The organism is Fusicatenibacter sp., assembly GCF_050872605.1.
Classification (GTDB): Bacteria; Bacillota; Clostridia; order Lachnospirales; family Lachnospiraceae; genus Fusicatenibacter.
The window spans coordinates 1-41,236 of the sequence record NZ_JBNMHD010000028.1 but is presented as its reverse complement, the minus strand read 5'-3'; the positions used below and the strand labels follow the sequence as shown (position 1 = coordinate 41,236).

Here is a 41,236-nt window from a genome sequence, read left to right as displayed (position 1 = left end):
GGGATGGGAACTCACTGCATTCACATACGATCTGCACCACGATGTGGTTCTCTCAGAAGGAAATGTAATGACGGAATATGAGGAGAAGTTTTCCTCAATCGGAAACCCGATCTGTAAGATGGAGGCACGGTTTCTGTAAAAGCAGTTCTGCACATAAGGGGGATTTGAATATGAAAGAAAAAGTTCTGGTTGCACTCTTATGCGGCGCGCTGATTGGTGCGGCACCGGTTTATGCGTCTGAAAATCAGACGGACGGAACCTAGAGCGAGGATTTGTGCGCCAGCGGCTATGTCGGCTCCGGCGGCGTGGGGGAAAACACAGAATGGAACCGCAAAACACCGCCCGACCGGCGGATGCATCGGAGTTCCAGAGGAGCAGATGGTCACGATCATGAAAAATATTCAGACGGGCTGCCAGATCATCATTGACTCGGCGAGCGGACTGAAGAACTATTAATATCGTTTTTGAAACACAAATCGGCAGCAAAAAGATCTTTTTAAAACGGATCTTTTTGCTGCCGGTTTTTCTCATTTGCAGATGCTATGATAACAAAAAGTTAATACGTAGATTTCCGATATTTTTGCCGTAAACAAGAAAAACACCGTCCCCGCAGCTCTCAGGTCTGCAAAAACAGTGCTTTTGATGCGCCTTCAGGGACTCGAACCCTGGACAAATAGATTAAGAGTCTACTGCTCTACCAACTGAGCTAAAGGCGCTTACTTTTGTTTTTCTGTGTTTCATTGGATGATCCACTCGCTGAACACAAATAGGATTATAAAGGATTCTGCCGAAAAAAGCAACCTTTTTTTCACTGTTTCTTTACTTTTGTTAAAAACAGCGAAAACAGGTCTTATAATTCTATTAAATTTCACAATTTTTTCGTATATTTCCGTTTGTTTCGACGACGGCTCCAATGGCAGCCGAACCTACTTCCGTTTCTTATCTTTCTTTTTCAAAAGCTTCTCCAGCTCCTGCATGGATTTCTGGATTTTATAAAGGCAGCCGCTGCCGGCATATTTATTCTGATAGCAGAAATCCTGGAGTTTCTGCTGAAGGAAACCTGATTTTCTGATCAAACTTCTTCTCCGCTTTCCGGCGTACCGGACACGGGCACCGGAAAAGTTCTTTTTCTTCTATATTATACAGGGAATGTCAATAATGACCAGAAAATAGCTTGTTTTAGCCATTGTTTTCCCATTTTCTTTCCGTTATAATACAGCAGAATACCATCACTTACTACTTTGGGGGAATTTTATGAAAACACGAATGAATTTCAAGGATGAGTTTTACCAGAAATTAAAGCTCCTCGTCCTCCCGATTGCGATTCAGAACTTTATGCTGGCTCTCGTCAGTGCGACGGATGCAATCATGCTGGGATGGATTGACCAGACCTCGCTGTCAGCGGTTTCGCTGGCCGGGCAGGTGCAGTTTGTTCTGAACCTTTTTATCACGGGTATTGCGGCGGGTGCCGGTATTATGGCGGCGCAGTACTGGGGCAAACGGGATGCGGCTTCGATTGAGAAGGTCATTCCGATTGCGCTGCGTGCAAACCTGCTGTTCTCCGGTCTGTTCACGATTCTCGCCGGTCTCTGCCCGGATCTGCTGATGCGGATCTTTACGAACGATGCAGCCCTCGTTGCAAGCGGAAGCCAGTATCTGCGCGCCGTTGCACTCTCCTACGTGCTCTGCGGTATCTCACAGGTTTACCTGATTCTGCTGAAAAACACCGGCCACGCCGCCGTCAGCTCCCGCATCAGTTCCACGGCGGTTGTGCTGAACATTATTTTAAATGCCGTCCTGATCTACGGTCTCTTCGGCGCTCCGGCACTCGGCATCCGCGGCGCGGCGTATGCAACGGTAGCTGCCCGTGTGCTTGAGCTGATCTGGGCTTGCCTTGAAACTAAGAAACCAGACCACGTGCGGATTCTCTGGAAGCGTCTCTTCTCTTCTGCCGGCAAAATACTCTCGAAAGATTTCTGGCGCTACACTCTCCCGGTTCTGGCGGCTTCGCTCGTCTGGGGAGTTGCCTACGTGCTGTACTCTGTCATCATGGGTCACATGGGAAGCGATGCCGTTGCAGCAAACTCGATTACCTCGATTGCAAAGAGTCTCCTCTCCTGCCTGATCCGCGGTGTGAGCGGCGGTGCCGGTGTTCTGGTCGGAAACCTGCTCGGTGCAGATGAACTCGAGAAAGCACGCGAATACGGCGGCCGCCTGACGCATCTTGCAATTGCCATCGGCGTTGTGACCGGCGGTCTTCTGATGTTAATCTCTCCTGCAATCGTCCACTTCGCTCCGCTTACGGATACCGCGGCAGAATATCTGCAGTACATGCTTCTCTTCTGCGGCCTGAACCTGATGGCACAGTCGGTCAACACCACCGTTCTCGACGGCATCTTCTGTGCCGGCGGCGATGCAAAATTCGATATGCAGGGAAATATCGGCGCGATGTGGTGCTTTTCCGTACCGCTTGGCTTCCTCGCTGCGTTCTGGCTGAAGCTGCCGGTCATGATCGTTTACTGTATTGTAAACCTCGACGAGATCGTGAAACTGCCTGCGGTTTATCTTCATTATAAAAAATACGTCTGGGTACGCAACATCACCCGCGATATCGAAGAATAATTGCCGAACTCTAAAATCCCCTGCGTAAAATCCAAACCGAATGGATTTCCCGCAGGGGATTTCGTTCTTTTATCGTATTACAAATATCGCAATGATTTTACATCGATTTTCTCTCCGCAATTTCTGCCATCTTCGCCTCGTTCAGACGGGTGTCGCCATGGACACGGCTGTAGGAAAGATAGCCGTTCATACGGTCGATCTTTGTCAGGTTCTTGGAACCGCAGACCGGGCAGACATCCATGTCGAGTTCCTGGTGGCCGCAGTCATCGCAGTAAGCCAGGGACAGGTTGACGCCCTCGTAGTAGCCAAGCTCCATCGCACGCTCGATCAGTGTCTTGATCGCGCCTTTGTTGTAGCCGACCGGATAGCGCACGTACTGGATTTTTCCGCCGTTGCAGAGCTCCCAGAAACGTCCCTCGAGATCCTGTTTCTGGATCGGGGTGATGTCCTCGGTTACGTGGCAGTGGAAACTGTTGCTCACATACGGGCGGTCCGAAACGTTGCGGACGATGCCGTACTGTTTGCGGAACTGCTCTACCTGCAGACCGCACAGGGATTCTGCCGGTGTGCCGTAGATCGCATAGAGGATGCCGTCCTCTTTCTTAAACTGGGCAACCTTGTCGTTGATATATTTCAGTGTGTCGAGCGCAAACTGTCCGTCTTCTACCAGAGATTTTCCGTTGTACAGTTCCTGCAGCTCGTTCAGCGCCGTGATACCGAACGATGCGGTCATCGGCTTTAACAGCGGGCGGATCTTGTCGGACGGTTTTAAGTGGCCGCCGTAGAAACCTCCCTCGCAGTAAGCCAGCGGGTTCGTGGAAGCACGCATCTCACCAAGGTAATCATAAGTCCGTTTGTGCAGATCGCGGATCATCTCGAGGTAGAAGTCGAGCACTTCATGGAAATCGCGGTTCTCGGAACGGGATTTTGCCAGGATCATCGGAAGATGAAGGGAAACGGCTCCGATGTTGAAACGTCCGACAAAGACCGGTTTGTCGTTCTCATCTGCCGGCTCCATGCCTCCGCGCTCGTACCACGGGCTAAGGAAAGCACGGCATCCCATCGGGCTGATGACTCTCTTGTATTTCTTGTACATCTCGGCGATGTAGCCCTCGCCGCTCATCGACAGCCAGTCCGGATACATCGTCTTGGAAGAACAGTCAAGTCCTGCCTCGAAGACATCTTCTGCGATGCCGCCCTCTCTGTGAATTGCCTTGTCATATAAGAAGACGATTTTCGGGAAGAGCACCGGCTTTTTGTGGCCTTTCTTGCCCTGTCCGTTTTTGTGGACCTCGAGAAGGGAGATGGAAATCATCTTCTCGAACATGCTCGTTCCAAGGCCGAGGGTCACGGTAACGAACGGATAATCACCGCGGGAAGATCCAACAGTGTTCAGTTTATACTCAATTCCCTGCCATCCCTGATCGCACTCTCTTCTTACTTTGTCGATCGCATACTCGATGGCTTTCTCCTGTGCACCCTCCCAGGATGCGTCGGTATATTTCAGGAACTCTTTTACGTAGTAATCGTAGCTCTTCTGTGCGTACGGAGCAAGGATCTTGTCCACCTCCGGCACGGTAAAGCCTCCGTACTGCTGTGCAGCGGTGCTGAGGACGATATCGCCCATGACATCAAATGCTGTGTCGAGTGTCTTCGGCTCGTTGTACCAGACATTTCCCATCTCGAAGCCGCCTTTTAAAACGTTTCCGACATCGAACAGACAGCAGTTCATGGTATCGAGACGTGCGGACTGGTCGTGGATGTAGATGTAGCCGTCCTTACAGGCCTGCAGCTCGTTGCGGTTCATGAAGAACTTGCGGTACAGCTCTTTGTTCAGCTCGTTGAAAATCAGGCTTCGCTTCGTTGCAACGAGGGCGCTGTCGGTGTTGGCATTGCTCTTGTCGCCGATGTAGCGGATGGACTGGCTCTTCGTGTAGACCTCGTCCATCATATGGATAAAATCAGTTTTGTAATTGCGGTAATCGCGGTAGCTTTTTGCCACAGCCGGGTTTACTTTTTCGAGTGCTCCCTCCACGATATTGTGCATATCGCTGATCGGAATTTCGGTCTTTCCAAGGGAATATACGTGCTCGGTTGCGAACTTACAGATAAAGTCAATCTCCTGCTGTGAGAAGGTATACAGGATTCTCTGTGCGGATTTATTTACGGCACGGACGATCTTCTGCGCGTCGAATTCTTCTTTGGTGCCGTCCTTTTTGATAATATAAACCATTGTGGTGTCCTCCAAATCAAACACTATATCTTGTGTGTCCCCCACCCTTTTCTTGTAGCGGGCACCACATATTGTAGCATGTTTCTTTTGAAAAGAAAAGGCATTTCCTGTAAGTTTTTATTTTCAGAATATTGCATACTGCTTTTTCGTGCAGACAGAAATCTGCATTTTTCAAATTCGTTCTGCAAGCGTTCCTTCAAAAACGGTCTCGGCCGGGCCGGTCAGAAGGACCTTATTTTTCGTCCGGTCCCATGTAACGAAAAGCCTGCCGCCGCGCAGTTCTACGGCAGTTTCGCCCTCCGAAACACAGCCGGAAAGCATCGCCGCGACGGCTGCCGCACACGCTCCCGTTCCACAGGACAGCGTTTCACCGCTCCCACGTTCCCAGACTCTCATTTTTATTGTGTGTTGATCTAAAGTCTGGATAAACTCTGTATTGATACGGTCCGGGAAGCAGGAAAGGTGTTCAAAAGCGGAACCGGTCTTTGCAATGGATATTTTTTCCACATCTTCCACCGGAATCACCGCATGCGGATTTCCCATCGAAAGGCAGGTCATCGTATAATTTTCCCCGCACACGGTAATTTTATGCTCCAGCACATATTCCCCCAGAGAAACAACGGGGATCTGTGCGGCGCGGAATTCCGGCGTTCCCATCTCCACTGTCACCTGACAGATCTCATTCGGATTCTTCCCCGTCTGCAGATGAATCACACGGTTTCCGCTGCCGGTTTCGATAGTCAGCGTCGTTTTTCTCGTCAGCCCATGCTCGTACACGTATTTTCCCACACAGCGGATGCCGTTGCCGCACATCGCGCCCTTCGAGCCGTCGGCGTTGTACATTTCCATCGAAAAATCTGCTGTTTTGGATGCCCCGATCAGAATCAGCCCGTCCGCGCCGATGCCGAAATGGCGGTCACTTACCGCTTTTGCCAGCCGTCCCGGACTCTCCACCCGCTCCTCCATGGCATTTACATAGATATAATCATTTCCGCAGCCCTGCATTTTTGTAAAACGCATACACAGCCTCCTCCCAGACTTCTGCCCTTTCCAGTTCCTTACTAAATATGTATTCCGCACCGCGCTTTTGAAAAACCATTTTTCTCAAATCCGCTTCAGACATTGGAAAACGAAGCGGAATGTGTTAGAATAGGGAGAACTGATATCGTTACTTACATGAAGTAACTTTCAAATATTTTTAACCATTTATTATGAGGAGGTTTTGATGAAAAAATACCGTTGGGTTTTAACAGCAGTATTTGCCGCTTTCCTCGTGGGAACGAGCGGCTGCGGAAAGAAAACAGAAACGATTCCGATCACAACCATCAGTCAGAGTACCGACGATGACGACCCCGAAGACAATCTGGCGGCCTCCGGCGATTCCGATGAGATTCCGGAATACGATGTGGATCTCTCGAAGAACCTGAACAGTTTTCAGCTTGCCATCTGGGGCGATACGTACGAAATTCCGGAATCCTACGCGGATTTTACAGCGCTTGGCTGGGTCTACAGCGGCGACGACACGAAGGAAATCCAGCCGGAATCCTTCTCAGAGGGCGAAAGCTTTGAAAAGGACGGAAACCAGATTACCGTCGATATTGCCAATCCGGACACCACGGCAAAACCGGTGGCGGAATGCCTGATCGGAGGCATTCACATCGATACCTCGACCGCTGAGGGCCAGAATATCTATGTCGACCTGCCGAACGGCGTCACCCTGCAGCAGTCGCTCATGGAGGATGTGGAAAGCATCTACGGTTCGCCAAAGGACCGTTATGAGGCCGATACCTCTGTGCAGTTCACGTATGAGTACGGGCTGTACCAGACGATCACGCTCGGCTTCAATAACGAAACGGGAATTCTGTATTCCCTCGATATGCAGAACTTTACGACCACGGCTGATGCAGAAGCGCTCGATGGTGTCAGCGATGCCACAACACCGGAAGTGGAGGCCTACCAGGCACCGGAAGCCGACAGCAGTGAAATCAACGACTGGACCGTCCGCTTTGACGATGTACTCTATCATCTTCCCGTTCCGGTCAGTGAACTTCTGGACCACGACTGGACCATCAATACGAAAGAGTCCGATACGGCCGTTTTAAACGGAAAATACGGCTACGTCACGCTGGAAAAGGGCGGTCAGAAGCTTTACTGCACCGTACATAATTACGGCGCGGAGGCGACGACAGTGCGCAACTGTTTCGTTACTTCGCTGTACGGCGATCTCGATACGACAAAGATTCCGATTTCAATCACAAACGGCATCACGCTCGGCACTTCCGAGAGCGATTTTCTGGCGAAGGCAGGGGACGCCAAATCAGAAAAAACGGAAAAAGAGGATAGTAACCTGACACTCTACACATTCTATAGTGATGACGAAAAGCTGGACTACACTGAAGTCGGCATCGACAACGATCTGAAGCTGGTACGCAGCATCAAGGTGGTTCACAACCAGCCGGAAGCGCCGGAAGAAGAAGCTGAAAAAACTTCCGCGGAAGATTCATCTTCCGTTTCCGACAGCCAGGAACCGTCCGAAACACCGGCTCCGTAACGGTACTTTCAGAAAAATGGCTGCATGGCAGCTTACTACAGACGAAAACGAGGATTTTTATGGAAAACTTATACGACGTTATCATCATCGGCTCCGGCCCGGCGGGTCTTTCTGCCGCGATTTATGCGAAACGCGCAAAGCTCTCCTCTCTTACGATTGAGGCAAACTTTGCAAGCGGCGGCCAGGTGCTGAATACCTATGAAGTAGACAACTATCCCGGCCTTCCGGGCATCAGCGGCATGGATCTCGGAAGCACGCTGCGCGCACACGCTGAAAAAATGGGCGCGGAATTTTCCCGCGAGCGTGTGAAGGAGCTTGTTCTTGACGAAGAGCTCAAGATTGTCCGCACGAGAAAAAATGAGTATCATGCCAAAACGGTCATTCTTGCAACCGGTGCGGAGCACCGCGCGTTAAATGTACCTGGTGAAAAGGAGCTCTCCGGCATGGGCGTCTCCTACTGTGCAACGTGTGACGGCGCGTTCTTCAAAGACAAAACCGTTGCCGTTGTCGGCGGCGGCGATGTTGCCGTGGAGGATGCGATTTTCCTTGCCAGAACGTGCAAAAAGGTTTACGTGATCCACCGCCGCGGTGAACTGCGGGCAGCCGGTGTTCTCCAGGATGCACTGCTGGCACTGCCGAATGTGGAAATGGTGTGGGATACGGTTGTAGATTCCATCGAGGGAAACGAGATGGTGTCCGGCGTGAAGGTGACGAACAAAAAGGCTGGGGAAGCCGGTGTGATCTCGGTAGACGGCGTGTTTATTGCCGTCGGCATCGTTCCGGTCTCCGCACTGATCGCAGGCACCGTAGAAACCGATGAGGCTGGCTACATCAAAGCCGGCGAGGACGGTGTGACGAGCGTGCCGGGCGTGTTCGCCGCAGGCGATGTCCGCACGAAGCAGCTCCGCCAGATCATCACGGCAGCCGCCGATGGCGCGAACTGCGTGACTTCCGTGGAGAAATATCTGATCAGCCACTGATGGCTTCTTTCGAATAGGATACAGCAAAAGCAGGCATTCTTCGTATTGTACGGAGAACTGCCTGCTTTTTTCTGTTTTTCCGTAGTTTCTGAAATCTGAAAAACCTTTCATGTCAGTCGTGTAAAACTTTAAAACCCCTTTTTGTCGAAATTGCACAAAGAAACCGTTTTTTTTCCACATGGGTCAATTTTATAAGCATCCCGTCCACAAGTTATCCACATAGTTAACCACCGAAAACATGCCTAAAAACAAGTTATACACCGAGTTATCCACATTATCCACGAAAAACGGTGTGGAAATCATGTGTTTAAATCTTGCGAAATCAGAACGCGTGTTTTGGTCATAACAGAGAAAACCGTTATTTTGCCAAAAGATTTTACAAAGCACTTGACTTTTTAAGTGTCAATCTCTGTTGGTTTTTGACTTGAATTGTGTGAATTTTTCGTACAATTTAATATTGCATTTTTCGTGTTCTTTTGCTGTTTTTTACAATGGCTGCAAAAAAGAAAATCTCCTGTTCGGAAAACGATTGTTTCGTTCCCAGACAGGAGATTTTGATTGGATTTTTCTTTGTTTTACTCCGCCAGCTTTCCAAGCCGCTTTGCTTCTGTCCTCAGCTCTTCGATCCGACGGTTGCACATGCCCACCGGGACGCCGGTGTCGATGACACGTTCACAGCTCTTCATCAGCTCGCAGGCGCGGGCAAATACCTCGTCGCTGATCTCCTGGAACGGTGCTTCGGTTACCGTCTCCATCGCCAGAATGCGGGCGAGCTGGTAATCGATATCGTTCGTATACAGGACGCCTGCTGCAAACGGGACATTTTCCTTCTGCAGTTTCCGGAAAACCGGGATTCCCGTTCCGCCGCCTGCGAGGACAAAGACGCGTGGCGTTCCCTCCGGCCGCGGCAGCTCGATGCTTCCGAAGCACGGGTCGAACGAACCATTGTCAATCTCGTACAGTTCGCGGATGATATCCTCGCGGAAAATTGTCTCCGGCGCGCCGAAATGGGAAATAGCATCGCCCTTGACGCAGATGATCTTGTCTGAAATTTTCTGTGCCAGATCGATCTCATGCAGCGACATGATGACGGTGATGCCCTTCTCCTTTGCCATGCGGCGCAGAATCGCAAGCAGTTCCAGCTTGTGGCGGATATCGAGGAAAGAAGTCGGCTCGTCGAGGATGATGACCTCCGGCTCCTGACAGATCGCACGCGCAAGAAGCACTCTCTGGCGCTGGCCGTCGCTGATGGCGTTGAAATCGCGGCCGCCGAGCTCTTCGGCATGAACGGCGCGCATCGCCTCCTCGACCTTCTCCTCATCCTCGCGGGTCAGCATGCCGAGCCGTCCCGTGTACGGATAACGGCCCGTCGCCACGATATCGTGACACGTCATTAATTCCGGCTTCATGCGCTCCGTCAGCACAACCGCCATTTTCGTGGACAGCTCGCGGAACGAAAGCTCATGCAGGTTTTTCCCGTCAAATTCCACATTTCCGCCGACCAGCTTTAACTGGCGGGTGATGCTTTTCAGAATCGTTGATTTACCGGAGCCGTTCGGTCCGATCAGCGTAACGATCTCGCCTTTTTCGATGCCGATGCAGATATCTTTGATCAGCGGCTTTTTATCATAGCCGACCGTCAGGTGGTCCAGATGAAAATAATATTCATTCATATTCTCTTACCCCCTTTTCCGGCGCAGCATCATGAAAATGACGACCGGCGCACCAAAGATCGATGTGACCGTACTGATGGACAGCTCCAGCGGCGCAAACGCCATACGCGCGATCAGGTCACACATCATACAGAAGACAGCTCCGCCGAGGAACGTTCCCGGGATTACGACGAGCGGACGCGATGTGCCGAGGCTCTGTTTGACGAGGAACGGGACGGCAATGCCGACAAACGAAATCGGACCGGCAAATGCGGTAACGCATGCGGAGAGAATACTCGAGAGCAGAATCAGCGCGATGCGGAATACTTTGATGTTGACACCCATGCTCTGCGCATACGCCTCACCGAGCTGGTATGCACCGATCGGTTTTGCCATCAGGAACGTGATGACAAAGGTGATGCCGATCACAGCCGCAGAGATCGCTACGTTGCTCCAGCTCATGCCGGAAAAGCTTCCCTGCGACCAGCCGTGCAGATTGACAATATCGGAATCCTCCGCGAAGGTGACAACAAAATCTGTTACGGCCGAGCAGATATAGCCGATCATAATCCCGGCAACAAGAAGCGTTGCCATATGTTTCAGCCGCCGCGACATCAGCAGGATAAAGCCGACGGAAATCAGGGAACCGATAAATGCGGCAATAATCAGCGTATAAGAGGTAATATTACGTGCCCGCCCCAGATAAAAAATCATAGTCAGCGCTACGACCATTTTGGCACCCGAGGATATTCCAAGTACAAACGGGCCGGCAATCGGGTTTTCAAAGAAGGTCTGCAGCAGGAAACCGGACAACGACAATGCACCGCCCAGGATTGCCGCCATCAGAATACGCGGAAGGCGGATTTTCCAGATAATATTGTACTCTTTCCCCTCTCCGGTCCGCCGCAGCAGAATCCGGAAAATTTCCGGAATCGAAATATTTACGTTTCCGGAATTGATATTCAGCACGGTGATGGCGGCGAACGCCAGAATCAGCACCAGGAACACAGCGGCATACCGCGAACGGCGCCGGAAGTTTTCCATATGGAAACTGTTCTCTTTTCCTGTCATATTTTTCTTCTCTGACATACGTTCCTCCATCAGGATAATTTTCTTAAGAATACCATCTGATCCGGATCGCCGCCCGTTACCAGAAGGTTAATGTCGTTGGTAAACTGTGCAATTTTATCGGTTGCCTGATACATGGATTTCTCGGTTGTCCAGACGTTGCCCTCTTTGACTGCTTTGTAATCGGCAAACATGGAATCCTTTGCCAGCAGGTCGTCCAGGGTTTTGACGGTGGAATCGATACTTGCGTTGTAGATCAGGTAGTCCGCATCTTCGGCTGTATCGTAGAACTGCTCCATCGTGATCGGCACGGATGTTTTTCCGCTGTCGTCCTGGAGATCACGGAAGGCGTTGCGCGCACCGCCAAGCTCGATCATGTTGGAAATGTAGTCCTCCGGGTTCCGCACAACGGCAGCTCCGCTCGTATTAATATAGAAGAAAGCGACCGTTTTTTCGGTATTCTGGAAATCCTTCAGATTTTCCACAACACTTGCCTGACTTGCAAAGAAGTCGGCTGCCTCCTCCTCTTTGTCCAGCATGGCACCGTAGAGTTTGATCCATTCGGTTCTGCCAAGAGGCTGGGATTCGTAGCTGGAACGGTCGATGAATACCGGTATATCGAGCATCTCGATCATCTCCTGTACCTTCGGGGAATGGAGGATCATCGTAGATTCAATGGCCAGATCACAGTTCTCACTGACCAGAAGTTCGTAATCCGGCTCACTGTATTTTCCGGCAAAGATCATCGTTCCGGCATTCATCGCGTCAACGGCATCCTGTACGTACCAGTTGTCTGCGGTTTCACCGGAGAGACGGATCGTATCGAGGGAGTCGACGGCATCGAACAGCGCCATCGGAGAGGTTGCTGCCATGTAGATGCGTTCCAGCGGCTGATGGATTACAATTACGTCGGAATCGAGGTCATCCGGTGCCTCTTTTCCGTCCGGGACGAGCAGATACTGCGCGCCGTCTTTGACATCGATCAGTTTATAGCCGTCTGTGCAGTAGTATACGTTAAAGCACTCGGCGTAATTCAGGACCATCTTGCTCTCGATGGTGATTCCGGTGATGTCCGGTGCGTCGCTGACATCGTCTGTCGTTGCGAAACCATCCGCGGATGCGGTATCACTCCCGGAGGTGCTGCTCGCAGCAGTGGCTTCGGAGGTGCTTTCACTTTCAGCCGTACTTTCCGAGACGGATGTGCTCTCCGTCTGGCTTTCGGAAACGTCTGCTGCGGATGCTGTGGATGTGCTGCTCTCAGAAACTGCCGAAGTGCCCGACGCGGACGATGTGCTGTTTCCCGTTGATGCGGTGCTGCCGCAGGCCGTCAGTGACATCGCTGCTGCAAGAAAAAGTGCGGCCCATTTTTTCAGCTTTCTTTCGTTTTTTCCTGTCATTTGATATTCCTTTCTTAAAGAAAAAGCCGCTGCCATACGGCAGCAGCCCTTTCTCATTTTTTGCTGCAAATTATTGTACTTATTTATTCTCTTCTGCCTTTACCATCTGCTGGAACAGCTCGTTTGCCTGATCCTCGCATCCGAAGATCACGCCGTAGACCTTCAGCCACTCTGCTTTCGCAAGATCGGTCTTCTCGTCTGCGGAACGGTCAACCAGCATAGGAATGGTCAGGGTTGCCAGACGCTCTGCGGTGTCGGACAGACGCTCATTTTCCTCTTTCAGAAGTTCTTCCGGAGTCTTGTCTTCGTCTGCTTTCTCATCTTTTACATTTCCCGGAAGGAACTCAGACGGAAGAATTGCAAAGTCGATTTCGTCTTTTACCAGAGCTTTGTAGTCCAGATCATCGAATGCTCCGTCGAAAGAGATTTTTTTGTCTTCCATTGCTTTTGCAATGTTTTCGATCTGGCAGTCTTTCTGCTCCATGCCGACTGCTTTGATGATCTCTGCTGCGTCTAACTGCTCGTCGAGAAGTTTCAGGGCATCCTCAGATGCTACGTATGTTTTCTCAACCGGAAGCTGGATCACAATCATATCTTTGTCCAGTCCTGCCGGAATCTCAACATCTTTCGGAACGATCAGATATTTGACAACATTGCCTTCGTACAGCTCTTTTGTCTTTTCGGTCAGATCTTTCGCTTTCTCAGTGCTGGTCTTTTTGGAATCGGATGCTGCTGCCGCTTCTTCCTCGTCGGTTGCTGCTGCGGTATCCTCTGCTGCGGTATCGGTATCTTCTGCTTTCTTGTCGTCCTCGGTCTGTTTCTCCGGATCACGCTCGGTATCTTTTGTCATATCGATCTCCAGCAGGGTGATGCCTTCGTCGTAATGATACATCTTGAAGTACTCTGCGTAAGCAAGTTTTGTCTCTGCTTTGTATTCCAGTCCCATGATCTCCGGAGCGGTGGTATCCAGCTTGGAGTTATCGGTGCTGATCGTGGAGGTTGTTCCGTCTGCTTTTACAAATCCTGTGCTGGAAGAAGTGCTGCCGCCCTTCTTTGCTGCTGCCAGGGAGATGAAGATGTTGTAGGAAATCTCATGGGCAACGGACATTCTGGTGGTCATACCGATGATGGTATTGTTCTTGTTCAGCTCAACCGGAATGGTGAAGATGCTGCTTCCGCCGCTGACATTTGCCATGTATTTATTTCCGTTTGCTTTTACATATCCGTAGTACGGACTGCTGAATGCGATCGTTGCATAAGCCTGTCCGTTCGTTACAGTAATCTTGCTGCAGGAGATGGTTACCTTTCCGGATCCGCCGGAGAAGGAGAATCCGTCTGGTGTGTAAACGCCGTCTGCCAGTGTGGTTGCACTGTCTACTTTGGATGTGCCGCCGCTTAAGTCAGACTCATATTTGGATTCCTGCTCCGGTTTGGTATCGGCCGGTTTCTGGGTCGGTGCCGGAGCCGGGGTGCTGGTCGGTTTTACAACCGGTGTCTCAGATGGAGATACGGTTGGGGTCTTGGTCGGAACGATGGTTGGTTTCGGATCGTTGGAATCATCCGACGGCAGATCTCCGGTCTTTTTCAGGCTGGAAGATGCAATCGTGATGGCTCTGTCGTACCATTTGCCGCTCTTTACTGCATGAGCTGCTACAGCAAGTTCCTGATCAAGTGCCTCTACCGGGATTTCAAACTGCATTCCGGTTTTGGTTTCACCGTCCAAGGTGTAGTCCACTTTTCCGGTGGAAGCGATCCATGCGCCGCTCTCTGCTGCCGCATCTTTTCCGGTTCCCATATACAGATAATCATAGCCGCTTCCGCTTAAGGTGATGACTGCTGTCATTTTTCCGTTTTTCGCGGTCAGTTTTACGCCGACTACCTTGAACATTGCTGCATTAGTTGTTGCCTCTGCACTGTAAATACCATCTGCTACTTTATTGGTCTCATCTGCCGGAAGATCTCCGGTCTTTTTCAGACTGGAAGATGCAATAGTAATGGTTCTTGCATACCATTTATCCTGTTTTGCAGAATGGGAAGAAACAACAAGTGCCTGATCGAGTGCTGCTACCGGAATATCATACTGCATTCCTGTTTTCGTCTCGCCGTCTGCTGTTGTGTAACCAACGGTGCCGACGCCTGCAATCCATGCACTCTTGTCTGCGGCAGCTGCCTCTTCCGGTGTTCCCATGTACAGATAATCGTAGGCAACACCACTTAACGTGATGCGTGCTTTCATGTCGCCGTCTTTTACGGTCAGCTCTACGCCGACTACTTTGAACATAGCTGCGCCGGTCTCCGCGGTTCCGCTGTAGATACCGTTTTCTACTTTCGCCGGTTCCGGAGTTGGAGTTGCGGTTGGAGCCGGAGTCTCACTCGGAGTCGGGGCTGCAGTCGGGACCGGAGTCTCGGTCGGCTCCGGTGTCGGAGTTACTTCCGGTGTTTTACTTCCCGGAACTGCAAGATAAAGCTGCTGTTTGGTGTACCAGGTTCCATCTGGCTTTCCAAGAACGATCGGAACGGTTGTGCCGGCTTTGTCCGCATCTACTTCAAATGCAAAGGAATAACCGCCGTTTGCTTCCTGCATTCCCTGGATAGCCGGTGTTTTTGCAAGGTCATCGTTCTTTCCAAGATACAGTTTATCAAATGATACGTTGTTTGTTTTCAGTGTAAGAACGAGTTTATCGCCCTTGTTGATCATTGTTGCCTCGGAGATGACGAACATTTTGAATACGCTGCCGTCCTCTTTGGTAACCGGTGCTTCTACACTGGCTGGCTTATTCGAGGAATCCTCACCTGGATTTTCGCTTGGAGTCTCGGTTGGTTCCGGTGTTACCGTCGGGATTGCATCGGTGCTGTGGATCGTAACGGTTTTATCAGCCCATGTTTTTTTCTTGGCTGAGCGAACGGCAACATCCATCTGTTTGTCAAGCTCTTCCACCGGAATTTCAAAACGATATCCGGTCTTTTCTGCACCGGTCTTCGTATCCGTATAGGTTTCGCTTCCTGTCGGAGCAATCCAGCTCTTTTCATCTGCTGCGGCAGCTTCTGCTGCTGTTCCCATATACAGGTAATCATAGCCGGTTCCACTCAGCAGAATGGATGCTTTCAGTTTTCCATCTTTTACGATGAGTCTGGAAGAAATCACACTGAACATGCTTCCGGTTGCTTCTGCAGAAGTCTCATACTCACCATCTGCCGGTTTTGCTTCTTCCGCTGCTTTTGTTTCTTTCTTCTCGGCTGTATTGGATGCCTCATTTTTGGTCGTTTCTTTTACTTCCGTTTTCGGCTGTTCTGCCGCCGGACTGGTATTCTCTTTTACAGCATCTTTGGTTTCTTCTTTTGCCGGTGTTTCTTTTTCAGCATCCTGGGAAGTCTCATCTGCTGCTTCCGGCTCTTTTTCTGTGGTATCGGCGGTCTCTTCACCGTCTTTTGCAGTGTCCTCTGCAGTATCTTCCGAAGCATCCTCATCTGCGGATGGTGTCCCGGTCTCGTCAGATCCTGCCGGTGTCTGATCCTCTGCAGGCGCGGCCGGTGTTTCCGTCGGCTCTTCTGCCGGAGTCTCTGCAGTGCTTTCACTGCTCTCGGTTTCTGCCGGTGTTGTTTCCGGTTCTGCCGTCTCTGCTGTTTCTTCGCTCTGCGGCGCTTCCTCTGCGGCTGCGCTGCTTTCTGTCTGTGCTGCTTTTTCCTGCGTATCTGCTAATACGCTGGCAGTCGGGCTCATGATCATGGACGCCGACAGCAGCAGTGCCAGAAATTTGCTTGAATTTCCTTTCATAACTTCTCCTTTTCTTCGGATATCCTTCGCGCATCTGCTCCGGATTCCGTCTGACTTTTTCAGGCAGCTGGGCGGTGCCTGTCCCCGTCAATGATGTCTCCCTGCAAGTAATCTTGTTTTTGAGGACACATTTTTTCTGCGAAAAGACAAACAGACATCTGCTTTTTCTGCAAAAGAGTTTCTCCACCGGAGCTCTCTTTCGGACGCATGGCGACAAAAAAGCAGATGTCCGATTTAACTTCGTACATCTTTCCATGAATATATGCTTTCATCGGAAGCGATTCACTAACCTTTCCAGCAGGTTTCCTGACTCGCAGATCTTCACGGCAGCCGCGCCTTCTCATGCATTCCGCACAATGGCATTTCTGCAACTAACACTCCCTGCTTACAGTGACCGGATCGCTCAGGATTTCCACCTGATTTCCTTTTACCTTCGCGGATTCTGTTTTTAATCTTTTCAAATCCGCTCCGCACTGAAAAGTCCCTTATTTCGTTCGTTTCTGATTATAGCAAAGCCGTTTTGGAAAGTCAAATGAAAGACCACGGAAAAAGCGCATAAAATCAGCATTTTTTACATACTTTATGATAACTGTCCGCACCGGAGCCTATTCTATGAAACCAGCTTCTCTGCACCGCCGCATCCTGTTCCCTCTGCTTCTGTGCGGCGGACTTCTTTTCGCCCTGCTGTTCTGGTATTTTTCCCCGTTCTTTTCCCCTGGTGAGAACCGCCGGTTTTCCGCGTATGTGGAGGAACGGTTCCACTCCGAGGTAACCTCTTCTGCCATCACGCTCCACTATACCCTCGCCGATCCGGCTTCCCGTGGAATTGCCCCCGGCACCGCCTCGTTCGGCACGGTTTCTATCCCTGACCGCACCTCGTATGATGCCGTGCTGCAGAGTGTGGAAACGACGCTCACATCCTTTCATCGAAACCGCCTCTCCCGGGAAAATCAGATTACGCTCGATCTTCTGCTCTACGAGCTGGACTGTGAGAAAATGCCGGGCAGCACCAGCCTTCTTGCGGAACCGCTTGGTCCGTCGCTCGGAATTCAGGCACAGCTTCCCATTCTGCTCGCGGAGTACCCGTTCCGCGCACAGCAGGATGTCGCCGACTACCTCCATCTTCTGCAGGACCTCCCGCGCTATTTCTCCGACCTCATCGCACTCGAGCAGGAAAAATCCCGGCAGGGCGTGTTTCAGAATGACCTTGCGGTCGATGGCATTATCCGCCAGTGCAGTGCTTTTCTCGCCGACGCGGATACACCGGAAAGCCATCTGCTCCACACCGTTTTTCAGAATAAACTGCAGGCGTCTTCACTGTTTTCTGAGGCGGAAAGGAATCTCTGTCTGCAGACGCATGAAAAACTCCTTACCTCCTGTGTTTTTCCCGCCTACCGCTCTCTTTCCGATGCGCTTTCTTCACTCCGCGGCAAAGGAACGCAGAACACCGGCGGTCTTTCCCGGCAGGAAGGCGGACTTTCCTACTATGCGTATCTTCTCCGCAGCCGCGTCGGTGTTGACGCTTCACCGGAGGAGCTGACCCGCCTTTTAACACAGCAGCTTGCGGACCAGTGTGCCGAAATGCAGATCATTCTCGATCAGAATCCGTCGCTCTCCCTCTCCGGGCAGGCGCTCGTGCTGCCGTTCTCCACGCCGGAGGAAATGCTTGCCGATCTCCAAAATGCTATTTCCGAGGATTTTCCCGTTCTTTCGGATATTTCATATGAAGTAAAGACCGTGGATGACTCCCTCAAGGATTTTTTAAGCCCCGCCTTTTATCTCACACCGCCCGCCGATGTCAATTCACCCAACTCCATTTACCTGAATCCCGCGGATGAGATGACCGGCATCGAGCTGTATTCCACACTTGCCCACGAGGGCTTTCCCGGCCATCTGTACCAGACCGTCTCGTTCTCGCGCTCCGACCCGCTTCTGATCCGCCATCTCTACGCGCCGTCGGGTTATGTGGAAGGATGGGCAACCTACGTTGAATCGTATGCCTGCCGCTACGCCGCACGTAATCTCGATGCGAACACGCAGGCGCTCTGCCATCTCTGGTATCTGAACCGCTCAGTGCATCTTACCCTCTGCTCGCTGCTGGATCTCGGCATCCACAGCCAGGGATGGCTCCTCTCGGATGCGTCAGCCTTTCTGGCGCAGTTCGGCATCACGGATGCGTCGGCCGCTGCCTCTTTATATCAGTATATTCTCGAGACACCGGCGAACTATCTGAAATACTGTGTCGGATCGCTCTCGTTTTCGCAGCTCCTCTCGGAAGTGCAGGAACAGGAAGGCGGCTCATTCTCATTGATCGGTTTCCATGAAAAACTGCTCCGTCTCGGCCCTCTGCCGTTTCCGCTCGTAGAAAAATATCTGTAAACGGTTCGCCCTGCTGAAAAAAAAAGATCCCACAGACTTTCTTCTATAAATAATAGAAAGTTCTGTGAGATCTTTTTCATTTTCAAAATTCTTTAACCTAAATTGTAAAGAGATGGATCTGTTGGCCGCTGCGGATCAATAACAGAGGCAGAATCAAACAGATCGCTTGTTCTGTCCTCGCCGCCTCCGTAGAGGTTCTGGTACAGACGGTATCCATCCAGGTTTCTTCGTCCCATACGCAGGTAATTGTCTCTTACCTGAACGAAATACTGGGAGGAATCTACGTTGCAGTAGATGTTGAAGCCCTGACTCTTTAAGTAAGCAAACTTCTCATTGTCCATCGTGTAATCGTGCCAGTCGGAAAGATCCTGTCCATGTGCAAAGATGATGATATCGCTTCCGCCAATGAGCGGTGCAACATACGTCAGCCATTTCTCGGTATCCGCCTGGATCGTCTCGATCGGTTTGTCGCCGACACGGATATGGCCCCAGGTATGGCTTGCGAATGTCCAGCCGTCTGCTTTGATCGCATCGGCTACTTTTTTCGCCTCCTCGCACTCTTTATCCCAGTCGAAATCCGGGTGTGCATCAAGCCATGCTACCTGATCATCCGTCAGATCTTCTCTCGTCTTGTAATCACCGTCGGTGCGGTATCCGAGGATTCCATCGTAGCCGGTCAGTGCTACGGTTCCGCGCGCATTGTGGTATACGGCATCCGGATGCGCTTCGATAAACTGATCCATCAGCGGGATGCAGTCGTAAGCACCGGTCACAACAGTTCCGTCATCCTGAATGTATTCGCAGGTCGGTTTTCCGTCGTCGCCGACTACCATCTTGCTGGCAATGCCGCGTCCGTCGTAAGAGTGGTAATAGGAAAGGTCATCCAGAGAAAGAACGAATGCTTTCTTGCCCTCCGGCAGGTAAATGTCCCCTTCCTCATAATGAACGGTTCCGTCCTCATCTACGGTCTTTTTCACGAGATCGTTGATCGAAACCATGACATATCCTCTGTCGTACATCTGCTGGGTGATCGCGTTGAACTCATCCACGGTGGTCATCCATTGGCAGAAGCCTGCGGTCTGTGCGTTGTCCTGATAGAACGCTTTCTGCGGATCGACTACAAGAGAATGATAGAAAATGTGGGTTACTTCGTTGATGTTGACGCGCACACAGGCATCTCTCGTGCTGGTGTACTCTGCTACTTTTGTGATGATATCCGCGTCGGTCGCTGCGCCCTCTACGCTCTGGAGCTTTTCAATGGCTCCATCGTAATCGTATGTCTGCGCAAGTGCATCGGCTTCCGCCATAATCTGTGCTTTCGTTGTCGGCGCTTCAGCACTTCCCGTGCTGTCCGACGATACGGAACCGTCCACTTCTGCTGTTTTCTGATCCTCTTTTTCCTGTGCTTTCTGCTGGATTTTTTCTGTTCCTCCGGCCAAAGCCCAGATTCCAATGCCGAGGATGACAAGCAGAACACATAGAATTCCTGTTTTGATCATCAGCGCACGCTTCCGCTTTCTTCTTCGGAGCTCCTTTTTGCTGATGTTTTTTTTCTCACTCATTTTTCCTTCCTCCCAAAACAGTTTTTGTTACAGTTCACAGGTTCCCTGCAAACTGTAACTGTAACTTGCTTTTCTGGCAAATATTACAGTTTTACCGGACTGACAGAAATCCAGCCCGGATTCTGTTCTTTTTATTTTAGCTCAAAATACCGGTTCTGTCGAGTGGATTCCCACAGGTTAAGAGAAATGTAAGAAAACCGGTACCGCTCTTTCTTTTATGCGCGCTGGCCGTGTGCCTCATACATGAGAACGGCGGATGCAATCGCCGCGTTTAACGACTCCACTTTTCCTTCCATCGGAATACGGATCAGGCACTCGGCGGCCTCTGCCATTGCGTCGGTCAGGCCGTTTCCCTCATTTCCGATCAGGAATGCCGTTCCTTTTGTGTAATCCTCCTCGCGGTAGGAATGCACGCCGTGCAGATGTGCCGCGTACGTACAGATCTTCCGCGCTTTTAAGCCTTTTACAAATCCGGCCGCATCGTCGACGATCAGAAACGGCATACGGTAGATCGAGCCCATCGTCGAGCGGATCGTTTTCGGATTGAAGATATCCGCGGTACCGCGGCTCATGATGATGCCGGTGACTCCTGCGCCCTCTGCGGTGCGGATGATTGTTCCGACATTTCCAGGGTCCTGCAGATCCTCAAGTACCATCAGAAGCGGTGTCTTTCCGTTGTCCAGCACCTCCTCTTCGGTGTAATGCGGCATGCGGATCACACTTAAAACACCCTGCGGCGTCTTCGTGTCGCACATGGACTGGAACACGCGGTCGTCCACTACTTCGTATTCTGTCCCGTCGGATGGCATTTCATGCGTTTTGCTGCCGCTCTCAGACACATATACTTTTTTCAGCCATTCCCGCGGCGCTTCCTGAAACATTTTCCAGCCCTCTGCCACGAAAACATCCTGCTCCCGGCGTTCTTTTGCTTTTTTATTCAGCGCAATAATGTTTTTTACCTGTGCATTGCTGCTGCTTGTAATCATGAATGGTTCCCTCATTTCCTGTTTTTCATCAATTTGGCAAGTTCTTTGTTTTCGCCGACCAGAATCAGCACTTCCTCTGCGCGAAGCAGCGTCTTCGGATTGACCGTGACACGGATGTTGTCCCCGTCCTTGACGGCAATCACGTTGATACCGTATTTCTTCCGCAGATCCAGCTCCTCGAGGTTATGCCCCGTCCACGCTTCCGGCACGGGAAGTTCTACCATGGAGAACGAATCCGACAGCATGAAGAAGTCCTGGAAGCCGCCGGAAATCAGGCTTTTTCCGAGGCGGATGCCCGTCTCACTCTCCGCCATCACGACGCGGTCCGCGCCGACTTTTTTCAAAATATTGGCGTGCATCTGGCTCATGCCCTTTGCGATGACGAGCGGCACGCCCGCCTCTTTTGCCTGCAGGGTGGCAAGGATACTCGACTCCATATTTTCGGCAATACCGACGATCACCACATCCATGTTGCTGATGCCAAGCGATGCAAAGACACGGCTGTCGGTGATGTCTGCGCGTGCCGCATATGTGACGAGATCGGCGATCTCCTGTACCAGCTCCGGGTCTTTATCGACCGCAAGCACTTCTTTTCCTGCCTGTGCCAGCGTCGTTGCCACGGCGAAGCCGAATTTTCCAAGTCCGATGACTGCGTATTGTTTACTCATGTTTTTTCTCCTCTTTTATCCAATCAGCACCCGCTGTTCCGGGCGCTGGATATCCACATCTTTTCTTCCGCTTCTCCGCCGCAGTGCAATGGCCAGCGTAACCGGTCCAAGACGTCCCATGAACATGACCAGAATTACGATGATTTTTCCCGCCGCCGGAAGGGTCGGCGTAAGCGACCGCGTCAGTCCCACGGTTGCCACAGCGGAAACGATCTCATACAGGCAGTCCAGCAGAGGACTTCCGGTGACAGAGATCAGAAGCACCGTCGCGGTGAATGCCATCGTCAGTGCGAAGAAGAAAATAACGATCGCGGTGCGGATGTTTTCTTCCATGACCTTCCGTCCCCAGACCACGGTGTCGGAATCGCCGCGGATGTAGGATGCGACGACCACGAGCAGAATCGCAACAGTCGTCGTCTTGACACCGCCCGCCGTTCCCATCGGAGAGCCGCCGATGAACATAAGGATCATGCTCACCATCGCGGAACCGTCCGAGAAGTTTGCCTGCGGGATCGTCTCAAAGCCGGCTGTTCGCGTCGTCACGGACTGGAAGAAGGCCGCCATAACCTTCTGCGCTGGTTTTAAGCTGCCAAGCGAGGATACGTGGTTCCAGTCCAGCGCGAGGATCAGAAGCGCCCCGCCGAACAGAAGAATGACGGTTGTCGTCAGAACCAGTTTTGTGTGGAGCGTGAAGCCGCGCACGAAGTTTTTCCGGGTCCGTTTTCCTTTTACAAGATCCTGCACGCGCTCCAGCACTTCCCACCAGACCGGAAAGCCAAGGCCGCTTAAGAGAATCAGGCCCATCGTCGTAAAGTTGATGAGAGGGTTCGTCACAAACGGGGCGAACGAGGATTCCCCGACGAGGTCAATTCCGGCGTTGCAGAAGGCGGATACGGAGTGGAACAGGCTGTAGCCGATTCCCTTCCAGAAACCGTATTCCGGCACAAACCAGAAGCTGTAGAAAAAGGCTCCCGCCAGCTCCACCGCCGCCGTGCCGATCAGCAGCTTCCGCACAATACCGACGCTGCCCTTTAAAACCGGCAGATTGTAAGTGTCCTGGATCAGTTTGCGGCTCTGCAGACTGATTTTCCGGCGCAGGATCAGAAACACCATCGTCAGGCACGCCATGATGCCAAGACCTCCGAACTGAATCAACCCGAGGATCACAATTTTTCCAAAGGTACTCCATGTCGTCGCCGTCGGAACGGTGACAAGGCCCGTCACGCAGACAGATGTCGTTGCGGTAAACAGAGCGTCGAGCCAGTAAACGCTTTTTCCGTCCGCCGCAGAAACCGGCAGGCACAAAAGAATCGTTCCCAGCAGGATTACCGCCGCAAATCCCAGCATCATAATCCGCTCCGCCGGGGTATGCCATTTATTTTTGCTTTCTTTTTCGGCCATTGCTCCTCCTATTCTGCCGCTTCATTTTCTGCTTCACTGCTGTAGTAGAGCTTTCCGGTCTCACTGTCCGTCACGGTAATATCCGCAAAATATTCCCCGCAGGAACCCTCACACTGGTAATAGACGTCAAACGAAACCGTCATGTCATCTTCTCCTTCCAGGTATTCCGCGTGAACCTGATTTTTCGCGGTCCGCGTCGTTCTGCTCCACACTTTATCATCCGCAAGAAGCTCCTTTTTGATCTTCACAGGAAATTCACTGGATGCAATTTCGTGCTGATTGGACTCGTTTTTGATCCGGTAATAGAGATTCATGTACAGCCCGTCATCTTCCTCATGGAAAAACCAGCCGTAGATATCATCTTCCGCAACAATCGTCGGCTGGATCAGCTCGGCGTTTGTTTTGGTCGTGAATGCATTCATCTCATGCGTAAACTCATGCTGCATCCGCTGATGCTTCATCAGCCAGCTTCCTCCTTTCACTCCCGCCGCTGCCGCTGCAAGAACAACAGCACTGACACACAGAGCAATGATTTTCTTTTTTGTCATTTTTACTCCCCTTTTATTTTTTGAAACATAAAAATAAGATACTCATTGGAACATTTATGAGTATCTTATCAGTTTGCCGATATAAAGTCAACGGAGCCGGGGGAGACTTTCCGCTCCGGCGCGCCGGATCAGGACCGGATTTCATGCACTTGCAAGTACAAGCTCTCTTGTCTCCACAATCACGATCTCATCGATCGACACATGCAGCACCGCTGCCAGCACGACCAGGTTGTCGATCGCCGGCATGGCGGTGCCGTGCTGCCACTTGTAGATTGCCTGCGGGGTGGTGAAACCGAAAATTTCCTGCAGGTCGCGGACGGTAAGGCCTGCCTGCTGCCGCAGTCTTGTAATGTTTCTTCCTGTTGCTTCCATATCAATTGACGGAATTGCCATCATTTTTTTCTTCCTCCTTCTTGCGGAGGAATTTTACTGGTTTCCCCCGCCTCTATTCTGATGCTTTGAAATTGTAAACGGGACGCAGCACCTCCACGACATCGACCGATGCACGGACTATATCGAGAATGTCATCCAGCGATTTGTACGCCATCGGCGCCTCGTCCAGGGTATGTTTGTTGACGGAAGTCGTATAGATTCCCTCCATACTCTTCCGGTATTCCTCCAGTGCCAGGGTTTCCTTCGCTTTTTTGCGCGACATCAGCCGTCCGGCTCCGTGCGGGGCGGAATCGTTCCACTCCGGATTGCCTTTTCCGACGGCGAGAATACTGCCGTCGCGCATATTGATCGGAATCAGCACTCGTTCTCCTTTGTGCGCTGCGATTGCGCCTTTTCGGAGTATCATCTCGTTTGTGTCGATATAGTTATGAATCGTGTGGAACGCATCGGTGCCGGTAAGGCCGGTTCGCTCCAGCAGGATTTCCGCTATTTTTTCCCGGTTCCGGCGTGCAAACTGCTGGCAGATCTCCACGTCGTGCAGATAGGCTTCCAGATATTTTCCGGTCAGATAGCAGAGATCCTCCGGCATCTGCGCTTCGTCCGGTTTCCACTGCAGCTGTTTTAACGCCTCCTGGATTTCCTTTCTGCGGCCCTGCTCTTTGTAGGTCCGTATGAGCTCCTCACGTTTTTCCAGGTACTCGTCATAACCGCGGTCCAGCCGCACTGCCAGATTCTGGTAATACTCTGCCACCTGTTTTCCGAGATTCCGCGAGCCGGAATGGATGACGAGATATTTTGTGCCGTCGGCAGCTTCATCGATCTCGATAAAATGGTTGCCGCCGCCTAAGGTTCCAAGCGACCGCTCCAGGCGTTTTGTGTCTTTTAATTCCCGGCTGCAGGCAAGTGTCATCAGGTCAAAACGTTCCTGTCTCCCCTCCCAGACATTCATGCCGGACGGGATAACATGTGCCGCCTCGTCGATTTTCGCAAAATCAAGTTCGGCTTTTCCAAGCTTTACGGTGTACATGCCGCATCCGATATCCACGCCGACGACATTCGGCACTGCCTTGTCTCGGATGGTCATTGTTGTTCCGATCGTGCATCCTTTTCCCGCATGTACATCCGGCATGATGCGGATCCGCGAGCCTTCCGTCATCGGATAATCGCACATGCGGCGGATCTGCTCGATGGCTTCCTCTTCCACGACCTTTGCGTAACAGATGGCTGTATTTACTTTTCCTTTAATTTCGATCTGATCCATTCGGGTCCCCCCCTTTCCAAATAAGGTACTCTCGGAGTCTTTCTGCGCTTGATTTTACGAGCAGAAAGACTTCGAAAGTACATAATATAAAAAGCCACCTATCCCATGTGTTCAACATAAGATAAGCGGCTCCTCTTCGTTCGTATCCAGTTGTCTGATGCGTTTGCCTAATTTGTTCCTCCCGCATCATATTCCACAGAATCCGTTTCATCGCTTTTCTTAATTGAACATATCAAAACAAAGCCACGCTGTTTGACGGCAAACGTTGCTTCTGGGGTATGCTCTAAATTGCAATAGCTGAAACGTATTCTTGCTGACATCTGCTTTTCCTTTCCAAAACCTTTTTGACAGATTCTTTTTTCTGCTTTTCTCCAGTGTATCATAAACCAGCGCGGTTGTCATTATACCAGTAGTTTAAAATTACCCGGAAAAGAGGAATATCCCCGTCAATGACGAGGCTATCTTCCATGCTTGTGTTTAATAATCTGCTTGTTTCAACTCACAGTCGGTATTTTCACGGAGTCTGACATGTCGAAAATAGTTCGACTATGACTTGCCTCATGCCAGTGGAGGATACCGATTTCTCTCCGCCCGCCACTGCCGTTATGTTTCTTTTAACAATTCATCTCACCGCTTTAGAAGCGGGGGGACTTCTTGTCTACTGATGTTAAAATGAGAAAGTTGTCCAGACTTGGCAGGCACTTGCCGGAGATCCATTTGTAGACCGCCTGTGGATTTTCGAAACCCATGGCGTTCTGAATGTCTCTCACGGTGTATCCGCTTTCACGAAGAAGGGATTTGATGCGGCTGCCAGTTTCTTTCTGCTGGATTGACAAATAAATTGGTTCCATCCTGCACCTCCATATGTTTAAGCCATCCCGAAACACAGTTTTATCTTATCATCCAGTACTGGAAAAATCCAGTTTTTTCTTCCTGTTTCTACACAACCCGAATGATCTGTTCGTACAAAAGGATTTTCTTTTCATCTACATTCCGATTGTCATGATAATGGCCGAAGAACCATTTCTGAAATTGTACGGTCTGTAAAATTTCTTCGAGATATTCCGTCTCGCGATCCTTCTGGAATAGGCCTTCGCCGATGGCATCCTGCACAGACGATGCACAGCTGTGGGTTACAATAAAATCCACCCGATTGTCGTGTGCTGCAAGATTGTTCCGTCCCTCTTCCATCTCTTCTTCGGATGCAAGCTCCTCTTTCCACCAGCTCAGGTGATTGATCCGGTACGGCTTCCAGCCGCGGTCGAGTTTCTTTTTCTTTTCCTGATAACTGGGATCGCTCCGATCCAGAATGCCGCCGCTCACGTCGTGGCTGCTCGCCCCGCCGAACGTGAAAAACGTTTTTCCACAAAGTTCAAATACCTGCCCGCGCATCAGATGCAGCACCGATGGGCGGATCTCATGCACGTTTCCGCCGTGCCACTCTTTCACCGGGTATTCTTCATACAGCCGGTCGAAATTTTCATGGTTGCCGTCCACGAACAGTGTCGTAAACGGTTTCTCCTGCAGCCATTTGAGCAGATACCGTTCCTCACTATCCTCGCCGCCCTCACTCCAGACCCCGCCGAAATCCCCGCAGATGATGACAAAATCATCCTTCGTCATCTCTTTTTGCTCCGGAAATATCCGCGTATTGAATCTCCGAAAATCCCGATGGCAGTCGCCGGTTATGTAAATCATTCTGCACCGCACCCCTTTCCTGAAAAATAGTTATCTTTTATTATACTTTTTCCGGCACGGTTTGTCATTCTACCTGTGGTTTAAAAAGTTTTACTGCTGATTAAACAATAATAAATCCCTTTCTTCTGCTAAGTAAACAATAGCCAAAACTTCCCCTTGACTTCAAATATCGGCGTCAACGTCATCAGCTTTACCACCGACGATCTTCGGGAAATTTATTCTTTCATGGGTGACCTGGACGGCCTTGCCATCCGCTATGCCTCCGCTTCCCCGGAACAGGAAAAGCTGCTCGCCGAGGCGAAAGCGATTCTGGAAAGCGGACGAAAAGCTGCAAAAACAGGTGATGCCGAAACCTGGAACAACTGCTCCGATGAATTTCATCTCGTTTTTTACCGCTACTGCAGCAATTCCCGCCTGACCGAATCCGCCGAACGCCTGCGCAGCGGAATCTCGATTTTTTCCAATCAGTACAGCAAAGAGACGGTAATTCAGACGCAGATTGATGACGAGCATCAGGCCATTTTTGACGCATATCAGAATGGTGAAATTGAAAAAGCCGTCCAGATGATGAAATCTCATCTCGACGACTCTCTCAAATATGCGCTCTCGTTTTTACCAGAGAATTAAAATTCGTATTCTATTTTTCTGCAGCTTTTTCTTCAATCAAATGATGGTTCAGCCATTTTCCTGACTTGAACCGGATGGTAAAGAGAATGGAACGCAGGCTCCAGTCTGCCGCCATACCGATCCAGACGGCAATCGGGCCGAATCCCCATACACGGCACAAATAAATACAGAGACTCACACGGCACAGCCACATCGTGCAGCAGGATGTGATCATGGAGAATTTTACATCTCCGGCAGCCCGCATGCCGTATCCCGGGACAAACGCCATGACCCAGCAGAGCGGCTTTGCAATTGTGATAAAGATCATCATCTGCATGCAGAGCTTTGCACTCTCTGCCTCCATACCGCCGATCATCGTAATCGGTTTTGTCAGCACAAATACCAGCAGACAACTTGCAACGATAACCACTTCTGACAGCCAGCACAGTTTTTTAATATAGTAGATTGCTTCATCCTTCCGGCCTGCGCCAAGACACTGACCGACTACTGTCATCAGTCCGATGCCGACACCGATCGCAGCGACACCGTTCAGATTTTCAAGGATGTTCGTCATCGCCTGCGCGGCAATGGCAACCGTGCCAAGAGTGGACACGGTGGACTGAATCGCCAGCTTTCCAAACTGGAACATACTGTTCTCGATTCCCGATGGGATACCGATAAACAGTATTTTTTTAATCAAACCAAAGTCCGGCCGAATGGAAAGATACTGCTTCACAAAAATCGGTTTGCTTTCATCCCGAAGCTTCCACAGTACGACAACCGCACAGAAAATACGCGAAATTAAAGTCGAAATCGCGGCTCCTTCGACACCCATGTGGAAGCCGAAAATAAGAATGGCATTTCCGCCGATGTTCATAAAATTGGAAATCACCGAAATCACCATCGGACTGCGGCTGTTGTTCTGCGCCCGCAGAATCGATGCGCCCGCATCGTAAAGCCCGATAAACGGGAATGACAGCAGCGTAAACAGGAAATACACCTGCGAATTTTTCATAACATCCGCTTCCACTGCCCCGAAAATCACGCGCAGCAGCGGAACACGGAAAATCAGGCAGCCCGCGGATAATGCGACGGACAGCACTGTCATAACAAAAAGCACCTGCTGTGCCGAGCGGATTGCTCCATCCCGTTTTTCGCTTCCCAGATACTGCGAACAGAGAATCGCTCCTCCTGCCGCCAGCGCAGAAAGCGCCTGAATGACTAAGATATTAATGGAATCCACCAGCGAGACTGCCGAAATTGCGGCAGAACCGACATTGCTGACCATCATCGTATCGACGGTTCCCATCAGGGAAGAAAGCAATTGTTCAATGATGATCGGAATTAAAAGCTTGCGAAGATCCGTGTTACTGTATAAATGAGTTTGTTTTGTTGTAGTTTTCATTGTTTTTGCTTCTGCATGACCTCATCTGCCGAATATGCTTTGCCAGCCCTGCCTTTTCCACACCTTTCTTTTTTCTCTCCATTCTATTCCATTTGACGATCCATTGCAATCATTTCGCGAATTTTGCTCTTATCTGATTATTTTTATCAAGCACAACATACTTTTCTATCTCATAATGACTTTTTCAGTCTTTCCAAATCTTCCTTGTCCGGGTGTGACAAAGCACGGTCAAAATTCTGAATCAGCAGATCAAGATTCGCCGGATGCTCCGGGTTTTCTTTCATTTTCACATACCGTTCACGCACAGACTGCGGCATCTTTCCCTGACACATATACTCCCCGATGACCGTATTGCTTGCATCGATCGACTGTTTGACTTGTCCGAGAATCTTTTCAAAATAGGCATCACTTCCGCCAAAACCAGCTGTTCCAAACAGAAAAATCTTTTTATTTTTTAATTTCGACAGCAATTCTAATGTCTTTTGGTCTGCATTCCCTTTGTCCGTCCAAAATCCGATATAGCATACGTCGGATTGCGGTACCTGCAAATCGTTTGTGCCAAAATAATCGCATTTGTCCTTTGGCAACGTTTCATAGATTGCATCAGCCAGCTTCTTTGTATTACCCGTTAAGCTGCAAAACAGGATCGAATAATGTTCTTTTCTCATAGCCCATACACCTCCAGTTCAGGCACTAATGTGGGAAATCCAATTTTCCTCAATAATACGTTTATCGCTATTTCCTGTCAATCTTCAATCAAACTGAAAGATATTAAGTCCGGTTTCTTCATCATGAACTCTGTCCACTCTTCCGTCAATTACCGTAATGACCAGTTCACAGGTTGCACTGACAATCGCTCTGTTCAGGTGTCCTCCAACCACCTCGCCGTTCTGATTTCCGGCGCTCATATGAAGATGGGCATAATATTCCCCATCCATTGTATTGATTGTACCTGTCAGTGATGTAATTTCATAATACCCCTGGAAGCTGTTTGCATCATATTTCTTCTCGTCTGTCTTGTATACTCCGACTGTGAAATCGTTGATCGCTCCAAGAGCCTGGATACTGGCAAGCTTTATATTCTCCTTTATGGCAATTACCTTCAGCTGCTCCAATATTTCCTCATCTTTGTCAATCCTTGCTACTATAACATTGTCAAATTTTCTGTATTCCATTTCGTTCTCCTTTCTTTTTTCGCCCGGTCACTTTTCAGACATTTCCTGCTGCTCATCGCATGGCAGATTCTTGCTCCAGGCGGTTGACGCTCCCCACTGCCAACGCAGGAACATTCCTGTTTCTCCCACTCCTGCAATAACCTCAATATTTATTCAGGAAATGCTCCCTGTTCGGGTACTCCTGCCGATATGCCCGGAGGGCGGCTTCCCGGAGCAGGGTAAATTCTTTTTCCATGCGGAGCAGGTGAGGTGCCTTAAAGGCGATCATGCTGATCTGTTCAGCGATTTTTTTTGCGATTCCTTCTTCGGATAATTGTCCCATGCCGAAGACCATAGAGGTAAATCCTCTTCCTCCTCTGCTGACCTGAATAAATTTCAGGAATACATTGTACAGTTCATCCGCAAGAATCTTCTGATATCCCTCCTCTGACTGCATGGCTTCTGCCAGGCACAATGTGGAGAGAATCCGGGCTCCCATCTTTCTTCTGTCGCCTCCCAGGTCCAGAGAAGTTCCTTCCGCCAGATACTTCAGTTCCATCAGGCATTTGACAAATTCATCCTTCTGGAGCCTGCGCTGCCCGTACCGGGCCGTCCAGAGCCGGGTCCGGTATTCTTCTGCCCAGGCTTCCTCCTCTCCGATATGTGCTTTTAAGATCTGCTGCCGTTTCGCCGGATCTGTCTCCTGATAAAAATCTTTGGTCCATGTATGTTCCATCTGTTTTTTCCTCATTCTTTCTGCCTGCAAACGCAGCCTTTCTGCTTACATTCCGGAATGGGAACTTACCTCTTCTGCGTTCAGATATTCATTGATATTGCTGCTGTCTACCTTCTGATATTCCGAAAAATAGTACCGTCCTTCTTTCAGGATTTCCTGGTCAAATTCCTCTCCCGCGAACAGCTCCACTGCCATTTTCGCCATTTCCTTTGCCTGGTCTACTCTGTCATTGAGGATGCTGCCCTGCATTTCTCCTGCCTTTACGGCTTCCAGAGCCTCTTCCAGACCATCAATTCCGAAAATCACCGGCCAGTCTTCCCGGACATAGCCTGCTTTCCGATACGCTTCCACAGCCCCAAGTGCCATCTCATCGTTGTTGGATATGACAAGCTCAATTTCTTTTCCGTACTGGCTGATCAGACGGTTCATGCGGTTCTCCGCCTGTCCCCGGTTCCAGTCCGCCAACTGATAGCTTAGCTTTTCCAGTATAACATTATTTTTCATCAATGTCTTTACGGAATACTCTGTTCTGCTGATGGCATCCTGATGACCTGCTTCTCCTTCCAGAAGCACGTACTGAATCTTTCCGTCCTGATTTTTATCGACTTCCGGATGGCTGTTGATGTATTCTGCTGCGATCTCACCCTGCATAATCCCGGACTGTTCTGCATCACAGCCCACATAATACAGCTTTTCCCACTGCATCAGGTCTTCCCTTACCGGTTCCCTGTTAAAAAAGATCACCGGAATATCTTCGTTTCTTGCCATTCGGATGATCCGGGACGGAGCTGTCCGGTCCACAAGATTAATACAGAGCACATCACAGCCTGCATCGATCATTTCTTCTACCTTTTCGTTCTGTTCCTGCTGATCGTCGTTTCCGCTTTTTGTCGATACGATAATCCTTCGTTCTTTGTTTTCCATGGCTTTCAGCTGCGCCTTCAGTTCATCCGTCAGTCCATTGATAAAAGGATCATCCTGCGTGTAGGTTATCACTCCGACCCGCAGGGTTTTCTCTGTCTGGTCCGACTTGCCGGAACACCCCGACAGCACAAGCACCGCACTCCCTATCGTGGCAGATAATGATACTGCCACCCTTCTTTTCTTTTTATTCATAGGAATATAAAAACCTTTCTAAATCTTCGTTCATAGAGAAATTTTCCTTGCCAAGTACCTGATATTCGGTTATATATCCTTGCATTTTATAAGACCTGTGCTCGATCCTTTTGGTTATTTCTTCCACACTTTTATAGCCGATTTCATATCCGTCCGGCACAGCCAGCCCCTGAATGTTTCCGTTATCCAGAAGTGCAATCGTCTTCAGACTGTAACCCACTCCATAGAGCTCTGCCCCCTTATATGTTCCGTTTTCTGCCTGCTCTCCAAATTCTTCCAGGATTCCTGCATCCAGGATGACAAGAACATCCACTTTTGTTTCCTTCTTCATCCGCTCCACAATATCCTGTTCTTTTCTCCGGTAAATACACCAGCTGATCTTGCTTTCGCTGCCTTCCAGCGCCTCGTTCAATCCACCAATCTCCGCCTGTACAGCCTCGGACATTTTCCAGTCGGCGATAATTCCGATCTTCTGCTTTTTTATTTTCAGCTGTTCTCCCAGCCACCTTCCGATCTCCCGGTAATCCGGCTGGATCGTGGGACTGGCAGTTTCCCCTTCTTTTACCGCCAGACCATCTGCAATCAGCAGATACGGTTTCTTTCCACACTCTTTTTTCAGCATATTTTCCGTCTCATGACCGGGTGCCGGATATATGATAAAGCCATCAATATCGTTGTCCTTCTGTTCCCTGATAAATTCTCTTTCCGCCTCCGGCCCGCCGATCTCTTCCGTGTTACAGATAATCATATGGACGTGGTTCTCTGCCGCAGCCTGCTTCATTCCCTTGATCAGGGCATCCCAGCGTTTGTCACCGGACTCCGGAAGAATCACGGCAATCCGGGGCTCCGCTACGTTCTGATCGAAAATCTTCCATACAAAGAATACTGCCAGCAGCAGCAAAAGAAACTCAATTATAAGAAATTTTATTCTGTTCTTTTTCATCTGCCCGGTCTCCTCTGTATATATTTTTGTAATTCCAATGCTTCTGCGTTTTCCGGTGTATATGGGACTGCCGGAATACGGATCGTAACCCTTGTTCCTTCGTCCGGCTCACTTTCTATGGAAAGTCCGTATTCCTCTCCAAACATCAGTTGGATTCTGGAATGCACATTGATCACGCCCACGCCGGAGCCATGCTTCGGAACCTTGCTGTTATCCGTCAGAATATTTTCCAGAACCTCTTCCCGCATACCCATCCCATTATCTTCAATCGTAATCAGGATGTCATCGTCTTTCTTTTTTCCACTGACGATGATCATACCATCATCATCCTCATCCATATTGCCGACACCATAATAGATGGCATTTTCCAGAATAGGCTGGATCACCAGCTTTACAATGCAGTAGTTTTCAATCTCTTCCTCAATCCGGAATTCTGTTTTAAACCGCTCTTTGTACCGGGCCAGCTGGATATTCATATAGCTTCTGCTGTGCTGCAGCTCATCCTGAATGGGAATGATGGTCTTACCGCGGGACAGGCTGACACGAAGTAATTTTGCCAGTTCGGAAATCATACGAACCGCTGCTTCATTTTCCTGGGCTTCCACCATCCATGTGATGGACTCCAGCGTATTATACAGAAAATGGGGGTTGATCTGGCTTTGCAGGGCATCCAGTTCACTTTTTCTTCGTTCATTTTGCTGCCGGATGATCTCGTCCATCAGTTTTTCGATCTGTTCATAGGACTTCTGCACAGAATATCCCAGATGGCGGATCTCCGAGGAGCCGCCGATATAGATATCCGGTTTTCCTCCTGCCTCGTGGGCCTTGACGGAAGCGTCCAGTTCCCGGATCGGCTTGGATATCTTCCGGGATACCAGCTGGTTTCCCTCCAAAAGCATAACCAGAAGGACCAGAATGGTAGCAAATACATAGTAACGGAAGTTTTTATAGTTTGCTGCCTGCACGCTCTCCGGCACAACACCGATCATCTTCCAGCCTGTGTAGGCCACGCTGCCGACGATCACGGTCTCGTTCTGACCGTTAGAACGGATCTCGTAGGTTCCGTCCTCGTATTTTGCCGCGTCCAGACTGTTTTCTTCAAATAATCCGCGGTTTAACTCCGTTCCCCGTGGATGGTAGATCATCTCTCCGTCCTGACTGGTCAGATAATAGTAGATTCCGCCGGAACAGTCATTGATCTGTTTCATCACGTCCCTGATCACAGAATATTTCATATCCAGCAAAAGAATACCTGTTTCCGGTGTCTCTCCCTTGTTGACATCTACATACCTGCTCAGGGAAACGACCCATTGGTACCGATAGGATCCATCCTCAAACAGCTCCTGGATATGCGGTGTGGAAAAATGTATATTTTCAATGGCATCTTCCGCATTTTTGTACCATTCCTGCGTCGGCACCTTTACGTTTTTCTTTTCTGCCGCCACCGGCTCCGATGCGATCAGATTTCCTTTGGGGTCATACAAAGCCAGACTCTGAATCTTATCGGAATTGGTCTCATAGAGCAGACTGAACTGCTCCGAGAATTCCCGGCTGGATATATCAAACTGCTGGACTACGTTGTAGTTTGCCCCGTTCAGGATCTGACGGATATCCAGCAGATCTGCATTTAACCGGTCTACGGTAGCCTCCACGGTAGCTTCCGTGTTGTCTACCGCTGTTTTTTCCAGAGCCAGCTTGAATCGATGGTAAAGCAGCAATCCCATTACAATGATCGTAACCAGTGAAATCGCCATAAGGACAGACAGGATGATCGACTGTATGTTAAATACGATATTCTTCCGGGAATCCGGCTTTCTTTTTCTGTCTTTCATGTATCTTCCCTTTCACCTGTTCCCTCTTTCCCGGAAGCTCTGTATTTGGAAGGGGACACACCGAATTTCTTTTTGAATACATAGCTGAAGTAGTTCGCATCCTGATATCCTACTTTTTCTGCGATCTTGTAGCTCTTTTCATCGGTGTTCAGCACCATTTCTTCTGCCCTGTCCATTCGGTAATCGGTAAGATAGGAGACAAAGGACTGACCGGTCTCCTTTTTAAAAATGGACGAAAAGTAAGAATTGGACACCCCAAGATCTGCGCACACGTCATCCAGGGAGAGCGCCGGTTCCATATATCTGTCTTTTACGATATTCTGTGCATCGGTAATCATCCGTCTGGAGGTACTGTTTCTGGTACTTCTCAGTTTTTCACTGATGGCCATAGACATATTGATGATCCAGTTTGTCATAGAGTTTTCATCTAACTGAGTCACTCTTTCGTAAAGATTCTGTACATTTCCGGAAATTTCGTTGAAATCCATGGAATTATTGGCACAGAATTTGAAAAATCCACTGACGATCTCCATGGTAGCCAGATTGTACTGGCTGATGGTGGCTGCATTCTTATGGAGCTTTTCTGTCTCCTTGATGGCTTCTTTCCGGATCTTCTCCTGATCCCCTACATGAATGGCACGAAACAGCTCCTGCATCCTTGTTTCTTCTAAGGGAACCGCCTTTTTTGACTCTTTGGGAACGATCTCTGCGATATTGATGGCCCGTTTCGTTCCGTACAGGACACGGTAGGACACTGCCTCTCTGGCTCCCTCATAGGAAATACTGATATCGTACAGATTGTTGCAGACGGTTCCGATTCCTGCGGTAACCGCCGCTCCCATAATTCTCCATGCCCAGCGGCAGAACCGGTCACACTTGTCCGTCAGTTGAGCTATTTCATCTTCCGAGTGGAGTTCCATGATCAGAATCGTATTACCCATATAGATGAATTCCTGGCAATTACAGTTCTCCATCAGCCGCTGTTTGATCTCACGTTCCACGGACATGGATAACAATAAGGGATTCATGCCATCCGGCACATCATTTTCCGAGGTGTGAAAAATCATACAGCAAAACAAAGGTCCCTTCATATCCACCCGATAGTCCAAAAGGAATCGTTCATAGTCCTCTTCCCTGACCCTTCCCTCAATCAGGGAAATGAAGAAATTGGACTGCAGCTTTGGTAAGACCTCCTGGAAATAGTCTTCCAGTTTTTTTACATTTAACTTTTCTTCCCGTTCCCTGTCCAGCGTGGCTTTCAGCTTCATCAGGCTTTCTGACAGCTCGGTGGCGCTGATGGGTTTCAGCATATATTCCTTAATTTCCAGATGGACGGCCTCTTTTGCATATTCGAATTCGTCAAAACCGTTGCAAAGCATAATGTAAATATTGGGATAGTCCTGATTCAGTTTTCTTGCCAGTTCCAGTCCATCCATGTAAGGCATCTTAATATCCGTCAGTACCACATCCGGCTGAAGTTTTTCCACCAGCTCCAGAGCCTTCACACCGTTGGTGGCACTTCCCACTACATCAAATCCCAGGTCATTCCAACGGATCTTTTTTTTCATAACGTCGATGACCTCTACTTCATCATCGACAAGAATCACTTTATATTGTTCCATCCTTATCCTCCTGTTTTGCGGAGCATATTATTGTTCCTTTATTATAGCAGAAGATTGCTCTCTGCTGAATGAATAGTTATAAAATTTTCCCAAAACAGAATAAAAGACCGCCCTGGTCATCCATCGGACGACCGGGCTGTCTTATATTCTATCTGTTTATGAGTATTTAATTATTTTTTCTGTACATATTTCAGACAGTCAAGTGTTACGGCTGCCAGAATGATGATACCTTCGAAGATGAACTGAAGGTTGGTATCAATACCCAGAATCGTCAGGGCGTATGTCAGGGAGGTAAAGATCAGTACACCGGTTACAACTCCGGAGATCTTACCGATACCACCGGTAAAGGATACACCACCAACTACGCAGGCTGCGATGGCATCCATATCCCATCCCTGTCCGTAAGCTGCACTACCGGAACCAACCATACGGTTGCATTCCAGCCAGGAACCGAAACCATACAGGATACCTGCCAGCATAAATGCTCCCATCGTTACTTTGAATACAGAGATACCGGATACTGCTGCAGCTTCCGGGTTTCCACCTACCGCATACAGGTTTTTACCAAATGTTGTTTTGTTCCAGATAAACCATACAATGGCAACTGCTGCAACAGCCCACAGAATGATGGTCGGGAATTTTCCGATCTGCGGAATGAATGTACTCGGGATGGCAGAATCAATCGCACCGAAGGATACACCCTTGGTCGCATAGGTAACCAGACCGAAGATGATCAGCATGTTCGCCATGGTAGAGATAAACGGATGCATTTTGAATCTTGCCATGAAAAATCCGGCAATCATGGCAAATACTGTTGTAAAGATCACACACATTAACAGTGCAAACAGTGCTTTTGCTGTAGCAGGCATAGCGGAGAAGTCAAATACATGGCCGAATACGGCACCTGTATTGATTCCGTTATGCATGATGATGGTTGCTGTAACCATACCCATACCAACCATACGTCCTACGGAAAGGTCGGTACCTGTTAACAGGATCAGGCCGGCAACACCAAGTGCAAGGAACATACGCGGGGATGCCTGCTGTAAAATATTCAGGATGTTGGTAACTGTCAGCAGCTGTGTATTTTTGACGATTGGTGTGATGATACACAGTGCGATGAAAATCAGAATGATTACGATATACAGACCGTTTTTGTACAGGAACTGAGATAAATCAAAGGTATATCTGTAATTCTCCAGTTTCTGTATTCTCTGCTGCGGGAATGTGAATTTGGATGCTCTCAGCAGGTCGATCAGATGATATTTATGCATGAATGCTTCATGTCTTCTGTCCTTGATCTCCTGGAGCTTCGATTCGTGAGCCATCTGCGCGTCAAATAATTTATTTTTGAGCACATATTTCTCAGCCTTGATCTCTTCTGCATCCTTCAGGGAAGCAACCCTTTTCTGATGCTCGCTCTTCAGATCTGCTTTAACCTTCTCGTATCTGCTGTTTTCTTCTGCTTTTGCAGCTTTGCAGCTTTTGTTTACTACATCGTAATAATCCTTTTTGTAATGCGCAGCCAGATAGCCTTCTGCGTCTGCGATCAGCTTTTTGATTTTTTCTTTGTTGTCTGCTTCTACTTTTTTCGCATTTTCCAGCTCTTTTTTGCTGTTTTCAATGATCTTATCTCTCTGTGTTGCGGATAAGTTCTTATTTTCTTTTGCGATCACGATCTGTTTTTTCAGATCGCTCACTTTATCAAAGCCGTCTACGCGTAATGCATCGATTTTTTTCTGGATTTCTTCCACATATTCATCGATCGGCTTCAAAAGCTTTGCTTCTTCTTCCGATGAAATAATAACGCTGTTTTCTGCCATTTCCAATTTTCCTCCTGTTACAGGTATTTAGCACTGAGTCTCAATAATTCTTCCTGGTTTGTTTCTTTGGTATTTACAATTCCGGCCAGACGTCCGTTAGACATAACACCGATTCGATTGGTAATACCAAGAATCTCCGGCATCTCGGAAGAAACAACGATGATTGTTTTTCCCTGTTTCGCCATATTGATGATCAGTTCATAGATTTCATATTTTGCTCCAACATCAATTCCTCGTGTCGGGTCATCCATCATGAATACGCTCGGTGAACGTTCCAGCCATTTACCAAAGATGACCTTCTGCTGATTACCACCGGAAAGGTTGGCGATCATATCATCCGGTCCCATACATTTTGTATGCATGATCTTGATTTCTTCCGCTGTTGCACGCACCATCTTGTCATGCGACAATGCGATTCCGCTCTTATAATGCTTCATATTCGCAATGGTAGTATTGAATGTAATATCGCCCTTCAGGAACAGACCATTGGCTTTTCTTTCCTCTGTAATCAGAGCAAATCCGTGATCCATGGCATCCTTCGGGGAGGAGAAGTTCAGTACTTTTCCGTCATATACAATATTTCCTTCTGCTTTTGTACGAATTCCGAAGATGGTCTCCAGAAGTTCGGTACGACCGGCACCGACCAGACCATAGAATCCGAAGATTTCTCCTTTTTTGATATCAAAAGAGATGTTCTGCAGTTTCGGTGCATATTTTGTTGATATATTCTGTACGGAGAGAATGGTTTCTCCCGGTGTGTTGTCTACAGGCGGAAATCTGTTGTCCAGAGAACGTCCAACCATGGCGGCGATCAGTTCGTTCATATCCGTTTCTTTACTTGGCTTGGTCATGACCAGGCTTCCGTCTCGCAGTACGGATATTTCATCACAGATTTCAAATATTTCATCCATTTTATGTGAAATGTAAATCAGAGCAATTCCCTGAGCCTTCAGCTGACGCATCATCTTAAAGAGTTTTTCAACCTCCGGTGCAGTCAGGGATGATGTAGGTTCATCCAGTACAATGACTTTGGAATGATACGAAATCGCTTTTGCGATCTCACACATCTGTCTCTGAGATACAGACATTTTCTTCATTGGCTGCGTCAGATCAACTGTAATTCCCAGTTTTCTGAACAGGTCTGATGTTTCTTTTTTCATTCTTCCTTCGTCGATCACTCCAACGGAATTCTTTGGGTATCTTCCAAGGAACATGTTATCTACAACACTTCTTTCAAGACACTGGTTCAACTCCTGGTGTACCATCGCCACTCCGTTTTCCAGTGCATCCTTCGGACCGGAGAAATTCACTTCTTTTCCGTCCAGTACGATGGTTCCTTCATCTTTCTGATAGGTTCCAAAGAGGCATTTCATCATTGTCGATTTTCCGGCACCGTTTTCACCCATCAGTCCCATAATGGTTCCAGGTTTGACATTCATGCTGATATGTTTCAGAACCTTATTTCTACCGAACGATTTGCTCATGCCGTTAATCGATAAGATATATTTATTCTTATCATCTGTCATAGCTGCGCTTCCTTTTCTTAGTAAAGAAGGGTATCATTGCTGACACCCCTCTATAATTTCATTCATTTACGGTAACGATTCAGAGACCTCATCTCGATTTCGCATGGCTCCGAACCGTTGCCATTTACACTTTTATTCTGTCTCAGATTATTTGGAGAGAAGTGATGTATATGCTGCTGCATTATCGGTCTTAACCATGTTAATTGCAAAAGCATCATACTCGCTCGGGTTTCCAAGACGGTTTGTGATATTGGACTCTGTCTGTCCGTCTCCACCGATGTAATCTACCTTCAGGTTCAGCAGATCATCATATTTCTCCAGCAGTGGCTGATAGGTAGAGCTCAGGAAGTTATCCGATGCGTTGTAGATATTCAGCCATACTTTTTTGGATGGGCTCTTGCTTTCATCCAGCTGTTTTGCAACTTTATCGTAAACTTTTGTGGAATCTGTGAAATCGTTGTAGTTATCGGCTGTTACAGCAATATTTAATGCGTAGTAAGATCTCTCTTCTTCGCTGTATCTGTAATCTTCACCCTCTGTCAGGCAGTTGCCGGCTTCATCTGCTGTACCGATACCGGTATCAATGTCTACACCGTCCAGTGCGTTACGCAGAACTCTCAGTGTCAGGTAAGCCTGAACGTCTGCATGCTGAGAAATTGTTCCGCCATATCCTTCACCGATTGCTGCTACAGCATCGCTGTTTGCATCGTAACCGAAGGTAGGAACTTTGTTGTCTTTTGCCCATGCATTGAACATTGACATTCCCATACCATCGTTATTGGAAACTACAACATCGATCTGATCACCGAAGGAAGCTGTCCATGTTCCGATCGCGTTACCAGCTGTTGCAGCATCCCATGTTGCACCTGCTGAGTTTTTCATTTCCTGAGAAGCCAGCTCACGGATGGTATATGTTTTTCCGTCTACATCCAGAGTTGCATCCTGCACAACCTTTGCTTTTCCGTCTACGTTTGTTCCGGCCGGTGTAGAATCTACTCCGCCGTCTGCATCTACACCTGTTCCAAGTGCGGAACGAACACCACGTGTACGGGCGATAGAATCGTTATGTCCGATATCACCGATTGCCAGAACATATCCGATTACGCCGTCACCGTTTCTGTCGATCGTGTCTGCGTTTTTCTTGATGTAATCCAGAACCATCTGTCCCTGCAGTTCAGCACCCTGGTTTGCATCGAAACCTACATAATAAGTATTTCCGTTGAAGTTCAGAGCATCTTTGTCCAGTTCGCCGGTAGCACTGCTGGATGGCTGACGGTTGAACCAGCACAGAGGTTTGTC

General features: G+C 49.2%; 35 protein-coding genes, 1 tRNA gene, 1 pseudogene and 1 riboswitch. Of the genes and pseudogenes, 7 read left to right on the top strand and 30 right to left on the bottom strand.

The window, feature by feature from the left end; translation table 11 throughout:
* Nucleotides 1-139: pseudogene (locus ACY2VT_RS09580) on the top strand (tRNA (guanosine(46)-N7)-methyltransferase TrmB); the annotation flags it as partial.
* Between the two features lie 149 nt (nucleotides 140-288).
* Entirely contained in the window at nucleotides 289-456 is a 168-nt protein-coding gene (locus ACY2VT_RS09575) for a hypothetical protein (RefSeq protein WP_461879723.1), read from the top strand.
* Between the two features lie 187 nt (nucleotides 457-643).
* On the opposite strand, the gene ACY2VT_RS09570 is transcribed toward ACY2VT_RS09575, so the two are convergent.
* Both ACY2VT_RS09570 and ACY2VT_RS09565 read right to left on the bottom strand, forming a co-directional pair.
* A tRNA-Lys gene (locus ACY2VT_RS09570) sits at nucleotides 644-716 on the bottom strand.
* Nucleotides 717-926: 210 nt separating this feature from the next.
* The gene (locus ACY2VT_RS09565) at nucleotides 927-1,076 is read right to left on the bottom strand and encodes a hypothetical protein (RefSeq protein WP_156327623.1); all 150 of its coding nucleotides are present in this window, start codon (nucleotides 1,074-1,076) and stop codon (nucleotides 927-929) included.
* 178 nt (nucleotides 1,077-1,254) lie between these two features.
* On the opposite strand from ACY2VT_RS09565, the gene ACY2VT_RS09560 reads away from it, so the two are divergent.
* Nucleotides 1,255-2,622 (top strand): MATE family efflux transporter, encoded by a 1,368-nt coding sequence (locus tag ACY2VT_RS09560; protein WP_461879722.1) that lies wholly within the window; start codon nucleotides 1,255-1,257, stop codon nucleotides 2,620-2,622.
* A 97-nt stretch (nucleotides 2,623-2,719) separates the two neighbouring features.
* Here the strand turns inward: ACY2VT_RS09560 and nrdD are convergent, their stop codons facing one another.
* Both nrdD and dapF read right to left on the bottom strand, forming a co-directional pair.
* A complete protein-coding gene (gene nrdD / locus ACY2VT_RS09555) occupies nucleotides 2,720-4,855 on the bottom strand; it encodes an anaerobic ribonucleoside-triphosphate reductase (RefSeq protein WP_461879721.1) in 2,136 nt (711 codons plus the stop codon).
* Between the two features lie 171 nt (nucleotides 4,856-5,026).
* Entirely contained in the window at nucleotides 5,027-5,875 is an 849-nt protein-coding gene (gene dapF, locus ACY2VT_RS09550) for a diaminopimelate epimerase (RefSeq protein WP_461879720.1), read from the bottom strand.
* Between the two features lie 205 nt (nucleotides 5,876-6,080).
* Between dapF and ACY2VT_RS09545 the strand changes: the two genes are divergently transcribed.
* Both ACY2VT_RS09545 and trxB read left to right on the top strand, forming a co-directional pair.
* Nucleotides 6,081-7,406, top strand: a complete 1,326-nt coding sequence (locus ACY2VT_RS09545; RefSeq protein ID WP_461879719.1) for a hypothetical protein — start codon at nucleotides 6,081-6,083, stop codon at nucleotides 7,404-7,406.
* Nucleotides 7,407-7,465: 59 nt separating this feature from the next.
* Nucleotides 7,466-8,386, top strand: coding sequence for a thioredoxin-disulfide reductase (gene trxB, locus ACY2VT_RS09540; protein ID WP_461879718.1), 921 nt, complete (start codon nucleotides 7,466-7,468; stop codon nucleotides 8,384-8,386).
* A 575-nt stretch (nucleotides 8,387-8,961) separates the two neighbouring features.
* Here the strand turns inward: trxB and ACY2VT_RS09535 are convergent.
* The 5 genes from ACY2VT_RS09535 to ACY2VT_RS09515 all read right to left on the bottom strand — a co-directional run bounded on the left by ACY2VT_RS09535 (nucleotide 8,962) and on the right by ACY2VT_RS09515 (nucleotide 16,550).
* Entirely contained in the window at nucleotides 8,962-10,059 is a 1,098-nt protein-coding gene (locus ACY2VT_RS09535; protein ID WP_461879717.1) for an ABC transporter ATP-binding protein, read from the bottom strand.
* Nucleotides 10,060-10,065: 6 nt separating this feature from the next.
* Nucleotides 10,066-11,082 (bottom strand): FecCD family ABC transporter permease, encoded by a 1,017-nt coding sequence (locus ACY2VT_RS09530; protein WP_461879725.1) that lies wholly within the window; start codon nucleotides 11,080-11,082, stop codon nucleotides 10,066-10,068.
* Between the two features lie 56 nt (nucleotides 11,083-11,138).
* Complete coding sequence (locus ACY2VT_RS09525; protein WP_461879716.1) at nucleotides 11,139-12,503, bottom strand: ABC transporter substrate-binding protein; 1,365 nt, start codon at nucleotides 12,501-12,503, stop codon at nucleotides 11,139-11,141.
* Nucleotides 12,504-12,582: 79 nt separating this feature from the next.
* Nucleotides 12,583-16,278, bottom strand: a complete 3,696-nt coding sequence (locus tag ACY2VT_RS09520) for a hypothetical protein (protein WP_461879715.1) — start codon at nucleotides 16,276-16,278, stop codon at nucleotides 12,583-12,585.
* 59 nt (nucleotides 16,279-16,337) lie between these two features.
* Nucleotides 16,338-16,550 carry a hypothetical protein gene (locus ACY2VT_RS09515; protein ID WP_461877350.1) on the bottom strand — a complete coding sequence of 71 codons (213 nt, stop codon included), beginning with the start codon at nucleotides 16,548-16,550 and terminating at the stop codon, nucleotides 16,338-16,340.
* Nucleotides 16,551-16,557: 7 nt separating this feature from the next.
* A riboswitch (cobalamin riboswitch) is annotated at nucleotides 16,558-16,771 on the bottom strand.
* A gap of 119 nt (nucleotides 16,772-16,890) precedes the next feature.
* On the opposite strand from ACY2VT_RS09515, the gene ACY2VT_RS09510 reads away from it, so the two are divergent.
* Nucleotides 16,891-18,657: a DUF885 domain-containing protein gene (locus ACY2VT_RS09510; RefSeq protein WP_461879714.1), complete on the top strand. Its 1,767-nt coding sequence runs from the start codon at nucleotides 16,891-16,893 to the stop codon at nucleotides 18,655-18,657.
* 92 nt (nucleotides 18,658-18,749) lie between these two features.
* Here the strand turns inward: ACY2VT_RS09510 and ACY2VT_RS09505 are convergent, their stop codons facing one another.
* From ACY2VT_RS09505 to ACY2VT_RS09460, 10 genes are all read right to left on the bottom strand, one after another.
* Nucleotides 18,750-20,219: a polysaccharide deacetylase gene (locus tag ACY2VT_RS09505; RefSeq protein WP_461879713.1), complete on the bottom strand. Its 1,470-nt coding sequence runs from the start codon at nucleotides 20,217-20,219 to the stop codon at nucleotides 18,750-18,752.
* Between the two features lie 215 nt (nucleotides 20,220-20,434).
* Nucleotides 20,435-21,205 carry a TrmH family RNA methyltransferase gene (locus tag ACY2VT_RS09500; RefSeq protein ID WP_461879724.1) on the bottom strand — a complete coding sequence of 257 codons (771 nt, stop codon included), beginning with the start codon at nucleotides 21,203-21,205 and terminating at the stop codon, nucleotides 20,435-20,437.
* Between the two features lie 11 nt (nucleotides 21,206-21,216).
* Nucleotides 21,217-21,873 (bottom strand): potassium channel family protein, encoded by a 657-nt coding sequence (locus ACY2VT_RS09495; protein WP_461879712.1) that lies wholly within the window; start codon nucleotides 21,871-21,873, stop codon nucleotides 21,217-21,219.
* A 15-nt stretch (nucleotides 21,874-21,888) separates the two neighbouring features.
* Nucleotides 21,889-23,274, bottom strand: coding sequence for a TrkH family potassium uptake protein (locus tag ACY2VT_RS09490; protein ID WP_461879711.1), 1,386 nt, complete (start codon nucleotides 23,272-23,274; stop codon nucleotides 21,889-21,891).
* Between the two features lie 8 nt (nucleotides 23,275-23,282).
* A complete protein-coding gene (locus ACY2VT_RS09485; RefSeq protein WP_461879710.1) occupies nucleotides 23,283-23,822 on the bottom strand; it encodes a hypothetical protein in 540 nt (179 codons plus the stop codon).
* Nucleotides 23,823-23,963: 141 nt separating this feature from the next.
* Nucleotides 23,964-24,218, bottom strand: coding sequence for a helix-turn-helix domain-containing protein (locus ACY2VT_RS09480; RefSeq protein ID WP_295753494.1), 255 nt, complete (start codon nucleotides 24,216-24,218; stop codon nucleotides 23,964-23,966).
* A 49-nt stretch (nucleotides 24,219-24,267) separates the two neighbouring features.
* On the bottom strand, nucleotides 24,268-25,476 hold the full coding sequence (locus ACY2VT_RS09475) for an RtcB family protein (protein WP_461879709.1): 1,209 nt from the start codon (nucleotides 25,474-25,476) through the stop codon (nucleotides 24,268-24,270).
* 167 nt (nucleotides 25,477-25,643) lie between these two features.
* Nucleotides 25,644-25,859, bottom strand: coding sequence for a hypothetical protein (locus ACY2VT_RS09470; protein WP_461879708.1), 216 nt, complete (start codon nucleotides 25,857-25,859; stop codon nucleotides 25,644-25,646).
* 252 nt (nucleotides 25,860-26,111) lie between these two features.
* Entirely contained in the window at nucleotides 26,112-26,327 is a 216-nt protein-coding gene (locus ACY2VT_RS09465) for a helix-turn-helix domain-containing protein (RefSeq protein WP_461879707.1), read from the bottom strand.
* A gap of 88 nt (nucleotides 26,328-26,415) precedes the next feature.
* Nucleotides 26,416-27,174, bottom strand: a complete 759-nt coding sequence (locus ACY2VT_RS09460) for a metallophosphoesterase family protein (protein ID WP_461879706.1) — start codon at nucleotides 27,172-27,174, stop codon at nucleotides 26,416-26,418.
* Nucleotides 27,175-27,330: 156 nt separating this feature from the next.
* Between ACY2VT_RS09460 and ACY2VT_RS09455 the strand changes: the two genes are divergently transcribed.
* Nucleotides 27,331-27,801 (top strand): GntR family transcriptional regulator, encoded by a 471-nt coding sequence (locus tag ACY2VT_RS09455; protein WP_461879705.1) that lies wholly within the window; start codon nucleotides 27,331-27,333, stop codon nucleotides 27,799-27,801.
* A 10-nt stretch (nucleotides 27,802-27,811) separates the two neighbouring features.
* Here the strand turns inward: ACY2VT_RS09455 and ACY2VT_RS09450 are convergent, their stop codons facing one another.
* The 11 genes from ACY2VT_RS09450 to ACY2VT_RS09400 form a co-directional block, all read right to left on the bottom strand.
* Complete coding sequence (locus tag ACY2VT_RS09450) at nucleotides 27,812-29,185, bottom strand: MATE family efflux transporter (protein ID WP_461879704.1); 1,374 nt, start codon at nucleotides 29,183-29,185, stop codon at nucleotides 27,812-27,814.
* Nucleotides 29,186-29,355: 170 nt separating this feature from the next.
* Nucleotides 29,356-29,853 (bottom strand): flavodoxin family protein BilS, encoded by a 498-nt coding sequence (gene bilS / locus ACY2VT_RS09445; RefSeq protein ID WP_461879703.1) that lies wholly within the window; start codon nucleotides 29,851-29,853, stop codon nucleotides 29,356-29,358.
* A gap of 84 nt (nucleotides 29,854-29,937) precedes the next feature.
* The gene (locus ACY2VT_RS09440) at nucleotides 29,938-30,360 is read right to left on the bottom strand and encodes a PPC domain-containing DNA-binding protein (RefSeq protein ID WP_461879702.1); all 423 of its coding nucleotides are present in this window, start codon (nucleotides 30,358-30,360) and stop codon (nucleotides 29,938-29,940) included.
* A gap of 142 nt (nucleotides 30,361-30,502) precedes the next feature.
* Entirely contained in the window at nucleotides 30,503-31,075 is a 573-nt protein-coding gene (locus ACY2VT_RS09435) for a DUF6553 family protein (RefSeq protein WP_461879701.1), read from the bottom strand.
* A gap of 45 nt (nucleotides 31,076-31,120) precedes the next feature.
* Nucleotides 31,121-32,170: a galactose ABC transporter substrate-binding protein gene (locus ACY2VT_RS09430; RefSeq protein WP_461879700.1), complete on the bottom strand. Its 1,050-nt coding sequence runs from the start codon at nucleotides 32,168-32,170 to the stop codon at nucleotides 31,121-31,123.
* 13 nt (nucleotides 32,171-32,183) lie between these two features.
* Nucleotides 32,184-33,134 carry a substrate-binding domain-containing protein gene (locus ACY2VT_RS09425; RefSeq protein WP_461879699.1) on the bottom strand — a complete coding sequence of 317 codons (951 nt, stop codon included), beginning with the start codon at nucleotides 33,132-33,134 and terminating at the stop codon, nucleotides 32,184-32,186.
* Entirely contained in the window at nucleotides 33,131-34,966 is a 1,836-nt protein-coding gene (locus ACY2VT_RS09420) for a cache domain-containing sensor histidine kinase (protein WP_461879698.1), read from the bottom strand. Before ACY2VT_RS09420 ends, ACY2VT_RS09425 begins: the two co-directional genes overlap by 4 nt.
* On the bottom strand, nucleotides 34,963-36,588 hold the full coding sequence (locus ACY2VT_RS09415; RefSeq protein WP_461879697.1) for a response regulator: 1,626 nt from the start codon (nucleotides 36,586-36,588) through the stop codon (nucleotides 34,963-34,965). Before ACY2VT_RS09415 ends, ACY2VT_RS09420 begins: the two co-directional genes overlap by 4 nt.
* Before the next feature lie 170 nt (nucleotides 36,589-36,758).
* A complete protein-coding gene (locus ACY2VT_RS09410; RefSeq protein ID WP_461879696.1) occupies nucleotides 36,759-38,411 on the bottom strand; it encodes a galactose/methyl galactoside ABC transporter permease MglC in 1,653 nt (550 codons plus the stop codon).
* A gap of 17 nt (nucleotides 38,412-38,428) precedes the next feature.
* Complete coding sequence (locus ACY2VT_RS09405; RefSeq protein ID WP_118750408.1) at nucleotides 38,429-39,937, bottom strand: sugar ABC transporter ATP-binding protein; 1,509 nt, start codon at nucleotides 39,935-39,937, stop codon at nucleotides 38,429-38,431.
* 147 nt (nucleotides 39,938-40,084) lie between these two features.
* A partial coding sequence (locus tag ACY2VT_RS09400) for a substrate-binding domain-containing protein (RefSeq protein WP_461879695.1) occupies nucleotides 40,085-41,236 on the bottom strand: 1,152 nt, incomplete at its 5' end.

What these genes read in the sequence shown, in the direction of transcription:
- ACY2VT_RS09575 (WP_461879723.1), top strand. Translation starts at nt 289, where the DNA reads ATGTCGGCTCCGGCGGCGTGGGGGAAAACACAGAATGGAACCGCAAAA.
- ACY2VT_RS09560 (WP_461879722.1), top strand. Translation starts at nt 1,255, where the DNA reads ATGAAAACACGAATGAATTTCAAGGATGAGTTTTACCAGAAATTAAAG.
- nrdD (WP_461879721.1), bottom strand. Translation starts at nt 4,855, where the DNA reads ATGGTTTATATTATCAAAAAGGACGGCACCAAAGAAGAATTCGACGCG.
- dapF (WP_461879720.1), bottom strand. Translation starts at nt 5,875, where the DNA reads ATGCGTTTTACAAAAATGCAGGGCTGCGGAAATGATTATATCTATGTA.
- ACY2VT_RS09545 (WP_461879719.1), top strand. Translation starts at nt 6,081, where the DNA reads ATGAAAAAATACCGTTGGGTTTTAACAGCAGTATTTGCCGCTTTCCTC.
- trxB (WP_461879718.1), top strand. Translation starts at nt 7,466, where the DNA reads ATGGAAAACTTATACGACGTTATCATCATCGGCTCCGGCCCGGCGGGT.
- ACY2VT_RS09535 (WP_461879717.1), bottom strand. Translation starts at nt 10,059, where the DNA reads ATGAATGAATATTATTTTCATCTGGACCACCTGACGGTCGGCTATGAT.
- ACY2VT_RS09530 (WP_461879725.1), bottom strand. Translation starts at nt 11,082, where the DNA reads ATGGAAAACTTCCGGCGCCGTTCGCGGTATGCCGCTGTGTTCCTGGTG.
- ACY2VT_RS09525 (WP_461879716.1), bottom strand. Translation starts at nt 12,503, where the DNA reads ATGACAGGAAAAAACGAAAGAAAGCTGAAAAAATGGGCCGCACTTTTT.
- ACY2VT_RS09520 (WP_461879715.1), bottom strand. Translation starts at nt 16,278, where the DNA reads ATGAAAGGAAATTCAAGCAAATTTCTGGCACTGCTGCTGTCGGCGTCC.
- ACY2VT_RS09515 (WP_461877350.1), bottom strand. Translation starts at nt 16,550, where the DNA reads ATGAAAGCATATATTCATGGAAAGATGTACGAAGTTAAATCGGACATC.
- ACY2VT_RS09510 (WP_461879714.1), top strand. Translation starts at nt 16,891, where the DNA reads ATGAAACCAGCTTCTCTGCACCGCCGCATCCTGTTCCCTCTGCTTCTG.
- ACY2VT_RS09505 (WP_461879713.1), bottom strand. Translation starts at nt 20,219, where the DNA reads ATGAGTGAGAAAAAAAACATCAGCAAAAAGGAGCTCCGAAGAAGAAAG.
- ACY2VT_RS09500 (WP_461879724.1), bottom strand. Translation starts at nt 21,205, where the DNA reads ATGATTACAAGCAGCAGCAATGCACAGGTAAAAAACATTATTGCGCTG.
- ACY2VT_RS09495 (WP_461879712.1), bottom strand. Translation starts at nt 21,873, where the DNA reads ATGAGTAAACAATACGCAGTCATCGGACTTGGAAAATTCGGCTTCGCC.
- ACY2VT_RS09490 (WP_461879711.1), bottom strand. Translation starts at nt 23,274, where the DNA reads ATGGCCGAAAAAGAAAGCAAAAATAAATGGCATACCCCGGCGGAGCGG.
- ACY2VT_RS09485 (WP_461879710.1), bottom strand. Translation starts at nt 23,822, where the DNA reads ATGACAAAAAAGAAAATCATTGCTCTGTGTGTCAGTGCTGTTGTTCTT.
- ACY2VT_RS09480 (WP_295753494.1), bottom strand. Translation starts at nt 24,218, where the DNA reads ATGATGGCAATTCCGTCAATTGATATGGAAGCAACAGGAAGAAACATT.
- ACY2VT_RS09475 (WP_461879709.1), bottom strand. Translation starts at nt 25,476, where the DNA reads ATGGATCAGATCGAAATTAAAGGAAAAGTAAATACAGCCATCTGTTAC.
- ACY2VT_RS09470 (WP_461879708.1), bottom strand. Translation starts at nt 25,859, where the DNA reads ATGATACACTGGAGAAAAGCAGAAAAAAGAATCTGTCAAAAAGGTTTT.
- ACY2VT_RS09465 (WP_461879707.1), bottom strand. Translation starts at nt 26,327, where the DNA reads ATGGAACCAATTTATTTGTCAATCCAGCAGAAAGAAACTGGCAGCCGC.
- ACY2VT_RS09460 (WP_461879706.1), bottom strand. Translation starts at nt 27,174, where the DNA reads ATGATTTACATAACCGGCGACTGCCATCGGGATTTTCGGAGATTCAAT.
- ACY2VT_RS09450 (WP_461879704.1), bottom strand. Translation starts at nt 29,185, where the DNA reads ATGAAAACTACAACAAAACAAACTCATTTATACAGTAACACGGATCTT.
- bilS (WP_461879703.1), bottom strand. Translation starts at nt 29,853, where the DNA reads ATGAGAAAAGAACATTATTCGATCCTGTTTTGCAGCTTAACGGGTAAT.
- ACY2VT_RS09440 (WP_461879702.1), bottom strand. Translation starts at nt 30,360, where the DNA reads ATGGAATACAGAAAATTTGACAATGTTATAGTAGCAAGGATTGACAAA.
- ACY2VT_RS09435 (WP_461879701.1), bottom strand. Translation starts at nt 31,075, where the DNA reads ATGGAACATACATGGACCAAAGATTTTTATCAGGAGACAGATCCGGCG.
- ACY2VT_RS09425 (WP_461879699.1), bottom strand. Translation starts at nt 33,134, where the DNA reads ATGAAAAAGAACAGAATAAAATTTCTTATAATTGAGTTTCTTTTGCTG.
- ACY2VT_RS09420 (WP_461879698.1), bottom strand. Translation starts at nt 34,966, where the DNA reads ATGAAAGACAGAAAAAGAAAGCCGGATTCCCGGAAGAATATCGTATTT.
- ACY2VT_RS09415 (WP_461879697.1), bottom strand. Translation starts at nt 36,588, where the DNA reads ATGGAACAATATAAAGTGATTCTTGTCGATGATGAAGTAGAGGTCATC.
- ACY2VT_RS09410 (WP_461879696.1), bottom strand. Translation starts at nt 38,411, where the DNA reads ATGGCAGAAAACAGCGTTATTATTTCATCGGAAGAAGAAGCAAAGCTT.
- ACY2VT_RS09405 (WP_118750408.1), bottom strand. Translation starts at nt 39,937, where the DNA reads ATGACAGATGATAAGAATAAATATATCTTATCGATTAACGGCATGAGC.